The following is a 56,724-nucleotide window of genomic DNA, read 5'->3' as shown; positions in this document are numbered from 1 at the left end:
TCCGCACAGCCCGCATCATGTGGCCGCGACGCACGCAAATCTGCTGGGAGTTGTTTCACTGGTGCTTTGGGCGCTGATCGTGCTCGTCTGTGTGAAGTATCTTGTCTTCGTGCTGCGTGCGGACAACAAGGGCGAAGGCGGCGTGCTCTCCCTCATGGCGCTGGCGTCGCATGGCATGTCGGAGGCTTTGAAACGCCGCGCTGTGATCGTGCTGCTCGGTCTGTTTGGCGCTGCACTGCTGTTTGGGGATGGCATCATCACGCCCGCCATTTCCGTGCTCAGCGCCATCGAAGGTCTCAAGGATGGTGGCTTGCTCGGCAGCCCGCCGGCGGACGCTGCTGCCGCATTGTTATGGGACGATCAGCGGGAGTGGCTCATTATGGGCATCACCATGGTGATTCTCATCGTGCTGTTTTCGGTGCAGTTTCTCGGCACGGCACGCATGGGCCGCTTTTTTGGTCCGATCACCGGCCTGTGGTTCGTGTCGCTCGCGGCACTCGGTGTGTCGCACCTGATTAAGGGCCCGGAAATCCTTGCGGCGTTTAATCCTTTGCACGGCTGGCATTTTTTGACGACTGGTGGCCACAAGTCGTTCGTGATTCTCGGCAGTGTGTTTCTGGCCGTCACCGGCGGTGAGGCGCTGTATGCGGACATGGGGCACTTTGGTGCCGGGCCGATTCGCCGTGGCTGGTTCTCGCTCGTGCTGCCGGCGCTGGCATTGAACTATCTCGGCCAGGGGGCCATGCTCATGCAGCAGCCGGATCTGGCGCATGCACCCTTCTTCCAAATGGCTCCCTCCTGGGCCACTCTGCCGCTCGTGCTGCTCGCCACGGCTGCCACGGTGATCGCTTCGCAGGCGCTCATCACCGGCACCTACTCACTCACGCTCAGCGCCGTGCAGCTGGGTTACCTGCCACGCCTCAGCATCCGCCACACGTCGGAACACGCCCGCGGTCAGATCTACATTCCGCTGGTGAACTGGCTGCTCATGCTGGCCTGTCTGTCCTTGGTGCTGGCCTTCCGCAACTCGACGAATCTGGCCGCTGCTTACGGCGTGGCCGTGACGATGACCATGCTCATCACCACCTTCCTGTTTTATTTTGCCGCACGTCACCTGTGGCGGTGGTCGCTGCTCAAAACATTGCCGCTATGCCTGCTGTTCGCCGCCATTGAGATCTCCTTCCTCAGCGCCAACTTGGTGAAATTCTTCGACGGCGGCTGGTTCCCGCTCGTGGTCGGTGTGATCATCTTCACGCTCATGACGACCTGGGCCACGGGCCGCCGACTGGTGCGTGCCTCGATGGAGAAAAGCTCGCTCAGTCAGGAAATGCTCTGCGACAGCCTGAAACGCAACCCTCCCGTCAGCGTGCCCGGCACCGCCATTTTCATGTCGAGCACCAGCGGTCGTGCCCCCATCGCCCTGCTGCACAGTTTGAAGCACTACCGGGCCATCCATGAGCGCGTCATCTTCATGACGCTGATCACCGAGGACGAACCCTGGGTGCCGCCGAGCCGCCGTGTGGAAGTGGAACGTCTCGCTGAAGGTTTCTGGCGTGTGACCGGCCGCTTCGGCTTCATGCAGAAGCCCGATGTGCCGCGCCTGCTGCGCCAATGTTCCAATCAAGATCTGGAGGTCTCGGCGGAGAAGGCGACCTTCTTCCTAGGGCGCGAAATCATCGTGCCAAGCCCGAAACCAGGCATGGTGAGGTGGCGCGAACACCTCTTCGCTTTCGCCAGCAAACTGGCGCAGCAGCCCGCCACTTACTTCCAGATTCCCGTGGGCCGGGTGATCGAACTGGGACAGCAGGTGGAGATTTAAGCCCCGCTTTAACGCATTTTTGACGCCGCACGTCCTGCCTTTAACTCGGCAGGATCCGGTGAGCAGGCATCTTGGCGGTGGAACAACATTCCACCACGCCATGAACGATCTCATCTACCTCGGCCTCACAGTGGCCTGCTTCATCCTCGCCGGGCTCTATGCCCGTGGCTGTGAAACCCTCTAATCCACCCGAGCCATGGAAACCATCCTCGTCGGGCTCATCGCCCTCGCTCTGCTCGCCTATCTCACCGTGGCGATGCTGCGTCCTGAAAAATTCTAACTCGAAATCATCATGCACTCCACAGACTGGCTGCAATTCGCCCTATATCTGGGCCTCCTCACACTCATCACCAAGCCGATGGGTCTGTATCTCATGCAGGTGCTCGATGCTGACGGGCGCCCCTGGCTGGATCCGGTCCTCAAACCGGTGGAAAAGCTCACTTACAAGCTGATCGGCATCGATCCTCAGCGCGAGCAAACATGGCGACAGTACACCTTTGCCATGCTGGCCTTCAGCCTCATGGGCGTGGTGTTCACTTATGCAATCCTGCGTTTGCAAGATGTCCTGCCGCTCAATCCGCAGGGCCTGCCGGCTTTGAGCCATCACCTGGCCTTCAACACCGCCGTCAGCTTCACGACGAACACCAACTGGCAGAGCTATGGCGGTGAGGCCACCATGTCCTATTTCTCGCAGATGGTCGGGCTGACGTTTCATAACTTCACCTCTGCTGCCGTCGGCATTGGCATCGCGGCGGCTCTGGTGCGGGGCATTGCACGCAGTTCCGTGAAGACCGTCGGCAACTTCTGGGTCGATCTCGTCCGCGTCACTTATTACCTCCTCCTGCCAATCTGCGTCGTGTTCGCGATCTTCCTTGTCTCGCAGGGCATGATCCAAAACTTTGACGGCTACACCAAGGTGAAGACCCTCGAAGGGGCAGAGCAGGTGATCGCCCAGGGGCCGATGGCCTCGCAGGTGGCGATCAAGATGCTGGGCACCAATGGCGGCGGCTTCATGAATGCGAACGCCACTCACCCTTTCGAAAACCCGACACCGCTCTCGAATTTCATCCAGATGCTTTCGATCTTCGCCATCGGCAGCGGGCTGACCTACTACCTCGGGCGCATGGTGAAAAATCAGGCGCATGGCTGGGCCGTATGGGCCGCCATGATGGTGTTCTTTGTCGGCGGTGTGCTCGTCTGCGCACACTCTGAAGCCGCCGGAAACCCGATCCATCAGCAGCTCGGCATCGCCGCAGCGGATGGCAACATGGAGGGCAAGGAGGTGCGCTTTGGCATCTTCAATTCGGCGCTGTTTGCCACCATCACCACTGCCGCCTCCTGTGGTGCGGTGAATGCGATGCACGACTCCTTCACCGCGATCGGCGGACTCGTGCCACTGTTCATGATCGAGCTGGGCGAGGTCGTCATTGGCGGTGTGGGCGCAGGTTTGTACGGCATGCTGGTGTTTGTCATCCTCGCGGTCTTCATCGCGGGACTCATGGTGGGCCGCACGCCGGAGTATCTGGGCAAGAAGATCCAGGCCAAGGAGGTCAAGCTCTGCATGCTCACGCTGCTGGTGCTCACGCTCAGCATCCTCGGCTTCACTGCCTGGGCTTGTGTGAGCGAATGGGGCGTCGCCGGTCTGAACAACAGCGGCCCGCATGGCCTCAGCGAGATGCTCTACGCCTACAGCTCCGCCACCGGAAACAACGGCAGCGCCTTTGCAGGTCTCACAGCCAACACCCCTTGGTACAATACCACGCTCGGCATTGCCATGTTCGTCGGCCGTTTCCTCATGATCGTGCCCATCATGGCGCTGGCAGGCTCACTCGCGGGCAAGCAAGCCGTGCCGCCGAGCGCGGGCACCTTTCCAGTGAACGGCGCCACGTTTACCGCGCTGCTCATCGGTACCGTGCTGCTCATTGGCGCGCTCAATTTCCTGCCCGCTCTCGCCCTCGGTCCCATCGTTGAGCATTTCCTCACGGCGCAGGGCCGCTTGTTCTAAACCAGGCAAACAACCACGGAGATCCTGCATCATGAAAGCATCCCTTTTCAGTCTGCTTCTGCTCGCACCTGCCATGGTGCTGGCGGAAAACGACGCGCCGACTGTGGCTTACAAAGGCTTCTTGGACAGCTACTACGGCTACGACTTCAACGAGCCTGTGAACCACCGCAGGCCGGCCTTCCTTTACAACCATACCAGCACCGACGCCCCGGCGATCAATCTGGCGCTCATCCAGGCCGAGCTCAACGGCGGCTGGTACCACGGCAGCCTGGGACTCATGGCGGGAACCTATTCACGGGAGAACCTGGCGGCGGAGCCGAATCTGCTGCAACATTTCTACGACACCTGCGTCGGCGTGGCTTTGAACCGCGGCCGCACCCTCTGGCTGGATGTGGGGGAATTCAACTCACACATCGGTTTTGAAAGCGCCATCTCAGCGGACAACTACACGCTGAGCCGCAGCCTCATGGCGGAAAACTCCCCCTACTTCCTGACCGGTGGCCGCCTCACCTGGAAGCCAAGCAAGAAGTGGGAGCTCGCGTTCCTCGTGGTGGACGGCTGGCAGCGCGTCCGCCCTCTGGTGGGCAACAGCCTGCCCGGCTTTGGCACCAAGGTGGCATGGACGCCGCATGACCGCCTGCTGCTGAACTGGAGCACCTACATCGGCAGCGAGTTTCCAGACGACCAGCGCCGCATGCGCTACTTCAACAACCTGTATGCACACATGGTGCTGAGCAGTGCCGTGAGCATGTATCTTGGCTTTGACATCGGCTGGCAGCAGCGTGCAACCAGCGGTAATAACATCTGGTGGTCTCCGAATGCCATCGTGAGATGGAAGCTGGATGACCACTGGGCCACCGCCTTCCGGGTGGAGCACTACAATGACGCCTCGGGTGTCATCATCAGCCTGCCTGCCAGGACCTCTCTCACCGGCGTGTCCTTCAACCTGGACCGCCAGATAAGCAAAAATCTGCTCTTCCGGGTGGAGATGCGGTACCTGCGCAACAGCTCGCCCGCCTTTCAGCGCGGCGACTCGCTGGCACGCAGCAGCACCTCACTCCTCGCATCCTTCAGCATCCGTTTCTCCTGAGCCGCTCTCATCTTTCTTCACTCACTCATTCATTCAATTCAGCAGGCCACAGGCCACACCACCATGTCACACAAACCCACATCTCTTTTTGATGCTTCCATTCTCGTTCCGGCCATCGGCGAGTCGTTCAAGAAGCTCGATCCGCGTCTGATGGTGAAGAACCCCGTCATGTTCGTCACACTGGTCGGCGCGGTGCTCACCACGGTCAGTATCTTCACCGCCAAGGCGGACCACGGTTTCATCACCCAGCTCAGCATCTGGCTCTGGTTCACCGTGCTCTTCGCCAATTTCGCCGAAGCCGTCGCGGAAGGCCGTGGCAAAGCCCAGGCCGCCAGCCTGCGTGCCGCCCGCAAGGACACCCTCGCACGCCGCTTGAAAAATGGTGTCGAGACCAGCGTGCCTGCGCCCGCACTGGAAAAAGGCGACATTGTCGTCTGTGAAACGGGCGATGTGATCCCCGCTGACGGCGAGGTGATCGAAGGCATTGCCAGCGTGGATGAAGCCGCCATCACCGGTGAATCCGCCCCCGTCATTCGCGAGAGCGGTGGCGACCGCAGTGCCGTCACCGGTGGCACTCGTGTCATCAGCGACCGCATCGTCATCCGCATCACTTCGGAGAAGGGCAACACCTTCATCGACCGAATGATCTCGATGGTGGAAGGCGCGAAACGCCAGAAAACACCGAACGAAATCGCGCTGACTATTCTGCTGTCCGCGATGACGCTCATCTTCCTGCTCGTGTGCATCACGCTGCGTCCCTTTGGCATCTATTCAGGCGTTGAATTCTCCACGCCGGTGCTCATCGCGCTGCTCGTGTGCCTGATTCCCACGACCATCGGCGGCCTGCTCAGCGCCATCGGCATCAGCGGCATCGACCGCCTCATCCGTCGCAACGTCATGGCCACCAGCGGTCGTGCTGTTGAGGCCGCAGGAGACATTGATGTGCTCCTGCTCGACAAAACCGGCACCATCACCATCGGCAACCGCATGGCGTCCGATTTCCGTCCTGCTCCCGGCATTACCGAGCAGCAGCTCGCCGACGCCGCTCAGCTTGCCTCTCTGGCTGATGAAACGCCCGAAGGTCGCAGCATCGTCGTGCTGGCCAAAGAGAAGTTCAACATTCGTGGCCGTGAACTCGCCGCGCCCCATGCCACCTTTGTTCCCTTCACAGCGCAGACCCGCATGAGCGGTGTCGATCTCGATGGCCGCAGCATTCGCAAGGGGGCGGCAGATTCGATCAAAGCTCACATCGAAAACCTGGGTGGTGTTTATCCACAGGAAGTGGTGAAGGTCGTCGAAGCTGCCTCACGCGCCGGACGCACGCCGCTCGTCGTGTGCGAGGGCGGCAGCGTGCTTGGTGTCGTGGAACTCAAGGACGTCGTCAAAGGTGGCATCAAGGAGCGCTTTGCCCAGCTGCGCAAAATGGGCATCCGCACCGTCATGATCACGGGTGACAATCCCATGACCGCAGCCGCCATTGCCGCCGAGGCCGGAGTCGATGACTTCATGGCCCAGGCCACGCCCGAGGACAAACTGCGCCGCATCCGCGCCGAGCAGGCCGAAGGCCATCTCGTGGCCATGACCGGTGACGGCACGAATGACGCACCTGCTTTGGCCCAGGCCGACGTCGGCGTGGCCATGAACACCGGCACGCAGGCCGCCCGCGAGGCCGGCAACATGGTCGATCTCGACAGCAATCCGACGAAGCTCATTGAGATCGTTGAGATCGGCAAGCAGCTCCTCATGACGCGCGGATCGCTCACCACCTTCAGCATCGCCAATGACATTGCCAAATACTTCGCCATCATTCCGGCGATGCTCATGGTCACGTTTCCTGCGATCAGTCCGCTGAACGTCATGGGCCTCGCCAGTCCGCAGAGCGCCATCCTAAGTGCCGTCATCTTCAATGCGCTCGTCATCATCGCCCTCATTCCGCTCGCGCTGAAAGGGGTGCCGTATCGTGCTGCGGGAGCCGCTGCCGTGTTGCAGCGCAATCTGCTCATCTATGGCCTTGGCGGTGTCATTGTTCCCTTCATCGGCATCAAGGCCATTGATGTCATCGTCGCCACCCTCCACCTCGCTTAATACCATGAACTCCCTCTTTGTCTCCCTGCGCGCCACCCTCGTTCTGGCCATTGTCACCTGCGGTGTATATCCCCTCATCGTCACCGGCGCCGCCCAGGCCGGTTTCAAAAGCAAAGCCCATGGCAGTCTCATCACGGGGAAAGATGGTGCCGTGCGCGGGTCTGATCTCCTCGGTCAGAACTTCACCGCCGCCCAGTACTTCCATCCGCGCCCCAGCGCCGCAGGTGCTGGGTATGACGCCGCCAACTCCGGCGGCAGCAATCTTGGGCCCACCTCGCAAAAGCTGAACGATGCCATCAAAGAGCGCATCGCAGCCTACCGCAGCACCAACGGCCTCAGTGACAAAGACGCCGTTCCCGCGGATGCCGTCACTGCCTCGGGCAGCGGCCTTGATCCGCACATCAGCGTGAAGAACGCCGAGCTCCAGGCCGCCCGCGTCGCAAAGGCCCGCAACCTCGGCGTTGAGAAGGTCAAAGAACTCATCGCCGCCAGTACTGCGAAGCCTGATCTTGGCATCTTTGGCGATGCTGGAGTGAATGTATTGAAGTTGAATCTGAGTCTCGATGCCTTGAAGTAACCGCCGAAGGCCATGAATGACGAATACCGTCCCGACCCTGATGCACTGCTCGCGCAGATGCGGCTGGCGGATGCCGTGTCCAAATCCGGAAGACTCCACATCTTCCTCGGCATGTGCCCTGGCGTTGGCAAGACTTATGCGATGCTGCAAACCGCTCGGCAGCGGGTGAAGGAAGGCGTGGATGTTCTTGTAGGCATCGTGGAGACGCATGGTCGTTCCGAGACGGCTGTGTTGCTCGAAGGCATGCGTCTTCTGCCACGCAAGAAGCTCGAACATCGGGGATTCACGCTGGAGGAGTTCGACATCGATACCGTGCTCGCACAACGGCCACAGCTCGTGCTCGTGGATGAGCTTGCCCACACCAATGCTCCCGGTTCACGCCATGCAAAGCGCTACCAGGACGTGCTGGAGCTGATTGATGCAGGCATCGACGTTTACACCACGCTCAACGTCCAGCACATCGAGAGCCAGGTGGACATCGTGCGACAGATCAGCGGCGTGGTCATCTCCGAGACGGTTCCGGATTCGATCCTCGATGTCGCACACGAGATCCAGCTCATCGACCTCAGCGTCGAAAAGCTGCTGGAGCGCATGGCCGACGGTAAAGTCTATCTGGGCGAACGTGCGGAGCATGCGGTGAGCAACTTCTTCAAGGAAGGCAATCTCACCGCGTTGCGCGAACTGGCTCTGCGCTTCACCGCCGAGCATGTGGACCGGGATCTGGAGGACATCCGCCGCGTCAAACGTGTCAGCAGCCCGTGGAAAACCAATGCACGTCTCATGGTGGGCGTGGGGCCGAGTCCCTATGCCGAAAGCCTCATCCGCTGGACGCGGCGCGCCGCCACACGATTGAACTGCCCCTGGCTCGTGGTTTGGGTGGAAGGCTCGCGTGTTCTCACTCCCATCGAGCAGGATCGCCTCACCCGCTCGCTCGGCCTCGCACGCAAGCTCGGCGGGGAAGTCGTTTCCGTGACCGGAGAGAACATCTCCGAAGCCTTGCTGCAGGTCGCCCGCGAACGCAATGTGTCGCAGATTGTCGTCGGCAAGCCGGAGAAGGCAGGCATGTGGAGCAAGTCGCTCGCGGACACGCTCATTGTCGGCAGCGGTGACATTGATGTGTGTGTCGTGCGGCCTCTGGCCGCCGCAGACAAGGCGCGCAACATCGCCCCTTTGCAGGAGCCGCTGCAGGACTCGATCATCGGCGAATACAGCTGGGCCATTGTCTCCATCTTTGCCATCGCCAGCGTGTGCTGGGGGCTGGTGGCATTCACCGGCTACATGTTTGTCGCGCTGGTGTTTTTGCTCGCGGTGGTGATCGCGGCGCTTCGCTTCAGCCGCGGGCCGGTGCTGATGATGGCCACGCTGAGCGCCGTCTGTTGGAATTACTTTTTCATTCCACCGATTTTCACCTTCCACATCAGCAAACCGGAGGACTGGATCATGTTTGGCATGTTCTTCATCGTGGCGCTCAGCATGGGCAGCCTCACTTCACGGTTGCGCATGCGCGAGGTCGCGGAACGCCGCCGACTTCGCCAGACAGATGCCCTCCTGCGTGTCACCCAGAGCGCCGCACTGGCCGCCGAGCCGGAAAAAGGCTTGGCCGAGGCGCTCCGCACGATCAACGAACTGCTCAATGCAAACACCGCACTCATCGTGCGCGAGCAGGATCGTTCGCTGCCGAAGGCCGCGCACAAGGCCAGCAGTTTCCAGCCTTCGCCCAAAGAGTGGGGTGTCGTGGCTTGGAGCTATGAGAACAAGCAGTGCGCCGGCCGCTACACCGACACCCTGCCTGAGTCCTCCGCCACCTGGTTCCCGCTGCAAACAGCCACCGCCACCATGGGCGTGCTGGGCGTGCAGTTTGATGACAGTTCGCGCCTCGACTTTGTCACACGGCAGATGATCGAGGCCTTTGCGCTTCAGATCGCACTCGTGCTGGAAAAGGAGCACTTCATCCAGGCCGTCAGCCACGCAGAGATGCTCTCGCAGTCGGAAAAACTGCACCGCACTTTGCTGGACAGCGTTTCGCATGAGTTGAAAACACCCATCGCCATCATCACCGCCGCGATCGAAGGGATGAACGGTTCACAAAGCCCCTACCTCGGCGAGATCACCACCGCCACGCAGCGGCTGCAGCGTGTGGTGGACAGCCTGCTGCAGATGACACAGCTCGAATCCGAGGTGCTCAAACCCAATCTCGACTGGTGTGATCTGCGCGATGTCATCACCGCCGCGCAGCACGCCATTGGCGCTCCGCTGGCCACTCATGCACTGAGGCTCCAATTGGCCGATGATTTCCCGTTGCTTAAAGTTGATCACGCCCTGCTCACCCAGGCTGTCGCCAACATCCTGCACAATGCCGCCATCTACACTCCCGCAGGAACCACCATTGATATCAGCGCCACGATTCGTGATCAGCGGTTGCGACTGATCATCCGCGATCATGGTCCCGGCCTCCCTGCTGGCGCGGAACGGCGCGTGTTCGAAAAGTTCTACCGTGTGCAGGGATCACCCGCAGGTGGCACTGGTCTCGGGCTGGCCATCGCTCGTGGCTTTGTCCAGGCGCAAGGCGGGGACATCACAGCTCGAAATCATCCTGAGGGCGGCGCGGAGTTTGTGATTGAGATCAATCAAGTGTCCGCTTTCGCTTCACCTTCCAAATGACGGCCCTCATCATCGACGACGAAATCCAGATCCGCCGCCTGCTGCGCATGGCGCTGGAGTCGAAGGGCTACACTGTGAGGGATGCCGAGTCAGGACAGTTGGGGCTGCAAGAGGCGGTCTTTCTCAAACCCGATGTCATCCTGCTCGATCTCGGCCTGCCCGACATGGATGGAGTCGAAGTGCTGAAACGGCTGCGCGAATGGAGCAGCGTCCCTGTGCTCATCCTCAGCGTGCGCGATCAAGAATTCGTCAAACTCGCCGCCTTCGATGCCGGAGCGGACGATTACGTTTCAAAACCCTTCAGCACGGCGGAGCTTCTCGCACGGCTCTCCGCCATCCAGCGCCGCCAGGGAGCCCATGACGCGGCCAATCTGCAGCTAGGACCTCTCGTGCTTGATCCCGTGCATCACGAGGCATCGCTAAATGGCCATTCTCTCAAACTCACGCCCACCGAATATGCTCTGCTAGCACAGCTCGTGCGGCATGCTGGCAAGATAGTGACTTTGAAGCAGCTGCTCCGTGCCGTCTGGGGACCGCAGGCGGAGGAGCAGAGCCAATATTTGCGCGTGTATGCCAATCATCTGCGCAAAAAGCTCGAAGGCTCCACCCTGGAGATCAGAAACGAGCCGGGGATCGGCTACCGTTTGGAGGAGGCTTGAGCGCTGCTTTTACACTTTCTTAACGCCATGGCTGCGGCTGTTTACTGGCGGGCCGTTCTTTTGCGGTGAAGGTGCCCCAAACCAAGACCCACCATGTCTGCCACCGACAGCCCCAGTGCCCCACCATCCCCCACGCCGGTTTCTCTGGCGGAGGTGGGGCAGTATAGCTGTGGGCTTACGCTGGTGTTTGTACTGGCCTCCACCTGCTGGGTGCTGCTGCCTTACACGGGGGATCTCTTTGTCGCGCTGGTCTTCCTCATGGCCATTGTGCTTGCCGGCACATGGTGGAATCGCGGACCGGTGCTGATGATGGCTGTGGTCAGCGCCCTGGTGTGGAATTATTTTTTCATTCCTCCGCAATTCACCCTGCACATCGACAAGCCGCAGGACATGGTGATGTTCAGCCTGTTTTTCGTTGTGGCATTGAGCATGGGGCATCTCATCACGCGGCTGCGCGCGCGCGAGGCCGCACTGGCGCAGCATCATCAGGAGCGTGAGCACCTGTTGGAGCTGAAGCATCGCGCCGAGCTGCTGGCGGAGTCTGAGCGCCTGCACCGCACGCTGCTGGACAGCGTGGCGCATGAGCTGAAAACACCCATCGCCATCATTCGCACGGCGTTGGACGGCCTGGGGCAGGGGAATCCGTATGCCCGGGAGATCGAGACCGCAAACCGCCGCCTGCAGCGCATCGTCGAAAGCTTTCTGGAAATGACACGCGTGGAATCTGAGGCGCTGGAGCCGCAGCCCGACTGGTGCGAAATCGGTGATGTACTGCACGCTGCAACGAAGCCCATTCAGGAAGAACTGGCCGCACACCCTTTGCTCATCACAGGCACCACAGATCTTCCCTTGCTTAGGCTCGACAGCCGCCTGCTCGCCCAGGTGCTGGGCAACCTGCTGCACAATGCCACGCGCTATGCCCCTGCAGGCACCAACATCGAAATCGCAGCTTCGCTTGCCGGCAGCACTCTGGAGATTCGCGTGCGCGACCACGGTCCCGGTCTGCCGCTGGGGGCTGAAGACCAGTTGTTCGAAAAATTTTACCGTGCACCTGATTCACCCGCTGGCGGCACCGGTCTGGGGCTCGCCATCGCACGCGGCTTGATGCGCGCCATGAAAGGTGACATTGAAGCACACACTCATCCCACCGGTGGAGCCGAATTCGTGCTGCACCTTCCCGTGAAAACTCGCAGCGCCGCATGAGCAAAGCCCTCATCATCGACGACGAACAGCAGATGCGCCGCCTGCTGCGCATGGTGTTGGAGTCGCGCGGTTACGAGGTCTGTGAGGCTGCCGAAGGCCAGCTCGGGCTGCAGGAGGCGGCGTTTCATCGTCCCGATGTGGTGCTGCTCGATCTCGGCCTGCCTGGCATGAACGGCATCGAAGTGCTGAAGCGGCTGCGCGAGTGGAGCGATGTCCCCGTGCTCATCCTCAGCGTGCGCGATCAGGAAACCATCAAGGTCGAGGCTCTGGAAATCGGTGCGGACGACTATGTGACAAAACCCTTCGGCACCGCTGAACTCCTCGCCCGTCTCACGGTCATTCAGCGCCGCCGTTTCACGCGCCAGAGCGCCGAGATTGTCGTCGGTGCATTGAAGCTGGACCTGCTGCATCACGAGGCATCGCTTGATGAGGCACCGCTCAAACTCACGCCCACCGAGTTCGCGCTGCTCAAGGTGCTGGCCGAGCACGCGGGGCGCATCGTCACGCAGAACCAAATAATGAAGCAGGTTTGGGCCGGCCAGTCCAGCGATCCGAGCGAAGGCCTGCGCGTGCACATCAATCACCTGCGCAAGAAACTTGGCGAAGCCGGCCCGCGCATCGTCAACGAGCCAGGCATCGGCTACCGCTTGGAAGAGGCTTGATGCTGCTTCCATCATGCGCTGATCAAGCCTGGGCATGAATTCAGGCTTTCCGTCCGGGAACTGCTGTGATTAATGGCGGGATGTCTTCGTCTCCGACCCTTGCTGACACCCCATCCCCACTCATGCGCCGTGCCTGGCTGGTCGTGGGGTTGTTGTTTCCAGTGGCGCTGCTGAACTACCTGGACCGCCAGATGATCGCCTCCATGAAGGTCTCCGTGATGGGCGACATCAAGGACATCGGCAGTGAGGAAAACTGGGGACACATGCTGGCTTCGTTCAAATGGGTCTATGCCATCTGCAGCCCCATCGGCGGGTACATCGCGGACCGCTTCAGCCGCAAGCTGACGATCTGCGGCAGCTTGTTTGTGTGGTCGCTCATCACCTGGCTTACGGGACATGTGGGCAGCTTCAATGAACTGTACTGGGCGCGTACGCTGATGGGCATCAGCGAGGCGTTTTACATTCCTGCGGCGCTGGCCTTGATCGCTGATTATCACACAGCGGGGACGCGTTCACGTGCCATTGGCGTGCATCAGATGGGCATCTACTGCGGCGTGATGGTTGGCGGGTTTGCCGGATTCGTGGCGGATGCGCCTGAGCTTGGCTGGCGCTTCATGTTCGACTTCACCGGACTGGCAGGCATCCTCTATGCTATCCCGCTGCTTCTGCTTCTGCGCGATGTGCCACGGCAGGTGGACACGCAGGAGGCGCTAAGCCCCACCGCGCGCGGCGGCGCTCTTGGAGAACTGCTCTGCAATCGCAATTTCATCCTGCTGGTGTTTTATTTCACGCTGCCAGCACTCGCCGCCTGGGTGGTGCGCGACTGGATGCCGGCCATCCTGCAAAAAGCCTTCGACATCAGCCAGGGCAAGGCTGGCGTCTCCGCAGCGCTCTATTGGCAGGGTGCGGCCCTGCTCTCCGCGATTCTCGGCGGCTGGCTTGCTGACCGCTGGATGCGGCATAGCGATCGGGGCCGTATCTACGTCAGCGCCATCGGCATGATGCTCATCGTGCCCGCCATGTTCGGTGTGGGCAATGCCCCCGCATTGAATTCCTTCGGGCTCGCCATCGCCTCACTGATTCTTTTTGGCGTCGGCTGGGGTTTCTTTGACTGCAACAACATGCCGATCCTCAGCCAGATCGTGCGGCCGCACATGCGCGCCACAGGATATGGTCTCATGAATTTCGTCAGCATGATGTGTGGTGGCCTGGCCGACTGGGGCTTTGGCAAGATGCGTGATCTGCAAGTGCCGCTCAACGTCATCTTTGGCGTCTTCGCCATGGTATGCGTATTCTCGCTCGTTCTCGTGCTACTGATCCGCCCCAGACCGGGAGCATGAGGGCCTACTGAGGTCTGCCGCCGCGATTAAGCTCCTCAAACACTTCGATGAACGCGGCAGCAAGCGCCTGCCAGTCCGCCGCCGTGGTGTCCCAGCCGCTGCTAATGCGCACGACGCGCTTCAGCTCTTCCACGCTGGCACCCAGTGCTGTCACCACGACTGACGAACCTTCCTTGCCCGAACTGCAGGCCGAGCCCGTGGAGATGCTGAAGCCGCGACGCGACAAGCGCGTGAGCCATTTCAGATTGTCATGCGCCGGCATGACCATGAGCGCGGTGTTCCAAAGGCGTGCTGCGGATTCGCTGATCACCCGCAGAGAGTCAAAACACGCAAGCATCTCCGCGATGAAAGCATCGCGCAGCCTGGATTGCGTCTGCTCGACCTCGCTTAAATGCGGGCCGATCGTCTCCAGGGCCGTCACCATGGCTTCAATCGCCGGATAATTTTCCGTGCCTGCGCGCCGTCCGTGTTCCTGCGGACCGCCACGGATGAAGCCGAGTCGTGAATCCTCTTCGGGGAGAACCAGAAATCCGCAGCCCTTGCTGCCGCCAAATTTATGCGCGCTACCGGTGATGAAATCGCACTCGCCAAGATTCGCGGCATCCAGTTTGCCAAGCCATTGCGCGGCATCCGTGTGAAACAGCACGCTATTTTCACGGCAAAGCGAGGCGAGTTCACGCCAGGGCTGCAACGCCCCGCTTTCATTGCTCGCCGCCATCACGGAGACGAGCGCGGGACGCTTGGAAGTGATGAGCTGCTTCAGGTCATCGGCTTGCACAACACCATCCGCATTCACCGGAAGTTCGATCACGTTTCGACGCCGCGCAGCTTCACGCACACTCGGGTGCTCAATGGCGGAGATCACAACAAGGGCATCTGCTGGCAGCGATGCAAACAAAGCGTTGTTCGACTCCGTGGCACCCGAGGTGAACACGATGCGTTCGGCCTCTGCACCCATCAGCGTGCCCAGCCGTTCACGTGCAGATTCAAGCTGCTGGCTCGCCAGCCCCGCGTCGCGATACAGACTCGAAGGATTGTGCCAGTGCTTCTCGCTGGCTTTCAACCATGCCTCACGTGCGGCGGGATGCAGCGGCGTGGTGGCGTTGTGATCAAAGTAGCCGTTCATGCAGCAGTCTTGAAACGGGAGGGCAGCGGGATGTGCAACAGCATCAGGGCAAGCGCGAGACCCATGTACGGCAGCCAGGCATCTCCTTTGCCATTCGAGAGGATGCCATTGACGAAGCCCAGCACGCCGACGCCCTCGCTCAGTGCAAAGACCACGACATTGCCCGCCACAAAACGCCCGCGTTGAGCCGGATCATCCAGACTTAGCACACCTGTTGAAAATCCTCCGAGCAGCAGTTTGCGCAGAAAAAAACTCAGGGCTGCCGCGCTGCCAGCTGCGAGGGCGATGATCTGCCCCAGCGACCTGGCATCACCTTTGGCTGGAGCAAAAGTCATCGAACTCAGCATGACAGCATAAAGGCAGAGCGAGCCGCAAAGCGCGCCCCAGATGATGAAGACGAGAAGTTGAACCTGTTTCATGACGACATCTCCACACGTTGCGGATGGGTGTAAACATTCATCGTTTCGCCACGCAGAAACCCGATGAGCGTCTGGCCCGCCTCCTGCGCGAAATCGACCGCCAGACTGCTGGGCGCGGAAATAGCCGCAACGAGCGGGATGCCACCCGCCAGCGCTTTCTGAATGATCTCAAACGACACTCGCCCGCTCACCAGCAGAATGTGCCGGTCCAGTGGCAGCAGGTCACGTTGCAGCGCATAGCCAAGGATCTTATCGAGCGCGTTGTGACGGCCCACGTCTTCACGCAGCACCAGCAGATTGCCCTCAAGATCAAACAATCCGCTCGCATGCAGCCCGCCGGTTTTGGAGAAAGTCTCCTGCGCAGCACGCAGCTTGTCGGGCAGACTGGCGATTAGTTTCGGTGAGACTTTCCAGTCCCCCTTCACGGCAGGAAACTGCTGAAACACGCTCTCGATGCTCGTCTTACCGCACAGCCCGCAGCTGGAGGCGCTGAAGACGTGGCGCGTCAGCGAGTCCCAGTTTACCACAGCACCACCGAGCAGCACATCGACGATGTTGCCATGCTTGTTGTTGGTGCTGGGACATTGCGAGACTTCCAATATGTCACGCGGGCGTTGCACCACACCCTCGCTGACGAGAAATCCCGCGGCGAGTTCTTCATCATGGCCCGGCGTGCGCATCACCACCGCCACGGAGCGGCCTTCCACACGGATTTCTAGAGGTTCCTCGCGGGCGGTGACATCGCCGACCTCGCTGCTGCCTCCAGCAGTGTTCACCTTGTGCACCTGCACTGCGGCCATGGCTGAATTTTCCGCGGTCATTACGAGGCCTCCATGAAATCAGCGGGCAGCACTCCTGCCGGTACCCGGCGCGGTTCGGCGATGAGGCGCACCATCTTGTCAAAGACGTCGCGCCCACGAATGATCTCGATCTCGACGCGCATGAAGTAGAAAGGGATGTCGGCGACAGGCAGTTTGGGAAAGCGAACAAAGTCTTTCTCCGTGGTGACCATGCAGTGCACGTCACGCCGCACGCAGCGCTCGACGAAATTTTTAAGCTCCGGCCCGCGGAAGCGGTGATGGTCTGCGAATCGGGCGATCACCTCGACCTTTGCGCCAAGTTTGCGCAGCCCGTTTTCAAAACTCTCCGGCACAGCGATGCCGGAAAGAGCGCCCACAAATTTATCACGCAGTCCGTCGATCGGCAGGCGCTCGCCGGTGTGGATGTTTTCGTAATGCATCGCACGGTGGCGGCATTCGATGATTTCAGCGGCGCGGTTGTAGCGGCGGATCTGTTTGACCACATCCTCGCTGTCGCCGTCGGACTTGGTGATGAAGATATAGCTGGCCCGGCGCAGGCTGCGTGGTGGTTCACGCAGGGTGCCGCGTGGCAGCATGTAGCCATTGTTGCCAAACACCGCTGTCTTGTCGATCAGCACGATGTCGTGTCGGTGCTTGAGCTTGAGGTATTGCAGGCCGTCATCCAGCACAAGCACATCGGCGCCGAAGCGCTGAATCGCATGCGCTCCGGCCTTCACACGGTTTTTGTCCACCACGACGGGGATGCCGGGGCAGTTCTTCGCCAGCATGAAAGGTTCGTCCCCTGCGTTGTGCGAGTCCAGCAGCACGTTTTCACCATCAGAGACGATTCTTGGCAGCGGCTCAGGCGGCTTGGGAATAAAGCCCAGGCGTGCGGCCATTTTTTTTGAGAACGGCAGCTTCTTCTGGCGCTTGCTCTTGTAGCCACGGCTGAGGATGCACACGCGGCGGCCATGCTCATGAAGGGCCTTCGCCAGCATCTCCACCACCGGTGTTTTGCCCGTGCCGCCGACGGTGAGATTGCCCACGCTGATAACCGGCACACCCAGGTGATGGTCATGGATGTAGCGGTGACGGTATAGATAGAGCCGTGACCGTACCACTGCTGAGTAGATGCCGGAAAGACCACGGAACACGACCCGCAGCAGCGAAGCGCGGATGCCACGGCGATTGTTGATCACCACGTCGATGACGAAGTTTTCGATGTCTTCCAGGGTGTCTCTCACAGAAGGGTATTGGAGGCGGGAAAGCGCACCTAGTCAACGAGACGCCTTGCTGTTTGCACAGGAGTTTTGTAGCCTCCCAAATATGAAATTCATTTCCTGGGCGCTGCTGGGTCTGATCATGGCATTAAACACCGTTCAAGCCCGCACATTGTCCGAGGCTGCTGCAAGGTACTCCAAGGAGCTCCAAGCCGGGTGCATCGTCACGGCCGAGCGCAGGGGGGACGAGGTAAAATACGCCATCTCCGGAAAGGCTCCCGAGGCCGGGGATGAAAAGCCCGAAAAACTGGTTTTTGAAATTGGCTCCATCTCCAAGGTGTTTACCGGCCTGATGCTGGCGCAGGCAGTGGTGGAAAAGAAAGTCACGCTGGATACAACGATCGGCACCCTTCTGGCCAAGCAGGTGAAGTTTGCAGATCCCCGCGTCGCGGCGATCACGCTAAAGCAACTGGCCACCCACACCAGTGGCCTGCCGCGCCTGCCGGACAATGCCATTGCGGGAGCCTTGGAGGAGGACCCCTATGCCAGCTATGATGGCAAGCTGCTGCTCAACTATCTGGCTTCAGCCAAGCTCGACGGCGAAGCGCCTTTCACCTTCAGCTACTCAAACCTCGGCGCTGGGCTGCTCGGGCATCTGCTAGGAGAGGTGTATCATATGACATGGGATCAGGCGGTGGTGGAGAAAATCTGCCAGCCGCTGGGCATGCAGGACACCGCCTTGTGGCCTCAGACCAAACGGCGGCTGGCCATACCGCATGATGGCGACAAAGAGACGAAACCCTGGCATTTTGTCTCCCTGGCAGGTTGCGGGGCCCTGCGGAGTACGGCGGCGGACATGATGACATTCGGCGAGGCACTGCTCCATCCTGACAAGACTTCATTGAAGGAGGCCTTGGCACTCACCCTGCGGCCGCAGGCTGACTCACCGTCCCAGGGCGGGCAGATCGGCCTGGGGGTGCTGATGGGGAAGTTTGAGGGTGAGATGACCCTGCACCATGACGGCAGCACCGGTGGTTTTTGCTCCGGACTGCAGGTGATTCCAGCGAAGGGAATCGTGCGCGTGGTTCTGATCAACAACAACAGCATCGCTGGCAGCCAGGTGATCGCCGGCACATCCGAGGTCAAGCCGGTGGATCCCGCCACGCAGAAAGAAATCACCCTTCCTGCGGATGTGCTGAAACAGTATCCCGGCGTCTATGATCTCGACCGCGACTTCCGCTTCACCGTGCTGCTGCGTGACGGCCAGCTTTATGTGAACCTGACCGGCCAGCCGTTCATCCAAAGCTTTGCCAAAGCGCCGGATCGTTTCTTTTACAAAGTGGTTCCTGCGGAGATAGCCTTCAACCGTCGTGAAGGGGTGATCCATTCACTGACGCTGTTTCAAAACGGCAACGAACTCACCGCCAGGCGCAGCAGCGCCCCGCCACCAGAGTACCAGCTGCGTCCCGACAAAGAGCTGCAGCCCTACGCAGGCAAATACGATCTGATGGGTTCGAAGGCGATCAGCGTCACCGTGCAGGCCGCAACTCTCTTTGCGCAGCTTGAAGGGCAGCCTGCCATGCCAGTGTTTGAAACCGCGCCCGACCGTTTCGAATACGATGTGGTGAAAGCCGTGCTCATCTTCGCGCGGGATGACAAGAAGCAGATCAACGGCCTCACGCTCCTGCAAAACGGCATGACTGTGCCTGCACCCCGTGTCAAGAGCCCGACCAGTGACCCGAAGCCGTGAGGCGGTTTTCCTTTTCGGCCAGCGCCAGGATCGTCTGGAAGTGCGGGCTCTTGCTTTCGCGGTGCACCACGCTTGTCTCGATCTTTTTAAATCCTGCACTGCTGAGCATGTCGTGCAGATCGCTCTCAGAAAAGCCGAGCCACACGTCGGCATAGAGATCACGTGCCTGCTCAAACTGATGCTTGAGGAGATCCAGCACCACGATGCGTCCGCCTGGCCGCAGAATGGTCAGCGCGGCTTTGAGCGCCTTTTCCGGATTTTGCGCATGATGCAGCGCCTGACTGAGGAAGACCAGATCCACACTCAGCGGCGGGATCGGCGGTGCCTCAATGTCCCCGAGGCGAAATTCGAGGTTCGTAAAACCATGCTTCTGGGCCAGCTCCGCACCATAAGCCACCATCTTCTCGCTGTTATCGACGGCGATTACTTTTTTCGCCCGCTCGGCGAGCAGTTGCGAAAGCGTACCCTCGCCTGCGCCGAGATCGGCAATGACCAGCGGCGGCATGAGTTTTAGCAAAGTCTCGCCCAGCCCCTTCCACGAACGGCCTGGGATGTAGTGACGGCCAAACTTGCCCGCCAGCGCATCAAAGTAGGCCTTCGCTGTTTGTACCCGCTTGCGCAGCACGATTTGCAGCGCCTCCGCGTCCTTGGTCACCTCCCGCAGTTCAGCCCCCGCCGCCTCCAGCAGCGCGAGAAAATGCTCATGGGTCGGCAGATCCTTCGCCGCAGGTTCGTCGAGCTGATACAGGCGGTTCTTGCCACTGCGTCGATCAGTCACCAGACCTGCCGCTTTCAATTTGGCCAGCTGGGCGGAGATATTGGACTGCGGCAGAGACAGGACCTCTTGCAGCTCAGCCACGCTCAGTTCTTCATGCTTAAGCAGCAAAAGCAGCCGCACCCGCGTCGGGTCGGCAATAAGGCTGAGCGATTTGAGTACAGAAGCCAAGGTGAAACCATCGTATCAACGCATCATGATACATCAATGCCAGAATTTCTGGCAGGTGATCAGAGCTTTGACGCCGCCCAGATGCCCGCCTTGCCCTGCTGGGCGCGTCGCTTCAGTTCCTGAAGCTCAAGCGCGTAGTCATTGATCGAGCGTGAATCCGCTGGCAGGCTCGAGGTCACACCCGCCACTCGGGCGTAGCCCTGCTGCACCAGCAGATCCGCCAGATACACCTGCTTCCCGGGGCTGATCTCCACCAGAATCAACGCGTAGTAGCGGCTGAGTCCCGGCACCTCCTCCCAGCGTGTCATCACCGTGAACGGCTGCTGCTTGAGCAGCTGCGTCACATACTGCGCCGCCCTCTGCCCCTCCTCGATCACGCGCTGGCTGCTCACGCCAAAGTAACGCGCCTGCTCCTGCACGCGCTGCGGATGAGTCAGCGAAATGTCCGGTGCGTCCACGAAGTAGAGCACGAAGATGTGCTCGTCTTCTGTGTCGCTCACCTTGATGCGCAGCGTGTCTGCCTCGTTGGCGCGGCTTTCGATCAATTTGGCCTTGGGGAAGATCTTGAACTGCTGCAGCGGTACACGGCTGGCGTCCGCCATCGCCTGACCCACCGGGACATGGGCCACGGCCACAGGCAGCGCCTGCTGCGGCGCGGGACGGCTCTCTTTCAGCAAAACCGCCACGAGTACGATGATCAGCACCAGCACGCAGGTGATGGCGAGATTCAGCAATGTGTCACGGAAAGGCATGCTCATGCGGTCGGGGATGGAGCCTGCCTACTGTCCAGCGTTCAGGCGGGTGCTCAAGCCGCAAGTGCAGCGGCGGTGAGAATGCTGCCTGCCGCCACCCATGAAATCAGACAGGAAAGAATTTGGCAACCCCCTCGTAATTGGTATGACCTCCTACCAATTGTATGACGATTACCCCGCTCAAACCCACCCCTTCGCTCGTTGAGCAGGTCTGCTCACGCCTGGCGCGCCAGCTGCGCGACGAGATCGACTCCGGAGATGGCAAGCTGCCGCCGGAGCGCCTGATGGCCGAGCGCCTCGGCGTGAGCCGCACCGTGCTGCGCGAGGCAACGAAGCGGCTCGAACTCCAGGGCCTGCTCGAAATCCGCCACGGCAGCGGCATCCGCGCAGTGAACCGGCTGCACAAACCGCTGAGCGGTTCCTTGTCGATCCTGCTTCCCGAGCTGCAGGAGCGCCTTCGCCAGTTGAGCGAGGCCCGTGCCGCCATCGAGCCAGAGATCGCACGGCAGGCCGCCTTGAAGGCTAAAGTCCCTGATGTGAAGCAACTGCGGACCATTCATGAGCGCCTGCTCGCGGCTGAAACGCACGATGAAGCCGTGGAGGCAGACATCGATTTTCACCGCACCCTGGCCCGCATCGCCGGTAACGAGATCTTGAAGCTCATGCTCGAATCTCTGGCTGACCTCGGGCGTGAAAGCCGCCGTGTGACGATTGGCAATGTCGGCAGGCAGCGCGCCATCGACCACCACGCCACCATCTTGAATGCAGTGGCCGCGCATGATGCCAACGCCGCCGCCAAGGCGATGAAACATCACATGGACGAAGCCGCACACGATCTGGCTGCCAAAGCGAAAACCAAACGATGAAAACCACGCTCTTCATCCTCCTGGCAGCGGCTCCCGTACTGGCTGTCGATTTCGACCAGGACATCCGCCCGCTGCTGCAGCAGCACTGTGTCGAATGCCACGGCGAAAAAAAGCAGAAAGGCGAGCTGCGCCTCGATGCCAAAATCTTTGCGTTCAAAGGCGGCCACGATGGTCTGGCCATCGTGGCGGGTGACACCGCCAAAAGCCTGCTGCTGCAAAGAATCAAATCCACCGATGACGACGAGCGCATGCCGCCGAAAGGCGAGCCGCTTTCACCAGAGCAGATCGCCTTGGTGCAGGCGTGGATTCAAGCCGGGGCCGTGTGGCCCGAAAACGCCGCCGACAAAGCCGCCGCCGTGGACAAGCGCCTCCAGCATTGGTCCGTGCAGCCTGTGAGAGCAGTCAAAGGCGCCTCCATCGACTCCTTGATCAACGCGAAGCTTGCGGAAAAAAATCTCGCGATGTCGCCCGCAGCGGATCGTCGCACCTTGATCCGCCGCTTGAGCTTTGATCTGGTCGGCCTGCCACCGACACCGGAGCGGGTGGATCAGTTTGTGAAGGATGCAGACCCCAAGGCCTATGAAAAGCTGGTCGATGAACTGCTGAGTTCCAGCCATTACGGCGAGCGCTGGGCGCGGCACTGGCTCGACATCGCCCACTATGCCGACACGCACGGCTTTGAGCGGGATCAACTGCGTCCGAATGCATGGCATTATCGTGACTACGTCATCGAGTCGCTCAACACCGACAAGCCCTACGACCAATTCATCCGCGAGCAGATCGCGGGAGATGTCATCGCGCCGAATGATCCGCAAGCCGTCATCGCCACCGGTTTTCTCGCCGCCGGTCCGTGGGACTTTGTTGGGCAGGTGGAAACCAAAAGCGACATGCTCAGACGCGCCGCCCGTGCGGGCGATCTCGATGACATGGTCACCCAGGTCATCACCTCGACCATGGGCATCACGGTGAACTGTGCACGCTGTCACGATCACAAGCTCGACCCCGTCAAACAAGAGGAGTACTATAGATTGTGGGCCGTGTTTGCCGGAGTGAAGCGCGGAGATCGCGAGGTGGACAGCACGGAAGCAAAACGCATCGCCGGTGAGAAAGCTCGCCTCACGCAGGAGCTGGCAGCAGCGCGTGCCCAGATTGCGAAACTAGCCGGCGAGGGTCTCAATCTTGCCGACATGGTGGGAGCTGGTGTCAAAGGTCGTGGCATCGACCTGCGCACCGGCAATCTGACGACCGGCAAACTCGGCTACCATCGCGACATTCAGACAAACCGGCTGCAACGCATCGAGTGGCCCGCCGAGGTGAAGGACGCAGATCGGTTTGTGTCGTGGGTCTTTGTGCCGGATGGCAAGAATCCGGTGCCCGTGGCCCCCAAACAAGAGGTGAAAGGACTGCCCGCCACCAGCGGTCACACCTGGGACACGATCCGCAATGGCCCGCTGAACGCGCAGCGCAGCACGAAGATCGGTGGCGTGGATTACGCGGAGAAAGAGCACTCCATCCTCGGCTTGCACGCCAACAGCGGCATCACCTTTGATCTCGCCAAGATTCGCCAGAGCAGCGGCCTCGGCGTGATGCATTTCACCGCCACACTCGGCTTCGGTGCCGACGCGAGTGCCGCAGCCTCACGCGCAGACTTCACCGTCTATGTGGATGCCGAGCGCAAGTTTCAGAAGCTTAAAATGCGCAAGGATGAGTTCACTCATCTGGACATCGCCATTCCAGCGACAGCGAAAACCCTCACCCTCATTGCCACCGATGGCGGCGATGGCATTGGCAGCGACTTGCTGTTCCTCGGTGATGCACGGCTTGTGCCCGATGTTGAGCACAGCAGACTCACTGACACTGAGCAGGAGCTGTTGAAACACCTGCGGACACAAGCCGTCAAACTGGACGCCTCGCTCAAAGCATTGCCCGAACCCGCCAAAGTTTACGCCGTCGTCAGCGAAGCAAAGCCTCCCGTGATCCAGGTGCAGCGTCGTGGCAATCCCGAAGACCCGCAGCAGGAAGTTCAGCCCGGGGCTTTTGCCTGGGCTCACCACACCAGCATGGATTTCGGCACGAACGCCATGCCCGAGGGGCAGCGCCGCCGCATGCTTGCTGAGTGGATCACCCATCCCGAAAATCCGCTCACCCGCCGTGTGCTCGTGAACCGCCTCTGGCATCATCATTTCAGCCAGGGCATCGTCACCACACCCAGCGACTTCGGTCTCGGCGGAGACAAACCTTCTCACCCTGAACTGCTCGACTGGCTGGCGGATGAGCTGTTACGCAGCGGCTGGTCGGTGAAGCATATCCACAAGCTCATCGTCATGAGCGCCGCCTATCAGCAGCAGTCCACCTCCCACAATGACACAGCACGTCGTCTGGATGCGCAAAATCGCCTGCTCTGGCGGCAAAACCCGCGCCGCCTGGATGCTGAGTCCGTGCACGACGCCGTGCTGAGCGTTTCAGGCGCTTTGAACCCCACCATGGGCGGCCCCGGCTACCGTGATTTCAATTTCACCGAGGCCTATGCCCCCATCTACGAGTACATCACGCCCGACAAGCCCGAACTGCTGCGCCGCAGCATCTACCGCTTCGTGGTGCGCACCACGCCGCATCAGTTCATGTCCACGCTTGATTGTCCTGATCCCGCCAATCTTACCCCGGCCCGCGCACAAACCACCACCGCGCTGCAGGCGCTCACGCTGAGCAACAATGAGTTCATGCTGCAGCAGGCCGCGAACCTCGTCACCCGCATCGAAAACGAAACCGACTCCCGTGCAGCCGCCATCGGCCGGGCCTTCCTGTTGTGCCTGCAAAGGGAACCCAAGACTGACGAACAAAGCGCCGCCACTCATCTCGTCGCCGAGCAGGGCCTCTTTGCCCTCTGCCGCATGCTTATCAATGCAAACGAGTTTGTTTACCTCGACTGAAGCATGAATCCGCCAGCACCAGCCATGAACCGCCGACAAGTCATCCGAACCCTCACGGGCGCCACGCTTGGTGCCGCACTGCCACGACCTATGGCGGCACAGGCAACCGTCGAAGCAAAGCCGAGGCTCCACGTTTACGACAGCTACCGCTGGCTGCGCGGATTCAGCATCATTCCCTCTTGGGCGGCGCGGATTGAGGATGCGTGGTGGTTTTATGACGGTGCCAGGATGCGCGAGGAAGTGGCACTGGCGAAGCAGGTTCACGCCAACTGCATTCGGCTGTGGATCGAATACACGGCGTGGATTCGCGACCCTGAAAAGGTCACGGCAAACTTCATGGATGCCGTCGCGGCGATCGCCGAGAACGGCATGAAGGTCATGCCCTGCCTCTTTAATCGATGGCACGATTCCAAGTTCGACTATGGCGGCACCTATTCTGAAAACATAAAGCCTGGATGGAGCCAGCCATTGGATTATGTGAAAGCGCTCGTCACACCACTCGCCAAGGATGATCGCATCCTCATCTGGGATCTCTGCAACGAGCCCCAGGCTCACGACTTGAATAGCGAACCGAACAAGCGCGAGTTCGCCTGGCTCAGCCAGATTGCCGCCACCGTGCGTGCTTGCGGCGTCCAGCAGCCCATCACCATCGGCACCATGAACGGTAATCGTGGCAGAACGGGCAATATCGAAACCTTCGCGCCGCTCATGGACGTGCTCTGCGCCCATCCTTATGAGCGCAACCGTGATGACCTGGAAAAACTCATCTCCTCTTATCAGTCGCTGCGCCAGATCCAGGGCAAACCATTGCTCGTCAACGAAACCATCCCCGGCTGCCTCGATGATGCCACTCGCGCCGAGGTGGCGAAGTATTACACCACCTTGCTCAGCGATGCCGGCTTCGGCTGGATGGGTTGGGCCTTGCGCGAAGGCCTCGCGATCTCCACGCGTCGCGACCGTTATGATGGCAATGGCATCAATGGCGAGGGCTTTCATCCTTACTTCACCAAGGACGGCAAACTGCGCCGTGGCCTGGAGTTCCTCACTGAGAAACCCAAGCTCCGCGCGCCCTGGGAGAAGGCGTGACCGTCAAATCAAATGAACCGGGAACAAAACGCATGAGCGTGAAACACACCCTTCTCACCGCCCTGCTGCTCGCGCCGCTGGTCATGCTGCATGCCGAGGAGAAGCCTCTGAGCGCGTGGCAGCATCTCGTACGCACCGAAACTTGGACCGAGAAATGGCCAGATGCCTCCGGTAAAATCGAAACGCGCAATGTTACCGCCGAAGTGTGGACGCAGGCCATGCAGGCAACGCTCGACGCCCAAGGCACGCTGCATATTCCGGCGCAATCGAAGCCCTATTACCTCGAAGGCCCTCTCGTCTTGAAATCTGGACAGAAACTCAGTGCTGATCCGACTGCTGAGATTCGCCTCAAGCCTGGCAGCAACACCTGCATGGTGCGCAACGAGCACATTGTCGGCTTCGCGGACCAGCCATTGCCCGCAGACACCAAGCCCGACACCGGCATCACCATCGAAGGCGGCATCTGGACGACGTTGGCGAATGGCTTGAAGGACAGCAATGGCAACCACCGTGGCGCATCGTCGAAAAAGGATCCCGTGCCCGGGACCCATGGCGTCATCCTTCTTCACAACGTACGTCATGTGACCGTTCGCAATATCAGCGTGCGCCAGAGCCGAGCCTTCGCCGTGCACCTGGCCAACGTGCACGACTTTACCGTCGATGGCGTCACACTGGATCGTCACGGACGCGACGGTGTGCATGTGAACGCTCCAGCAAGCCACGGACTCATCCGTCGCGTGAGCGGTGTTTCGCATGATGACACCGTCGCTCTGAACGCCTGGGAATGGAAAAACTACGCGCCCAGCTTTGGGGCCATTCATCACATCGTCATCGAAGATGTTCACGGCTCGCCTGATGGCATCCCGTCGGCAAATTCCATCCGTATGCTCCCCGGCGTGAAACGCTTCAGCGACGGCACCACACTCGACTGTCCTATCCATGACATCACCGTGCGCGGCATCGCCGACATCAGTGACTTCAAACTCTACGACCAGCCCAACCTCGAAGTGGGACGCGATAATGACGCCAGCGCCGGCATCGGCACCTTACGTGCGCTCGTTTTCGAAAACCTCACCTTCAATCGTTCCGGCAGCATTCAAATCCACGCCAACACCGACGGCCTGACCCTCCGCAACGTGAAGCTCAACTTTCCATTCACCGCGGAGTACCACCTCATCGAAATCGGCCCAAAATCGCAGACCTACAAACACAAGTCAGACGACCCGGCCACCTGGACCGAAATCTTCTCCCCCGACCTCGACTGCACCGTGCGCAGCCTGAGTGTCTCAGGCGTTCGCATTCAAGGAGCAGCGACTGATTTGTCCATGGAGAAGGTCGTCCACGTCATCGAGTTGAAGTCCAACCCTGACTACCCAAAGACCACCCCCAAAGGCGGCTCCGGCAAAGGCATTTGGATTCGCTAACTCACCCCCTTTATGAGCACTCACTCCTCCGGCCCCTCGCGCCGCGACTTCCTCCGGAAAATCGGCGGCGGTTTTGGCAGCATCGCACTTGCTTCCTTGCTGGAGCAGGACATTCGGGCCGCCACCAATCCACTTTCCGCCAAGCGACCTCCCTTGCCGGCCAAGGCACGTGCAGTGATTCAGATTTTCTGTCCCGGCGGCCTCAGCCATGTGGATTCATGGGACTACAAGCCGGAGCTGGCGAAGCGCAGCGGCAAGCCCTTCGATCCTGATGGCAAAATGCAGTTCTTCGCCTCCAAGCCGGGCAACTGCCAGGGCAGCTACTGGCCATTTCGTCAGCACGGTCAGTGCGGACGCTGGATCAGCGATCTCTTCCCGCAGCTCGCGACCTGCGTCGATGACATGGCCTTCATTCACTCGATGCAGAGCAAGAGCGCGCTGCATGGCCCTGCCATGTTCATGGCAAACACCGGCTTCATCCTGCCCGGCTTTCCCAGCATGGGTGCCTGGGTCACCTATGGCCTCGGCAGCGAGAGCGAGAACCTGCCCGCGTTCGTCGTGCTGCCTGATCAGCGCGGCCTGCCGCCGGGAGGCGTGATCAACTGGGGCGCGGGCTTTCTTCCTGCCGTGCATCAGGGGACGACCTTGCAGACCGACGCCGAAAAGCCGCCCATCGCCGATCTGTTTCCGCCCAAAAGCTTCGCGCAACTGCGCGGCGACACTGAGCAGACGAGCCGCGATTTTTTACAAACGCTCAATCGCGCCCACGCCGCCGAACGTGCAGGCAACACAGAGCTCGAAGCCCGCATCGCCGCCTATGAACTCGCGGCACGCCTGCAACTTAGCGCTCCTGAAGTCACCGATCTTCGCGGCGAAACGGATGTCACCAAGCAGCTCTACCAGCTCGATCACGAAGACATCGGCCCCTTTGGCCGGCAGTGCCTCTTGGCACGTCGGCTCGTCGAGCGCGGTGTGCGTTTCGTGCAGATCTATTGCGGTGCGGAAAACACCACAGCTAAAAAAATCCGCCCCAACTGGGACAGCCACGAAGACCTCGTACGCGACCATGGCTACTGGGGCCAGGTGCTCGACACCGGCGCTGCAGCCCTGCTGCGCGATCTGAAATCACGCGGCATGCTCGACAGCACGCTCGTCATCTGCACCAGCGAATTTGGCCGCCAGCCTGCGGCACAAGGCAAGGGACGCGATCACAATCCCGGTGCCTTCACCGCCTGGATGTCCGGTGGTGGCATTCAAGGCGGAACAGCTTATGGCAGCACCGATGATCTCGGTTCCAAGGCCGCAGAAAATCCCGCCTATTGCTACGATCTCCACGCCACCGCGCTGCATCAGCTCGGCATTGACCACGAAAAACTCAGCTTCTACAACAACGGCATCAACCGTCGGCTCACCGATGTGCATGGGCACGTCATCAAAGATATTCTCGCATAACTTCTCGCTGCATTTTCACATGTCCCCACCTCACATCGCCATCATCGACTGGACCACCTCCCCACAAGGTGATCCCGAATCCACCATCGAACGCCAGATCATCGGCGGTGTCGCACACGTCACCCGCACCCTCTGCGAAACCGACGCCGACTTGACCGACGAGATCTGCAGCGCCAACGCCATCATCATCTGGCACAACATGCCGCTCACGGCCAAAGGCATCGCAAAGCTCCAAAACTGCCGCGCCATCATCCGCAATGGCGTTGGCTTTGATAGTGTAGACGTTGCCGCAGCACGCGAGCGTGGCATCGCTGTGTGCAATGTGCCCGATTACGGCACCGAAGAAGTCGCAGACCATGCCATCGCTCTCGCCATGGCGCTTTGCCGGCAAATCCTGCCACTGGATGCCGAAGCCAAGCAGCTCGGCTGGAACATCCGCGTCACGCCGAAACTCCGCCGCCTGAGCACGCTCACCTTCGGTATCGTCGGCCTGGGGCGCATCGGCACCGCAACCGCTCTCCGCGCCAAAGCCCTCGGCTTCCGCGTCATCTTCCAAGATCCCTACCTTCCCAATGGGGCCGACAAAGCTGTCGGCATCACCCGCGTGCGCACGCTTGATGAACTCCTCGCGCAAACCGATGTCCTCTCCTTGCATTGCCCGTTGAATGAAGAAACGCGCCACCTCATTGCCGAACGCGAACTGGCCCTGCTCAAACCCTCCGCTTTTGTCGTGAATACGGCCCGTGGTGGAGTCATCAGGAAGACCGCCATCCTCGCTGCGCTGCGCGAAAATCGCATCGCAGGTGCCGGGCTCGATGTCATCGAAGACGAGCCCCTCCGCACCGCAGACGAAGCCGCCACGCCAAATCTCATCGCCACTTGCCACGCCGCGTTTTGCAGCGTGGAGAGCAAGATCGAAATGCGCAGCACCTCCGCCCGCATTGCACTCGCCGCAGTGCGCAATGAGCCGCTAGAAAATGTGGTGAATGGCGTTTGCTCCTGAGTCGCTCCGTCGTGAGCTGTTCCGACCACACCATGAATCTCCGTTCTTTTCTCGCCGCTTCCCTCGCACTCACCCTCGCTTCAGCCGCTCTGGCCCAGGAAACCAAACCGCTGCTGCACGATCACGTCCTGCCGGTCCTCTCCACGCCAGATTTCAAAACACCGCTGGACTCCAGTTTCAGCATTGCCAAAGGAAAATGGACACCCGAAGGCGGCGTCCTCAGCGTGCTGGATCTGCCTGAGCAAAAGCACATCCCCGTGCTTCATCACAAAGTGGGCCTCTCCAGCGCCACCATCGAGGTGGAGTTCTTGATCGAAGGCCCGGGCAGCTTCCTCGTGGGTTGTGATTCCAGCAAACATGTGGGCCGTGTGGTTGTCGGTGCCGCAGGTTTGAGCATCGCGGAAGACTCCGTGGCGCCCTCTCACACCATTGCCAAGCTGCCGATGACGGTAAAAGCAGGTGAGTGGCACAAGTTGCGCGTCGAATGGCAGGGCGATCAAATGGCCGCCAATCTCGATGGCCAGGAACTGAAGGCGCAGCATCCTTATTTTGCGACACCGAAAGCACGAAGCTGGCTGGCTGCCGGTAAATCCGTGAAGGTGCGCAACCTCAAGATCAGCGGCGAGACGAAGCCATGAACGTCCGGCATCTCTTGAGATTCGCCTGCGTCCTCTTTGTGCTGCAATGCGCCCTCGTGGGTCACATTCGAGCCGCCGAACCCCAAACCCTGCTCGAAGAAATCTTCACCACCGAACTCTCCAAAGATTGGTTCTGGGGTCTCGGCACCTGGACGTCGAAGGGCGGCGTACTGCGTGGTTTTGAATCCGGTCCGCGTCGTCACGGACCGGTCAAAATGCGCAAACTTTCGCTCAAAGACGCCGTCTTCGAATGCGACTTCCGGCTGGAAGGCAAGGCGACCTTTGCCGGCATCATCTTCAATGGTTCGCAGGAGCGCGGGCACATCGTCCACCTTGTCATGGGCACGGACACGCTGCGCATCCTGGCCCATCCGAAAAAGGGCGAGAACGTGGAACTGCTCAAACAGCCCAACATCCTTGCCGTGGGCGGCTGGCATCACGTGAAGATCGAATTCAAAGGCGAAACCATCACCGCCACCATCGATGGCAAGACCATCACCGCGAGCCATCCCTGCATCGCCGAGGAAAAGCAAACCTTCGGCCTGGGCGGGGATTCGGGTGGCCCCGAAGGCGAAAATGCCGGCGCACTGGAGTTTCGTAGCCTGAAAATCACCGGCTGATCTGGCAGCGGCAGCGGATGATCACCGCTGCGATCACCGTCCCGATGAGGTTGGAAACGAGATCCCAGCCCGTATTTTCGTAGCCCCCCACGTTTGTATTGGGGATCGTCAAAACAGCGATGAACTCGATCACCTCGTTCAGCGCCCCGAATCCCATGCCACCCGCAGCACACAAGGTAAGCATGCCAAACGTGGGGCGCACCGCACTGCCATCCGGCTGACGCAGTGCCTTGCTCAAAAGGTGCCAGCAGAGCCCGGTGGTGACGCCAAAGCCATAGGCATGCACGATCTGGTCATATTTCAGCCACTGCGGCACGATCCACCAGCTATATAGCACCGCCTGATCCCCATTGTAAGGCCAGCCGGTGGGCAGGGGGCACAGGCCGCCTGCCATGTGGGCAAGCCCCCAAACCGAAAAGGCCCACAGCAGCGGCGTCGTGAGCCGCACACGGCGATGGACGGTGCTCATGACCCCGATCAAAATGACCATGACCACGATGTAGAAAATGAACTCACGGTTCCCTTGAACAATGGCCCCGATGATAGCCGCCATCATGTAGGCGGCATTGAACAGGATGACTGGCAGCAGCTTCGCGGGAGGGGCAGGGGGCATGCGGTACGCATGCAACGCCTGGCCGGGCCTTTGGCAAGAGCTTCCTGCTACACCGGTTGACTGGCACTCTGTGTGCTGCATCCTAGCACACCCCTCCCGCATGAAATTCATTCTTCCGTTGGCCGCCCTGGTTCTTTCCGCTTCGCCGAGCCAGGCCCAAATCACTCTGGAATCCGTCAAAAGCTTTGCCGACCTCGAAAAAGTGGCCGCGCAACTGGCGCTGCAGCCCTATCAGGCGCCCACGCAGCAGCTCGATCCGTTTTTCGAGGGGCTGAAGTACGATGGTCACCGGCAGATCCGGTTCCTGCGTGACAAAGCCTTGTTTGCCGAGCAGGGAGATGCATTCCGTGTCGAGTTCTTCCACCCAGGCTGGATGTTCAAAAAACCGGTCGTCTTTTACAATATCAAGGACCCCCAGACCGTCGGTGTGCCGTTTGATGGCAGCCACTTTGACTATGGTGACCTCAAGGTGCCTGCGAGCGCCAAGAATCCCGTCGGCTACGCGGGGTTTCGCGTGCTGGCCCCCGACTCCTTGGTTAAGCGCCCCTTCGAGTTCATGGTGTTCATGGGCGCCAGTTACTACCGCGCTGTCACCACGCAGCTCGGCTACGGCATCTCCGCGCGCGGCGTGGCGGTGAACACGATCGGCGGCGAACCCGAAGAATTCCCCGACTTCACCCATTTCTGGTTCAAGGAGCCCAAGGCAGGAGAAAAGTCGTTCAAACTGCTCGCGCTGCTGAATGGCCCCAGCATCACCGGCGCTTATGAATTTGAATCCACACCCGGAATCAGCACTGAAATGAGGATCAAGGCTTCTCTTCATCTCCGCAAGCAGGTCAAGATGCTGGGCATCGCACCCTTTTCGAGCATGTTCTGGTTCGGTGAGAACTCGCATCCGAAACCCTACGATTTCCGCCCCGAGGTGCATGATTCGGACGGTTTGCAGGTCGAAATTAAGGACGGCCCGTCCATCTGGCGTCCGCTGGATGTCAGCCGTGACATGCGCCTGAGCATTTTTGAAACGGACAATCTCAAGGGCTTCGGCCTCGCGGAGCGGGATCGTGACTTCAACAACTTCCAGGATCTCGAAGCCAACTATCATCGCCGTCCGGCGGTGTGGGTGGAACCGGTGAGCGGATTTGGCAAAGGCGCTGTCACCCTCGTCGAACTCTCCAGCGGTGAAGAGACCTGGGACAACATCGTCGCCATGTGGAAGCCGGCGCACCTGCCCGCGACACCCGCAGAGCCGCTCAAAGTCGAGTACAAGCTCCATTGGCTTGATCAACATCTGCCAGGCGCGCTGTGCAGAGTCATCAGTTCACGCCGTGGTTTTGTGATGGACTCAGACGATCATCTGTATGTCGTGGATTTTGCCAAAGGCGCTGAGAACGGCGCCACCAAACCCAAGGACTGGGCACCTGACATTGATGTCGTTCTCAGTGCTGGCGAGGGCAAGGTTCTGGACAAGCGTGTGATGCGCAACAACGAGACCGGCGGCTGGCGTGCCTTCTTCAAGCTCGACATTCCCGAGACCTCCAACCTGCTGGAAATCATGATGGAACTGAAAGACGAGAAGCAGGTCATTTCTGAACGCTGGATGTATCAATGGCGTCGCTAAGTCTCATCGATCTGGGCTGGAACGAGTTCTTCGCGAAACACTTCGAACCGTTTCGCGAGCAGGGCTGGAAACCTGCGCGCCTGATCCGTGACAACAAGATCAGCTACGGAGCTCTGCTTGAAGATGGGACGAACGGCTTCGATGAGTTCGAGGTCATCCTTGGTGGCAAAGTTTATCACGATGCTGAAACGGATGCCGAGCTTCCTGCCGTAGGCGACTGGGTGGCTCTCGAAGTAGGTGGCGAAAACGGTGACAATATCATCCGTGCACGTCTGCCACGCCAGACCTGCTTCTCACGCAAAGCCTCCGGCTTCAGTGCCGAGGAACAGGTGATCGCAGCGAATGTGGATGCCGTGATCGTTGTCACCGATTCCGGGCCTGATTACAGCCTGCGCCGCATGGAGCGCTACTTCACGCTCATCTCCCGCAGTGGTGCGAAAGCCGTCGTCCTTGTCAACAAGGCCGACCTCTATCCCGACAAGCAGAATCAGGAGGCCGCCGAGGCCATCCGTGCCCTCAATGCCGATGCCGATGTGCACGTGACCAGCGTGAAAAAGCGCAAGGGGCTCAAGGTGCTGAAGGACTACCTCAAGCGTGGCCAAAGCGTGGCCGTGATCGGCTCCAGCGGTGTCGGCAAATCCGCACTCGTCAATCTCCTGCTGGGTGAGGATTGGCAGTGGGTGGATGAAGTGAACGAAGTCACCGGCAAAGGCCGCCACACCACCACCGCACGTGAGCTGCTCGTGCTCGACAGGGGCGGCATCCTCATCGACAACCCCGGCATCAAAGAGGTGCAGATGTGGACGAATGAAACCACGCTGCGCGAACGCTTTGCCGACATCGAAGAACTGGCCCAGCGTTGCAAATACCATGACTGCAAGCACGGCACCGATGCTGGCTGCGCCATCCGCACCGCCGTGGAGTCCGGGACCCTGGATGCCGAGCGCTACGAAGGATATCTAAAGCTGGAGGACGAAATCGCCAAGTTGCGCAAACAGCGCAAAAAGCGCCAGATGACCGTCGAACGCCGCAACAAACGCGATCACAAAATCAAGGCGCGTAATCGCGTCGATCGCGAGGATATCGAGCGCGATTTGAAGCCACGCCATTAATCTGCACCCATGCCTCCCCAGCCCCCTCCCACCCGCACCGGCCTCGCCCGCACCGGCCTCGCCCGCGCCATGTCAAAGCTCGGCTTCTGCTCGCGCAGCCGCGCCACCGAACTGATTCGCATGGGCAAGGTGAAGGTGAACCTCGTCGTGCGGAAGAATCCCGAGTTCCCCGTGATCCTCAAAAAAGACGTCATCATCATGGACGACGTCAGCATCAATCAGGCGCCGCGTCTCTACGTCATGCTCAACAAGCCGCGCGGTCTCGTCACCAGCGCCTCGGACGAACTCGGCCGCGAGACGGTTTTTTCCTGCTTTGAAAACTCCAAGCTGCCGCACCTCTCTCCCGTGGGCCGGCTGGACAAAGCCAGTGAAGGCATGCTCCTCTTCACCAATGACAACGTCTGGGCGGACACCATCACCAATCCCGACACGCATCTCGACAAAACCTACCACGTTCAAATCAGCGGCACCATTGATGCAAAGCGCCTCGCGCAGATCAAGGAAGGCGTCGTAGACGAAGAGCAAGGCGATCACCTCTCCGCCAAGGCCATCAAGATCCTTCGCAGTGGCGAAAAGAACATGTGGCTGGAAGTCGTCCTCGATGAAGGCCGCAACCGCCACATCCGCCGCCTGCTTGAAGCCTTTAACATCGAAGTCCTCCGTTTAGTGCGCGTCAAAATCGGCATGCTCGTTCTGGGAAATCTGCCCAAAGGCCAGTGGCGTGAACTCACGAAGTACGAAGTCCTGAAATCACGCGAGCCGCAGGAACTGCGGTAAGCCGCAGCATCACTGCATCAATTGATCCCAGCTCAACTTGAAGCGCGCTAGGTATTTCTTCAGCCGGTCCGCGTCATTCATCTTCGAGCGCTTGGCACGCGAAACCGCGAACAGCTTCCGCCCGGCATCGGAGAGCGTTTTGCTTTCCCGACACACCTGCAAAACAAAATCCAGCTGCGCCAGATCAAAGGGATCAATCTCCTCCCTCTGCGCCTTGGTGAGCAAGGAGTTTTCCCGGCTGGATGCCTGATCACCAGCATCCCGCCAGCCTTCGCACAATCGCGCAGCCTCCGTCTCCACACATTCCACGGTGATCCTGCCTCTGGGGGCCAGCGTGGCCATCCGCGTCACCGCTGCATTCAGATCGCGGAAATTAGCGCTCCACTTAGCATCGGGACTGCGGGCAAATTTGAGGAAGGCCTCGCGCGCTTCCTTGTTCATCCGCACCTGCCGTCGATGCGATTTCGCGAAGCGTTCCAATTCGAAGTCGAGATTCGCAGCAATGTCCTCTCTCCGCTCCGCGAGACTCGGCAGCGTGAAGGTCCACAAGTTGATCCGTGCCAGCAGATCATCACGAAACTTGCCAGCCGCGACCTGTGTGCGCAGATCACGATTCGTTCCCGCGATGAGCTGAAAATCACTCTGCACCGTCTTGTCACTGCCCATTGGCAGGAACGTCTTGTCCTCCAGTGCTCGCAGCAGCATCGCCTGCTCATCGAGACCGAGTTCACCGATTTCATCCAGGAAAATGAGCCCCTTGTCCGCCTCCTTCAGCAACCCAGGCCTGTCCGACTGGGCACCCGTGAAAGAGCCGCGTTTGTGCCCAAAGAGCGCCGACATCGCATGATCACCGCGCAGCGTGGCGCAGTTCACTTCCACAAACCTGCCGCCAATTCCAGCGCGCGAACGTCGCAGATCATAAATGCGGCTGGCCAGCATGGATTTGCCTGCACCCGTTGGGCCCATGATGAGAATGGGCGCTTTGGAGTTCACCGCCACGAGCTCAATCTGCTCAATGAGCTTATTGAAACCCTTGCTCTTCGTGGCGATGCCGCTCTTCAGAAAATCCAGCGTCCGCTCCTGCTCCTGCGCAAAGCGGGTGGAAAGACGGTCATACTTCGAAAGATCGAGATCAATGATCTCATAACGCCCTGAAGCCTTCGCATCACGTCCACTCTCACGCGATGGCGAGGTCTGTAGAAGCCGTGCCGGAATGAAGTTCGCCTCATTCAGCAGGAACCAGCAGATCTGCGCCACATGCGTCCCCGTCGTGAGATGGATCAGGTAATCCGCCTTCTCCGGATCAAAGCTGTACCCACGCACGAAGTCATAGAGCCGCTCATACACTTCCTGCAAATCCCACGGGTCTTTCAGTGGGAACTCATGCACCACCACCGTCGTCTCCGGCGACACTTTCTCGATGTCCGCCTTCACCTGCTGCGCCAGATCCATGAACTTCGGTTCTGCCAGCAGCTCCAGCCGCGAAATCACCAAATCCTCTTGCTGACACATCGCCACCGTGGGCCGCCATTTCGACCATCTTTCCGGCCCTGAGGCACGGTCCAAGTTCGATCCGAGGAATCCAAATGTGATGATGGGTTTCATGCAGAGAGCAGGGAAAGTTACAGCGCGGCTCGAATGGCTCGCAGCAATGCGCCGGTTGGGCGTACAGGATTCACATCAATGGGACGGAGAGAACCATTCCACTCCAGAAGGTTCGCTGGCTTGGCATCAAACACTGCCGTGTTGTCCGCCTCCGATACCATGCACGCGAAGGCCCCGGTTGGTTGCTCAGATACAGCTTCGCAAAACCTCGTCGCGTGAACCATCCTTCAATGAGCCGCCGCACCTCATGGCCGCCGACCTCCGCAGCGATGTCTCCCAGCAATCGTCCAGGCACATACTCCTGCAACGTCACCACCTCCAGCCTGAGCGGTGTACGGATGAATCCCTCCAAAGTCATGGCCACATCGGGAAAAACTTCATTCAGCAGCACCAGGCGGCGCAGATATTCGCCCAAGCTTGCCGGTCCCAGTTTCAGCCCGCCTTCAACGATTGGCGTGTAGCCGTAGCCCGCACCCTTGATCTCATCCGTCGGCTTCGTGACTCGGCGAACATGCGACACAGGGTCACCAACACGTGCCACATCATGCTCCGTGCCTCCGAGCAACAGCTCGTTTAAATTCGCGATCTCCATCCAGAGACCGTGAAGTTCGATCCATGGTTCGATCAGTTTTTGCTCCGCAGCCTGTCGATCACCGAGGGCATCGAGTGTCCTAAATTCCGCTGCATCAGTTCCAGTGCTTGCGCTGAGGAGTGCTGCGGCATCCGCAAGCCTCCCGCCGCTGCCTTGTCCTGGCTGCGTTGCGTGGGTTTCTCTTGGGCTGGAACTGGGGACTGCATCACTCATGAAGTTGGTCTAAAACACATGCAAAGCAACTGACGGAAGCACTCATTGAATTATCGACTGAATACACTATCCAAAAAGATAAAACAATATCCCATTGGAGATAATATTCGGGATTTAAAACATCGCTTTTTGTCCCGAAAAAATAATCTGAAAATTCCTGGAGCCCTTGTTTTACAAGGCTTCCAGCGTCCTCCAGACACCTGGTCCAGAGCACTTGGCACGGCCCTAGCGTTAGGTATTGGCACACACAAACGACCAACCCAAACCAACACCATGGCTAGCAAATCACTCTTTTCGACCCTCCGCGGCGCTCTGGCTCCAAAGGCTGACAGCTTCAATGAAGCCGGTGGCCTGGCCTACCAGCTCAAGCCTCGTCATGCGTTGGCTCAGTATGCGGCCACGGGTTGCCTGAACCGCACCTTTTACGCCACGGCGGAAGATCAGCTCCAGCAGGTGCTGAAGCTGTGTGAGAAAGTTCCGACCGACTTTATCGCCCGCACGGCGCTTCACTGCCGCCAGAAAGGTTTCATGAAGGATATGCCAGCACTGCTCTGCGCCGTGCTTGCCGCCCGTGATGCCGAACGTCTGGAACTGATCTTTGATCGCGTGATCGACGATGCCAAGATGCTGCGGAACTTCGTGCAGATCCTCCGCTCCGGTGTGACGGGTCGTAAATCCCTCGGTTCTCTGCCAAAGCGCCTCGTGCGCCGCTGGTTTGAGACTCGTTCGGACGAGGCCATCTTCCGTGCAGACGTGGGTCAGTCGCCTTCGCTGGCAGACATCGTGAAAATGGTGCACCCGCACCCGGCCACGAAAAGCCGTGAGGCGCTCTATGGCTACCTCATCGGTCGCAAGCATGAGTCTTCGGCACTGCCACGCATCGTGCGCGAGTTCGAGGCCTGGAAAGCCGACCCTGCTGGAGATCCGCCGGACGTGCCGTTCCAGATGCTCACCGCACTGCCTTTGACGGCAGAGCAGTGGCAGGCCATCGCCCGTCGTGCCCCATGGCAGATGACGCGCATGAACCTGAACACCTTCGCCCGTCACGGCGTGTTCTCCATCAAGGAAATCACCCGTCTCGTGGCCAGCCGCCTGCGCCATGAGGAGCAGGTGCGCCGCTCCAAGGTGTTCCCGTACCAGCTCATGGCTGCCTATCTCAACGTCGGCGCGGAAGTCCCGCACGAGGTGAAGGAAGCCCTGCAGGATGCGATGGAGATCTCGGTCTCCAACGTGCCGGTGGTTGCTGGAAAGGTGGTCGTAGCGCCGGACGTGTCCGGTTCCATGCACTCCGCTGTAACCGGTGTCCGCAAGGGCGCCACCAGCAAGGTGCGCTGCATCGATGTGGCCGCCTTGGTGGCCGCCGCCTTCCTGCGTCAGAACCGTGATGCCGAAGTGCTGCCGTTTGAGAATAACGTGGTTCGTGTGTCGCTTAATCCTCGTGATTCCGTGATGACGAACGCGCAGAAGCTCGCATCTCTGCCTTGCGGCGGAACGAACTGCAGCGCCGTGCTCATCGATCTCAATGCCCGCAAGGTGCAGGCGGATCTGGTGATCTACGTCTCCGACAACGAGTCGTGGATGGACACCCCCTATCACGGCCACTTCGGCGGTTCAGCCACCCGCACCATGAGCGAGTGGATGATCTTCAAGCAGCGCAATCCGAAAGCCCGTCTCGTGTGTCTGGACATCCAGCCGTATGCGACCACCCAGGCGCAGGAGCGCGAGGACATCCTCAACATCGGTGGCTTCTCTGATGCCGTGTTCAACGTGATCGCCGCCTTTGCCCGTGGTGAACTCAGCAGCGCCCATTGGATCGGCGAAATCGAAAAAACACCCCTTTAACCCAAACTTTGGAGCCTGGTGAATGCTGGAGCGGACTACATTTCCAACTGTTGCGTCTCTCCAATCCTTGTCACCAGGCTCCATCCAACCCTTTCCAAATGACGGCGAATGCACTGAGGAACTACATTAATCAGTCGGCCGCAGGTTCGATCCCTGCCTGTCATGCGCAAGCATGGCAGTAGCTCAGTCGGTAGAGCAATTGAATGTTTCTCTCCACCTTGTCGCCGTCACCTTTTCACACCTAACCACCATCTTTGGCGAATGCCGGAGCGGACTACATCGAAACCAGCGGGTTCAAATCCCGCCCCGCAGCAATGCGGAGAAGTCTCTCCATCCTTGTCGCCATCTCCTTTCATAAACCAATCACCTCAAATGGTGACGAATGCCGATGGAACTACATGGCTATTCACCCTCCGGTCGTGGGTTCAAATCCCACCGGTCCTACCTTTCCAATTTCACGGGACCGTAGCTCAGCCTGGTAGAGCAGAGAACGTTTCATCAAATCCTTGTCGTCACCGCCAATTTCCAAACAACCATGACCTCCCCATTCCATATCACCGCCGAAGCCGAAGCCTTCCTGCCTGCCCGCAATAACGCAGGTAAACCGATCACCGTGATCGGTACAGAAGCAATTCGCTCCGGCTTTGACCAAACCTGCATCGATCAAGCTCTGAACTCGCGCTCCGCTCCGGGCGTGACCGATCTCGTCCTCAATCCCGACGCGCATGCTGGTTACGGTGCGCCGGTCGGCTGCGTGATGGTTTCGCCAACGCACATCTATCCAGGCCCCGTGGGCGTGGACATCAAGTGCTCCATGTCCCTGCTGCAGATGAACATCCCTGCCGATGCGATCGTTGACAAAGCGATCCGCCGTCAGCTCATCGATGCCATCTTGCTCCGCACCCCCACCGGGGCAGGTCGTGGTCAGCGCGAGGCGAAAAAATCCCGTCGCGTGTCCGAGGCTCTCGGTGTGCAGGTGTGCACCGAAGGCGCGAGCAAAAGCGTGTGCGAAGCACTCGGTATCCCGCCCGAGTGGGCGCTGCGCTGCGAAGACAGCTCTCACCTCGGCCACGATGGAAACATCTCCACCCTGAACGAGCGCCTGGACAAGATGCGCTCCTTCAACGGCTTCGCCGGATTTGAAAACAAGATGATGCAGCTCGGTTCTTACGGAGGTGGAAACCACTTCGGTGAGTGCGAGGTTGTGCAGCTTGCCGATGATCCTGCGATGCGTCAGACCGCCGAGGTCTTCGGCCTGCAGGACAACCATGTCGCCTTCCTCAGCCACTGCGGCTCTCGCGGGTTCGGCAACATCCTTGCCCAGCGTCAATTCAAGTCACTGGAAGGCTTCTTCCGCACCTGGGGGCTGTCCTTTCCTGCCGAAGATAAACAGCTCGTCTATGCTCCGCTCGGTACCCCCGAAGCTGACGCCTATCTCGATGACATGGCTCTCGGGGCAAACTTCGCCACCGTGAACCACATGCTCATCAATGCTCTCGTGCTGGAGGCCTTCCAGGAAGTGCTGCCAGGTACCAAAGGCCAGCTCGTGTACTTCATCAGCCACAACATCGCCCGTCAGGAGGTCGTGGATAACCAGCTCGCCTGGGTGCACCGCAAAGGCGCCACACGCGCCTTCCCCGGTGGCCACCACGCGCTCAAGGATACGCCTTTTGCCAATACCGGTCACCCGATCCTGCTGCCCGGAAATCCGCGCGATGGCTCCGTGGTGATGGTGGCGAAACCCGATGCCGTGAAAAGCTGCTACAGCGTGAACCACGGTGCCGGCCGCTGCATGGGCCGCAAAGCCGCCGCACGCACGCTCGATCAAAAGAACGTTGATGCTGACTTCGATACTCACGACATCCTCTACAACGCCCGCCAGTACCCGATCGACGAAGCCCCCAACGCCTACAAGGATTTCAAAGAAGTCCTCCGCAGCGTCGAAGCCGCCGGTCTCGCTCAGCAGGTCTGCAAACTCAAAGCCCGCTTCGTCATCAAGGACGCGGCAGAGGCGGATGATTGAGCTTATCTAAGCCCGGCCTGCACCAGCAATTCTGGTGCAGGCCGGGCGATGAGAAAATCAAACGGCATGATTCCTTGAACAGTCACCACTGCATTCTTCGGTTCCGCATCTGATACCAGCAGTCTGTCTTCCCTTCGAAACCAAGCATCACCAAATCGTGTGCTATGAAACATAAATCCATGGGCAAGCATGTACTGACGAATTTCCGTCAGGGTGGGCGGCTTGCCAATGAAGGCTGGCTGAGAGGTGACGACGCGCAGAGATTTGCCCACACCACAAACCCCTTCGATTTGCCAGTCGAGAGAGAACTCCTCATTGATGAGCCCGATTCGTTCCAGATACTCCTCCTGCGTCGCAAAACGGGCGGGGCCAAATTTTCGTCCAAACTCGCCTGCGTGAGTGGCCTTGATTACTCGCATGCCCGCAGCCGAAAGCCATACCTCATGTTCCGAGCCGCGTGTCTGGCCGAAACCCTCGGGCAAACACACCTGCTTCAGCTCCTGCGCCATAGCCGTTTCCAGAATGGCAGTGCTGATGCTGTGTCCCGTCCTGCCAATTCAAAGACCCGGATCTGCGCCAGCCATTCGGCTCGCTCAATGGGCTTTTGGTTCTGAAGATATTCAGCCACGCGCTTGCGATCCGCCGCACGCCTTTGATCAATAGTAGCTGTTCCGATCGCCATGATTATAGCCTATCCACCCGATTTTTTTCCGCAATGACCAAATCCACCCCCATCCTCCAAATCTCCGGCGAATCCGGCGGCGGGCAGTTGCTGCGCTCCTCGCTCTCCCTGTCCCTTGTCACCGGCCGTCCATTTCGCATGACCAACATCCGTGGCAAGCGGCCCAAGCCAGGCCTGATGCGCCAGCATCTCACCTGCGTGAAAGCCGCCGCAGAAGTCTGCGAAGCGAGCGTCGATGGCGCTGATCTCGGATCGGTGGAGCTCGTGTTCCACCCTGGGAAAGTCATAGCCGGCGCTTATTCTTTCCCCATTGGCTCCGGCGGCAGCACCACCCTCGTCCTGCAGACCCTGCTGCCCGCGCTCCTGCATGCGGAAGCTCCCAGCACGCTTCGTATCGAAGGCGGCACGCACAATCCCATGGCACCACCATTTGAATTCATCGAGCAGTGCTATCTGCCGGTGATCCAAAGCATGGGCGTGAAAGCCACCGCCACGCTGGAGCGCCATGGATTCATGCAGGCAGGTGGTGGCGCGATTACGGCAGAAATCCAACCCCTCAAAAAGTGGAAAAAGCTCAAGCTCATCGACCGCGGAGATGCGGTGGGAACCTTCGGCCGCGTCCTCCACGCTCATCTGCATCGCGACATCGCCGAACGCGAAATCGCGACGGCCTCCGCTCTCCTGGCATGGCCGGCCACTGACATTGAACTTCGCTATGCCAATGACAGCCCAGGCCCCGGCAATACCATCCTGCTGGGTGCCCGCTTTGCGAACGTGTGCGAGATCAGCAGTGGCATCGCGCAGCAGGGCAAATCGTCTGAAGCCGTGGCCACAGGTGCCGCGAAAGGACTGCGCTCATATCTCGCCTCATCCGCACCCGTAGGAGTTCATCTCGCCGATCAACTGCTGCTGCCCATGGCGCTGGCCGGCGGCGGCGTGTTTCATACCCTGGCGATCAGCGACCACACCCGGACGAACATGGCATTGATCGAGCAGTTCCTGCCCGTGAAGTTCACGGTCGAAGAGCTGGCGCCAGGCGTGAAACAAATCCGCTGCAGTTGATGCAGCCGCCCTCCATCACTCCGCCCACGCTTCACGCAGCAGGCGCAGGTAGTTGCCATGCATGATGTTGGCGATGTCCTCAGCCTTGTAGCCACGCTTTTCGAGCATCGCAGGTATGCGTGAGAGATCGGCGATGGTATCCAGATCCTCCGGCGTCTGCTCGGTTCCATAGCCCCCATCCAGATCCGTGCCGATGCCGCTGTGCAAAGCGTTCCCTGCAAGCTGGCACACGTGATCGATGTGATCGCAAATGACCTCAAGCTTGAGTCCAACTTCCTGCGGTGTCGTTTTTCCACGAACCCAGCCCGGAACCATCATCCACGCATCCAGCGCTGCACCCATGACGCCGCCGCGTGCGATGAGTGCTTTGATCTGGTCATCGGAAAACTGGCGCGGATCAGGAACCAGGGCGCGGCAGTTGCTATGGCTGGCCCACACGGTGCCCTGATGAATCTCCAGCGCCTGCCAGAAGCACTCATCGCTGAGGTGAGTCACATCGAGAATCATCCCCAGCCTGTCCATTTCCTGGATCAGCTCTTTGCCACCGGCGGGCAGAGGCCCCACCTTGTCATGACCCAAAGCATAACGGCACACGCCATAGTGTGCAGGTCCCATGGCACGCAGCCCCTGCTCCCACGCTTTTTCAAGATGCCCCACACTGCGGATGGAGTCCGCACCTTCGAGACTCAAAATATACCCAATGGCTTTTTTCTCGTCGGGAATCGAGGCGTCATTCCAGAGCGTGATCATCTCATCAAGCTCGCGCACATTGGTGATCTGGCGCATCTCACCCGCCTCCTCCATGGCGCGATACCACGAGAGCTGCCCCTGCGTTTCCGCCCACGCCTGCTCCGCAGACATCCACCCTGCGATGGGAGATGGCCCCGGCATGCAACCCGCCAGCTGCGTCGCTACGCAAATGCCCACCTTGCCACGCCGCATGTCCGGAAAGGCGGTGGTGCCACGGGCGCGTCCCTTGCCGGTCATGCCTTCCTCACGACGTCGAATCTCATGTACAGGCAGGCGAAGGTCGCGATTGAATCCGCCGAGGGCGTTGAGGCTGAGGTCGAGGTGAGCGTCGAAGGTAAGCATGGGAGAGAATGACTAACGTGAGCGTCATTCTACGTTGACGCAATCACATGTCATTCAAAGCGATAGCCTGCACCATGCACAGTTCGGATAATTCTCGGCTGAGCCGGGTCTTTTTCGATGCGCTTGCGCAGTTGCGAAATGTGCTGGTCCAGCGCCCGGCTTTCCGGGAAATAGTCCACACCCCACACTTCGTCCGCGAGGGTGTTGCGGTCGATCACCTTCCCCCGGCGGTCATAAAGCAGTCGCAGCACTTTCACATCACGTGGGCTCAGGGCCAGTTCCACCTTGTCGCGGTAGGCGCGCAGCTCTGTTGGCACGATGCGCAGATCGTCCATCGTGAAGTCATCATCCGTCCTGCCACCGCCACGCGATGCCGTGCGGCGTAGAATGGCGCGGATGCGGGCGATGATCTCCTTCACCCCAAAGGGCTTCGTCATGTAATCATCAGCCCCCAGTTCAAGACCGAGCACTGTGTCGATCTCCTCAGCCTTGGCCGTGAGAAAGAGAATGGGCACTTTTTCATCCTGACGGCGGATCTGTTTGCACACCTCATAGCCGTTGAGGCCGGGCATCATCACATCCAGGCAGACGAAGTCGGGATTTTCAGCGCGGAAAAAATCCACCGCCTGCAGGCCGTCGCTGGCGGGGATGACTTGGTAGCCCTCCATGGTGAGCACTTCGCGCAGGGCATCACGCGTGTGGTCGTCGTCTTCGGCGATGAGTATTTTGGTCATGACTGGTTGGGGAGGGTGAGAATGAAGCGTGCGCCGTCGCGGTAATTAGGACACACCGTAAGAGAACCGCCATGCAATTGTGCCAGTTCGCGTGAGATGGTCAATCCGATGCCGGTTCCGCTCACGCCTTCAGCAAGGTCGGAGCGGAGGCGTTCAAAGGGCTCGAAAACCGTGCGGCGCTTGCCGGAAGGAATGCCCGGACCGTGGTCCTCCACAATGATCCGGGCATTGCGCTCATCATGCTCCGTGTGGATTGCGATCCACTTGCCGGCATTCGCGTATTTATCGACATTCGAAATCAGATTTCCGAGGATCTGTTCGATGGCGTCGGGGTCAGCCATGATAGTCTCCGGCCCGTTAAAAGAGGTGACGATTTCAAACCCCTTGGTCTCCAGCAGCGGCTTCCAAAAATCGGCAATGCGCGAAACGGTTTGATCCAGTGCCAGCGGTTTGGGCTGGATGGTCAGTTTGTCACGCTGCTGGCGGGCGTAGTTGAGCACGTTTTGGATCAGGCGGTCCAGACGGCAGGTCTCTGCCTCCACGACACCGAGCTGGCGTTTTGCGATGGTGTCTCCCTGAGATTCCGCACGATGCGCCGCCATTTCAGCATAGAGGCGGATGTTGGTCAGCGGCGTCTTCAGTTCATGCGAGATCTGGTTCACAAACGTCACGCGCTGCTGCGCCACGCGGATCTCACTGGCGCTCTCATGGAAATAGAGCCAGCCCACCACAAAGACGAGCACGATACCGGAACTCACACCGAGCAGAATCGGGAAAAGGTAGGGCTTGGGAAACTCCTCATTCGCGGGCGTATAGGCCATCTCCCATTGTGAAAGCGGCTCCGAACAAGCCCGATGCGCCGCTGGTGGGCGCTCAGACCCGGGCAAACGTTTGCCCCATTCGTGCAGCGGGATGCCTTTCACCGTGGTCAGCATCATGCGGCCCGGCGGGATGGCCAGCCCCGGCTGCGGTAGGCGCTGAAACAAGGAGTTCATCAGCATCTGCGGGTTCAGCAAGGCGCAGCTCAGGCTGCCATCGGCAAACCGGTGCCAGTACATGAAAACGGAGTCGCCCACATGCCAGCCGCTCCAGGACATGGGGGTGTCTGTTTGCACCGGACGGTCGTCAATGTGGTAGCCAAACATCTTGAGGTACGTCATCCACTCGGATGAGCGCCGCTGTAAGGCTGAAAGCTTGCCAGAAACATAAACACGCTGAAACGGCGGCCCCCCATCTTCCAAGACGGATATAAATTGAGGCATGCTGTCCGGGTTGCGCGTGGATTCCAGAATGGCTTTGATGCGGTCCTCGGCTTTGAAAATCTGCCCCGGCTGATATCCGGCCAGACCCTCGAAAGACTCGACTGGAGCGGTTTCCCCCTCGCCAGTCACAGACCATGTCTGGGCAATCCATGGGTGCTTTGCCAGCCGCTGAGACATCAGGCGGGCTGATCCAATGCTTTGCGCACCCCAGACATCCAGCCGATCCGTAAGCTGTCGCATGTCATGCAGAAGATGTTGATCCGCCGAGCTAAGACGCTCAGCCAGAATGGCTTGCATGGAGGCGTCGGTGCGTTTTTCCGCATCACGAATGAGATACGTCCCCAGCCATGCCAGCAGAGCTAGCGGCAGGATCACCAGAATGATGAACAGGATCGTGGAACGGCGTTGAAGCATGCGCGAGATGTAAAATTTAGCCTCGCGATTTATCCGGTCATCTAAAATTTATAAAAACCATAAAAAGAACCGGGGCGGACCTTTTAAAGTCCGCCCCGGTGATTCGTAGAGTTTCCAACAGCCAGAAGGATAACCACACTTGAGAAAAGGGTGATCATGAGGCCCGGGCCGATGCCCGCTTTCCTTTGATCTAATCTGAGCTTCGCACGGATGAAAATAATTGAGTCAGCAGCTTGTGAGTACGTTGTAAGGAAATTGTAAGACGCTTGGGCGGCGGCCCAAAACCGGAAAAAACCGTCTCAAGCCCGGGCTGACATGAACACAAAAAAGGCGGGACCTCATCGGCCCCGCCCTTGGTTGAATCCTTGTTTTGCTAGGTCAGCTTACAGCAGACACTCCGCGATCTGCACCGCGTTCAGCGCCGCACCCTTGAGGAGTTGGTCACCCACGACCCAGAAGCACAGGCCATTGTCCAGAGCGCAGTCCATGCGGATGCGGCCCACGGCGCAGTTGTCACGGCCTGCGATGTCGAGTGCCAGCGGATACTGCTTTGCGGCAGGATCATCCAGAACATCCAGCCCTGGAGCTTTGCTCAGCACTTCACGCGCCGCTTCCACCGTGACTGGCTTCTCAAACTCCGCGCTGATGGCGATGCTGTGCGCACGGAAGACCGGGATGCGCACGCAGGTCACGGACGCACGGAACTTGTCGTGGTGCATAATCTTGCGCCCTTCGTTCTCCATCTTCATCTCTTCCTTGGTGTAGCCGGAATCGAGGAAGGAATCCACATGCGGGATCGCATTGAAGGCGATCTGATGCGGGTAAACGTGAGGCTTGCTGTCCAGCTTCGCAGCGTCCCAGGCGCGGTTCTCACTGGCCCATTCACGGGACTGGTTCGCCAGTTCTTCGATCGCCTGAGCTCCCGTGCCGGACACCGCCTGGTAGCTGGAGGCAAAGATGCGCTTCACACCAAACGCCTGGTGCAGCGGATACAGCGCCATCAGCGAGATCGCCGTGGTACAGTTCGGGTTCGCGATGATGCCCTTGTGCGATTTCACATCCGCCGCATTGATCTCCGGCACCACCAGCGGAACGTTCGGGTCCTGGCGGAAAAAGGAGGAATTGTCCACCACCACCGCACCGGCTTTCACCGCATGCGGGGCAAAGTCACGCGAAATGCCGCCACCCGCGCTGAACAGCGCGATGTCGATCCCCTTGAAGGAATCCGGCGTCAGCTCCTGAATGGTGATGTCCTCACCCTTGAACTTCAGCTTCTTCCCCGCGCTGCGTGCGGAGGCAAGGAGGGTAAGCTGGCCGACGGGAAACTTGCGCTCTTCCAGGCAGCGGATCATCTCCGCGCCCACAGCGCCTGTGGCTCCGACAATGGCGACATTCTTCAGGGTGCTCATGGTATTCTACTAACGGGGGGTTGGTTCAAAGGGGCTGCGATAGTAAGGCCTCACTCGCCGGATGCAAGGGCGGGTAAAGGGCCCGCAGCACCCCTCGTGTCCCCCTCAAAAATCGTCCTCGTTCTCGTTCTCCTGCTCGTCCTCGATCAAAACGCCCCGCATCAAGTTTCCAGCTTAAAGCCTCAAGTCGCTCCTTCCCCAGCGTCAGCATCCCCGGACGTAGTTCGGGCCTTAGCCCGTCCGGTTCCGGCTCTTCGTATTCTAGTCCCGGCTTTCCGCGTCCTTCGTAGCCTTGGCGAAGAAGGAAGCCGGCTCCGGACAAACGTCCCAAGCCACCCTCTATCCACTGCGGGTTGCTCCCGCTCTGATCCGTCCTCAATCCCCCTCCCCAAAAACTCCCGCCTTGACTTCGTGTGATAAATACACATTACTTCGTGTGTGAAACACACCTACGAATACCCAAGAGCCGCACTCACCGTGGACTGCGTCGTCTTCGGCTTCGACGGCGGTGCCCTCCAGGTCCTCCTCATCCGCCGCGGCCTCGCCCCCTTCAAAGATCACTGGGCCCTCCCCGGCGGCTTCGTCCGTGTCGAAGAAACCCTCGATGACGCCGCTCGCCGCGAGCTCGAAGAGGAAACCGGCCTCAAAGACCTCTTCCTCGAGCAGCTCTACACCTTCGGCGCCGTCAACCGCGATCCCCGCGAGCGCGTCGTCAGCGTCGCCTACTACGCACTCACCAAACCCGCCGACCACACTACCGCCGCCTCCACAGACGCCGCCGAAGCCCGCTGGTTCCCCGTCACAGACATCCCCCCGCTCGCCTTCGACCACGCCGAAATCTTCGGCACCGCCCTCACCCGCCTCCGCGGCAAGCTCACCTACCAGCCCATCGGCTTCGAACTCCTCCCTCCCAAGTTCACCCTCACCCAGCTCCAGCGCCTCTACGAAAGCGTCCTCGGCACCGAGATCGACAAACGCAACTTCCGCAAAAAAGTCCTCAGCTACGACCTCCTCATCCCCCTCAAAGAACAACACCGCGAAGGCCCCCACCGCCCTGCCCAGCTCTTCCGCTTCGATCCCGTGAAGTACGAGCGCCTCAAGAAAAAGGGATTCCTTTTCGAGATATGAACACCAGTTTGAAAATCACACCCTATGCGGAGCAGGCACCGGCCTGGCCGCAATCAGGCCGCCATATCATGGCACAATTCGATGCCGACACGATTGTGGTCTATCAGGCATACAGGCCTGCGATTGCTCGCTTCGCTGTCGAACATCAGCGTTTTGGCGGTGAGTTCAGCTTTTCGCGCATGAGCTGGATCAAGCCCAACTTCCTCTGGATGATGTTCCGTTCAGGCTGGGCATCCAAGGAAGGGCAGGAACACGTTTTGGCCGTGCGCTTAAAACGCTCCTTCTTTGATGAAATCCTCGAAGCTTCGGTCGCCTCATCCTTCTCTGCCAGCCGCTATGACAGTCACGAAAAGTGGCAGGAAGCTGTCGCGCAATCCGACGTCCGCCTTCAGTGGGACCCAGATCACGACCCAAACGGCAATTGCCTCGAAAGACGCGCTGTTCAGCTAGGGCTGCGGGGCGAAACTTTGCACCGGTACGGCCAGAGTGATTTGGTCAGCATTGAAGACATCACGCCTTTCGTGATCGAACAACGGGAGAACCTGAAGGAAGGCTTCCAAGGGCTGCAAACACCCTGCGAAGAGATCTATCGCCCACACTCAACCACCGCCGCTCGTGCCGTTGGCATCGACGTATGAATCAAGAAAAAAGAATACTAGGCGGCCTCTACGGCTCGCTCGTCGGTGATGCTCTCGGCGTCCCCGTCGAGTTCGCATCACGTGAGAAACGCAAGCTCGATCCAGTCCTCGGAATGCGGGGCCATGGCACGCACGGCCAGCCCGCCGGAACCTGGAGCGACGATGGCTCTCTGCTGCTTTGCTCCGTCGAAAGCTTGGCCGAAAAAGGCTTCGACCTTCAAGACATGGGCGAGCGCTTCCTGCAATGGTTCGAGCTCGGACACTGGGCCGCACATGGGCTTGTGTTCGACATCGGCAATGCCACCCGGCAGGCTCTGCTCCGCATCCGCCATGGCATTCCAGCTTCAGAAGCAGGAGGTCGCGAACCGTACGACAATGGCAATGGCTCACTCATGCGCATTCTGCCCGTGGTGTTTGCCAATCTCCATCAAGACGAAAGTACTTTCATCACCCGCATCGCCCAGGCTTCAGCCATCACTCATGGACACCTTCGTTCACAGATGGCCTGTGTCTTCCACGGGCTCGTGGTCCGCGAGTTGATGCAGCAAGCAACTCCTCACGAAGCCCTTCATAAGGCCCAGCAGATCTTCCAGCGGCTCTATTCGGACAACGAGGAGCTAGGCACCTTTCGCGATGTGCTGCGTGCGGACCTCGTCTTCCAGCCGGAATTTCACATCCATTCGGGAGGCTATGTCGTGGAAACCCTCACTGCCTCCCTTTGGTGCCTCCTCACCACCGACAACTTCTCTGACTGCGTTCTCAAAGCGGTGAATCTCGGCGACGACACCGACACCACCAGCTGTGTGGCCGGAGGGCTCGCGGGAGTGTTGTATGGTATCGACGCCATCCCCTCCGAATGGCGTCTTGCATTGCCGAGGCTGGAAGATTTGCGCCGTCTGTTTACCGCGTTTCTGGAAAGCAGCAAAACAATTCCATGAACCCGGAAATCACAACACCTTGTGACCGCGCATTGCTGTCCCTCGATGGCCTGTCAGTCGGCGATGCCTTCGGGCAAATGCTTTCGACGTGTGCTCGCAGTGCTCGGGGTGTCATTGAGCGTGATGGTCTCCCTTCCGGCCCGTGGTGGCATACGGATGACACTCAGATGGCCATGGCCATCGTTGAGGAGATGGCGGACCATGGTCAAGTCGCAACTGACTCTCTGGCCTGGCGCTTTGTCAGGCGGTATCAGGCTGACCCGGGCCGCGGCTATGGCAAAGGCGCACGGATGCAGTTGGAAGAGATCGCACGCGGTGCGAGTTGGCGGGAAACTTCAACAGCTGCTTTTAGTGGACGTGGCTCGAAGGGCAATGGCAGCGCCATGCGCTCAGCCCCTCTGGGTGCTTGGTTCGCTGATAATTTGGCGAAAGTCGTCACCGAAAGCTGGCAATCATCCATCGTGACACATGCTCATGAAGAAGGGATCGCGGGCAGCGTCGCGGTGTCATTGGCGGCCGCGATGGCATGGAATACCAGAATGCTTCCATTGGAAAATGCTCGCAAAGCCATCTGGCAAAAGGTTCTGGAGCTTACGCCCGCGGGTGAAACCCACGAAGGCCTTCGAAAGGCTAGTCTCGTGCCCTGGGAAATGTCCGGCGAAAATGCCGCGCGGATTCTTGGTTCTGGCTTTCTCGTTACCGCACCCGACACCGTGCCATTCGCCATCTGGTGTGCGCTTCGCCATCTCGACAACTATCACGAAGCCCTGATCACGACTCTCGAAGGTGATGGAGATTGCGATACCAACTGCGCCATCGTCGGAGGAATCGTCGTCCTTCGAGTCGGGCGTGAAGGGATTCCTCTACTGTGGCTGAAATCACGCGAACCTCTCAAATTAGAATTCAAATGAACCCCGAACAAACCACCCGCACCAGCAAATTTCTCAGTCTGGTCCTGCGGCATCAACCCCAAACCGCCCACATCACCCTCGACGCCGCTGGCTGGGTGAGTGTCGAAGATTTGCTTTCTGGCTGCACCAAAGCCCGGCGTCCCTTGAGCCGTGCTGACCTCGACCACATCGTCGCTACCAATGCCAAAAAGCGCTTTGAGTTCAGCGCCGATGGCACACGCATCCGAGCCAGCCAGGGGCATTCCGTGGAGGTGGATTTGAACTATGAGTCCAAGGAACCGCCTCCGATCCTTTATCACGGCACCGCGACGCGTTTTATCGAAAGCATTCAAGTGCAGGGACTGCTGAAAATGCAGCGCCACCACGTCCACCTGTCGGCAGAAACGAAGATGACCATGCAGGTCGGAGCGCGTCATGGAAAACCAACTCTCCTTACCATCCTTGCGGCGGACATGCATCAGGCAGGCCATACCTTTTACCTCAGCACCAATGGCGTCTGGCTGGTGGAACACGTGCCAGCCAGCTTCATTCAATTTTCATGAACGCTACACTCAAAGTTCTCCAAGCCGACATCACCACCCTCGACGTCGATGCCATCGTCAATGCCGCCAACTCCTCCCTCCTCGGCGGCGGTGGCGTGGACGGTGCCATTCATCGTGCTGCAGGAAAAGAACTGCTGGCCGAATGCCGCATGCTCAATGGCTGCCGCACCGGCGAGGCCAAAATCACCCGAGGCTACAATCTCAAGGCCCGGCACATCATCCACACCGTCGGTCCCGTCTGGAACGGCGGCAAAAATGGCGAGCCCGAAAAGCTGCGCTCCTGCTATGCCAACTCACTGCACATCGCCGCAGAGCACCAGCTGGCCAGCATCGCCTTCCCCTGCATCTCCACCGGCATCTATCGCTTCCCGGCAGATCAGGCGGCGCAGATCGCCGTGGAAACGGTGCGCGAATTCATCAGCAAACCATCCTCTCTGAAACAGATCATCTTCTGCTGCTTCGCAGCGGCAGACCGGCAGCGCTATGAAGCGCTGATTCAAGGACAAGAATCACAAGAATGAAAACAACCACTCTCTATCGCCCTGTTGGTCCTAAGGAATTGAAGCTGATCGAGGATTCAGACTGGAAAGCATTTCCACCACGTCTCCCTGACCAGCCCATCTTTTATCCCGTGATGAACGAAGACTACGCGATCCAGATCGCGCGTGACTGGAACGTGCCCGCATCTGGCTCAGGTTTCGTCACGCGTTTCGAGGTCGAAGCGGAGTATTTGCGTCGTTTTGAGGAGCAGGTCGTAGGCGGTGCCGTGCATCGTGAACTCTGGGTGCCTGCCGAAGAGCTGGAAGAGTTCAACCGGCACATCGTCGGTCAGATTGAGGTGACCAGACGCTTCCCGGAAACAGACTAATACGAGCCTCTCACTTCCATGAATTCATCACCACAAAAGCAAGCCATCCTTGGCTGCCTGCTTGGCACTGCAGTGGGAGATGCTCTAGGTCTTCCTGCCGAGCGTTTGTCTCGCAAGCGCGTCGCAGCAATGAAACTCGGTGAGCGTCATAGATTCATCTTCGGACGCGGCATGTTTAGCGATGACACGGAGCACACGCTGATGCTGGCAGCCGCGCTGATAGAGCATCCAAACGATGCTGCAGCAATGCAACGCGCACTCGGCTGGAAGTTGCGCTGGTGGTTCCTGGCCTTGCCCGCAGGAGTTGGTTTGAGCACTGCAAGAGCCATCCTGCGGCTATGGATCGGATTCCCCGCGGCGAAAGCCGGGGTTCATTCAGCAGGCAATGGAGCAGCCATGCGCAGTGCTATCATGGGTGTGGTGTTTGGCGATGACGCAGCGAAACGACAAGCATTTGCCCTTGCCGCATGCCGTCTGACCCACACGGATCCACGTGCGGAAGAATCCGCGCTCCTGGTGGCGGAAGCAGCTTCCATGGCCGCACAGCATCTCTCTTCGCATGACGCGCTGCCTGTCTTGGAAAAGCTCATTGTCAGTGACGAAATGAAATCGCGCTTTGCAGCATTGAAGAAGGCGTTGAGCACACAGAAGAGCGTGCTGGAATATGCGGAAGAAATTGACTGCGGATACGGCGTGAGCGGCTTTGCACCCAACACAGTTGCAGTGGCACTGTTCGCATGGCTGCGGCATCGCGGTGACTTCGAATCAGCTGTTCGCTCTGTCATCCAGTGCGGCGGAGACACGGATACAGTGGCCGCAATCACGGGAGCCATCTGTGGCGCCGAAACTGGAGAGGCTGGCATCCCGCGTGCATGGATCGACGGTATCTTCGAATGGCCACGCTCGGTCAATCACATCCGACGAGTGGCGCAGGCGCTCGTCTCGGGAAATCGCCGTGCTCCGCGCTATTTCTGGCCCGCTGTTCTGCTGCGAAACCTGTTCTTTCTTGTCATCGTCATCCTGCACGGCTTCCGTCGAATGCTGCCTCCTTACTAATCCATGACCACCAGCCCCCTCCTCACCGATCTCTATCAACTCACCATGGCCGCAGGTTACTGGAAATGCGGCAAGGCGGAGCAGGAAGCCGTGTTCCATTTGTTTTTCCGCAAGCTGCCGTTCTCAGGCGGCTATGCCATCGCCGCCGGGCTCGGGGATGTGGTGAAGTGGCTGCAAGGCTTCCGCTTCAGCACCGCAGAGCTGGACTATCTCGCCACGCTGCCTGGCCGAGATGGCAAGCCACTCTTTGAGCGTGGCTTTCTCGACTACCTCGGCACCCTCGAATGGCGCTGCGATGTGGATGCCATGCCCGAGGGCACCGTCGTCTTCCCCCACGAGCCCCTCCTGCGTATCAAAGGCCCCCTCATTCAGGCGCAGCTCGTGGAAACGGCCTTGCTGAACATGATCAATTTCCAAACGCTCATCGCCACCAAGTCCGCACGTGTGTGTCTGGCAGCCCAAGGCGAACCCGTGCTGGAGTTCGGCCTGCGCCGTGCCCAAGGGCCGGATGGCGCAGTCATGGCCAGCCGCGCCGCCTTCATCGGCGGCTGCGCCTCCACCTCGAATGTTCTCGCAGGCATGACCCACGGCATCCCCGTGCGCGGCACGCATGCCCACTCATGGGTCATGTCCTTCGACACCGAACTCGAAGCCTTCGAATCCTACGCCCAAGCACTGCCCAACAACTGCGTCTTCCTCGTGGACACCTACGACACCCTCGAAGGCGTTCGTCACGCCGTGGAAGTCGGTTATCGTCTACGTGATCGCGGCCACGAACTCGCCGGCATCCGCCTCGACTCAGGCGATCTCGCCTGGCTCAGCATCGAGGCACGTCGCATTCTGGACGAAGGCGGATTCCCAAACGCCTTCATTGTCGCCAGCAACGATCTCGACGAGCACCTCATCGAAAGCCTGAAACATCAGGGTGCAAAAATCGGCGTGTGGGGCGTCGGCACCCAGATGGTCACCGGCGGCTCACAGCCTGCGCTCGGCGGCGTGTACAAGCTCGGTGCCATCCGCAATGCAGCGGGCGATTGGGAGCCCAAGATCAAGCTCAGCGAGCAGGCCATCAAAGTGAACAATCCCGGCATCCAGCAGGTGCGCCGCTTCACCCTCGACGGCGAATTCCGTGGCGATGCCATTTTCGACGAGGAACACGGCTGCCCCGCTCCCGTGGAAATCATGCACCCCAGCGATCCCACTCGCAGCAAGCCCATTCCCGAGGGCGCGACCCACGAAGACCTGCTGCAACCCATATTCAAAGCCGGACAACTCGTCGCCGAACTCCCCACGCTGCCACAGATCCAAAGCCGCTGCCGCGAACAGCTCACGCATCTTCACGCCACAGTGAAACGTCTCCTTCATCCGCACGAGTACACGGCAGGCGTGGAAAGAACGCTGCATGAGCAGAAGCTGCAGCTCATTCAGAAAGCAAAATCGTGAGTGCGTCCCTGAATGCTCTGCTGCCCCTGATCGCCGCCGTGGATGTGTGCTACCACGATCTCGGCGCAACGGCTGCCGCCGTTATGTTTGAAAACTGGGCAGATGACCAGGCCAAGGCGCAGCACCTCTGCCACATTCCTCAAGTGGCCGACTATCAACCCGGCCAATTTTACCGGAGGGAACTCCCCTGTGTGCTCGCGGTTTTGAAACTGCTGCCTCAAGCGCCTGCGGTGATCGTCATCGATGGCCATGTATGGCTGCGGCCCGGCGAGCCTGGTCTGGGATGGCATCTGCACGAGGCCACAAAAATCCCAGTCATCGGTGTGGCCAAGACTTCCTTCGATCAATCTCCACACGCCGCACATGTGTTCCGTGGCGAGAGCATGAAACCCCTCTTTGTCACCGCTGCCGGCATGGAGCAGAAGGACGCAGCACGTCACATCGAGTCCATGCACGGCGCCTATCGTCTCCCCACCCTGCTGAAAAACGTGGATTCGCTCTGCCGCAGCGGCGCTCCAGCAGCAGTGGCCCCAAACGATCCTTCTCCATGAAAACACTCCTCCTCATCGACATCCAAAACGATTTCATGCCGGGTGGTGCGCTCGCTGTGCCAGATGCGGACAAAATCATCCCCCTCGTGAATGACCTCATGCCGCAGTTTGATCTCATCGTCGCCACCCAGGACTGGCATCCCGCGGATCACGCCAGCTTCGCCGCCAACCATCCCGGCAAAAGCGTCTATGACCAGATTGATCTCGACGGCCTGCCCCAGACCCTGTGGCCCATTCACTGCGTGCAAAACACGGAGGGCGCGTCATTCGCTCCAGCTCTCGACACCCGGCGCATCAATCGCGTTTTCACCAAAGGCATGAACCCACGCATCGACAGCTACAGCGGCTTTTACGACAACGGCCATCTTGCTTCCACCGGCATGGGCGAATGGCTGAAGGCCCAAAACGTCAGCGAATTCACCATCGCCGGTGTGGCCACAGACTACTGCGTGAAGTTCACCGTGCT

52 protein-coding genes (2 of these 52 running past the window's edge) are annotated in these 56,724 nt (G+C 59.5%); 38 read left to right on the top strand and 14 right to left on the bottom strand.

Going from position 1 to position 56,724, the window contains the following annotated elements:
- From AC3RLQ_RS18600 to AC3RLQ_RS18545, 12 genes are all read left to right on the top strand, one after another.
- Positions 1-1,819, top strand: the 3' portion of a protein-coding gene (locus AC3RLQ_RS18600) for a potassium transporter Kup (protein ID WP_493030152.1). Its footprint begins 128 nt before the window's first position; only the last 1,819 of its 1,947 coding nucleotides appear in the window; its start codon lies off the left edge, out of view; the stop codon is at positions 1,817-1,819.
- A gap of 58 nt (positions 1,820-1,877) precedes the next feature.
- Positions 1,878-2,003 (top strand): hypothetical protein, encoded by a 126-nt coding sequence (locus AC3RLQ_RS18595; RefSeq protein ID WP_422317190.1) that lies wholly within the window; start codon positions 1,878-1,880, stop codon positions 2,001-2,003.
- Positions 2,004-2,015: 12 nt separating this feature from the next.
- Entirely contained in the window at positions 2,016-2,099 is an 84-nt protein-coding gene (kdpF, locus tag AC3RLQ_RS18590) for a K(+)-transporting ATPase subunit F (protein WP_486353101.1), read from the top strand.
- 12 nt (positions 2,100-2,111) lie between these two features.
- On the top strand, positions 2,112-3,824 hold the full coding sequence (gene kdpA / locus AC3RLQ_RS18585; protein WP_493030151.1) for a potassium-transporting ATPase subunit KdpA: 1,713 nt from the start codon (positions 2,112-2,114) through the stop codon (positions 3,822-3,824).
- A gap of 31 nt (positions 3,825-3,855) precedes the next feature.
- On the top strand, positions 3,856-4,914 hold the full coding sequence (locus AC3RLQ_RS18580) for a porin (RefSeq protein ID WP_493030150.1): 1,059 nt from the start codon (positions 3,856-3,858) through the stop codon (positions 4,912-4,914).
- Between the two features lie 63 nt (positions 4,915-4,977).
- Positions 4,978-6,999 (top strand): potassium-transporting ATPase subunit KdpB, encoded by a 2,022-nt coding sequence (gene kdpB, locus AC3RLQ_RS18575; protein WP_493030149.1) that lies wholly within the window; start codon positions 4,978-4,980, stop codon positions 6,997-6,999.
- Positions 7,000-7,003: 4 nt separating this feature from the next.
- Positions 7,004-7,576: a K(+)-transporting ATPase subunit C gene (kdpC, locus tag AC3RLQ_RS18570; protein WP_493030148.1), complete on the top strand. Its 573-nt coding sequence runs from the start codon at positions 7,004-7,006 to the stop codon at positions 7,574-7,576.
- 12 nt (positions 7,577-7,588) lie between these two features.
- Positions 7,589-10,237: a DUF4118 domain-containing protein gene (locus tag AC3RLQ_RS18565; protein ID WP_493030147.1), complete on the top strand. Its 2,649-nt coding sequence runs from the start codon at positions 7,589-7,591 to the stop codon at positions 10,235-10,237.
- Complete coding sequence (locus AC3RLQ_RS18560; protein ID WP_493030146.1) at positions 10,234-10,896, top strand: response regulator; 663 nt, start codon at positions 10,234-10,236, stop codon at positions 10,894-10,896. Before AC3RLQ_RS18565 ends, AC3RLQ_RS18560 begins: the two co-directional genes overlap by 4 nt.
- Before the next feature lie 93 nt (positions 10,897-10,989).
- Positions 10,990-12,099, top strand: a complete 1,110-nt coding sequence (locus tag AC3RLQ_RS18555) for a sensor histidine kinase (protein WP_493030145.1) — start codon at positions 10,990-10,992, stop codon at positions 12,097-12,099.
- Positions 12,096-12,761, top strand: coding sequence for a response regulator transcription factor (locus AC3RLQ_RS18550; RefSeq protein ID WP_493030144.1), 666 nt, complete (start codon positions 12,096-12,098; stop codon positions 12,759-12,761). The genes AC3RLQ_RS18555 and AC3RLQ_RS18550 overlap by 4 nt, the downstream gene beginning before the upstream one ends.
- Before the next feature lie 122 nt (positions 12,762-12,883).
- Positions 12,884-14,101: an MFS transporter gene (locus tag AC3RLQ_RS18545; RefSeq protein WP_493030143.1), complete on the top strand. Its 1,218-nt coding sequence runs from the start codon at positions 12,884-12,886 to the stop codon at positions 14,099-14,101.
- A 4-nt stretch (positions 14,102-14,105) separates the two neighbouring features.
- Here AC3RLQ_RS18545 and AC3RLQ_RS18540 read toward each other — a convergent pair whose 3' ends face one another.
- The 4 genes from AC3RLQ_RS18540 to lpxK are packed head-to-tail and all read right to left on the bottom strand — an operon-like array spanning position 14,106 to position 17,690.
- Entirely contained in the window at positions 14,106-15,227 is a 1,122-nt protein-coding gene (locus tag AC3RLQ_RS18540; protein ID WP_493030142.1) for a cysteine desulfurase family protein, read from the bottom strand.
- A complete protein-coding gene (locus AC3RLQ_RS18535) occupies positions 15,224-15,646 on the bottom strand; it encodes a hypothetical protein (RefSeq protein WP_493030141.1) in 423 nt (140 codons plus the stop codon). The genes AC3RLQ_RS18540 and AC3RLQ_RS18535 overlap by 4 nt, the downstream gene beginning before the upstream one ends.
- The gene (gene fdhD / locus AC3RLQ_RS18530) at positions 15,643-16,467 is read right to left on the bottom strand and encodes a formate dehydrogenase accessory sulfurtransferase FdhD (RefSeq protein WP_493030140.1); all 825 of its coding nucleotides are present in this window, start codon (positions 16,465-16,467) and stop codon (positions 15,643-15,645) included. Before fdhD ends, AC3RLQ_RS18535 begins: the two co-directional genes overlap by 4 nt.
- On the bottom strand, positions 16,467-17,690 hold the full coding sequence (lpxK, locus tag AC3RLQ_RS18525; protein ID WP_493030139.1) for a tetraacyldisaccharide 4'-kinase: 1,224 nt from the start codon (positions 17,688-17,690) through the stop codon (positions 16,467-16,469). The genes fdhD and lpxK overlap by 1 nt, the downstream gene beginning before the upstream one ends.
- A gap of 82 nt (positions 17,691-17,772) precedes the next feature.
- On the opposite strand from lpxK, the gene AC3RLQ_RS18520 reads away from it, so the two are divergent.
- Positions 17,773-19,416 carry a serine hydrolase gene (locus AC3RLQ_RS18520; protein ID WP_493030138.1) on the top strand — a complete coding sequence of 548 codons (1,644 nt, stop codon included), beginning with the start codon at positions 17,773-17,775 and terminating at the stop codon, positions 19,414-19,416.
- Here AC3RLQ_RS18520 and AC3RLQ_RS18515 read toward each other — a convergent pair.
- Positions 19,385-20,362 carry an ArsR/SmtB family transcription factor gene (locus AC3RLQ_RS18515; protein ID WP_493030137.1) on the bottom strand — a complete coding sequence of 326 codons (978 nt, stop codon included), beginning with the start codon at positions 20,360-20,362 and terminating at the stop codon, positions 19,385-19,387. The two genes, AC3RLQ_RS18520 and AC3RLQ_RS18515, sit on opposite strands and share 32 nt — an antisense overlap.
- Before the next feature lie 59 nt (positions 20,363-20,421).
- Complete coding sequence (locus tag AC3RLQ_RS18510; protein WP_493030136.1) at positions 20,422-21,114, bottom strand: thermonuclease family protein; 693 nt, start codon at positions 21,112-21,114, stop codon at positions 20,422-20,424.
- A 164-nt stretch (positions 21,115-21,278) separates the two neighbouring features.
- Between AC3RLQ_RS18510 and AC3RLQ_RS18505 the strand changes: the two genes are divergently transcribed.
- From AC3RLQ_RS18505 to AC3RLQ_RS18470, 8 genes are read left to right on the top strand one after another with little or no spacing between them, the layout of a single operon-like run.
- Positions 21,279-21,980 (top strand): FadR/GntR family transcriptional regulator, encoded by a 702-nt coding sequence (locus tag AC3RLQ_RS18505; protein ID WP_493030135.1) that lies wholly within the window; start codon positions 21,279-21,281, stop codon positions 21,978-21,980.
- The gene (locus AC3RLQ_RS18500) at positions 21,977-24,910 is read left to right on the top strand and encodes a DUF1553 domain-containing protein (protein ID WP_493030134.1); all 2,934 of its coding nucleotides are present in this window, start codon (positions 21,977-21,979) and stop codon (positions 24,908-24,910) included. Before AC3RLQ_RS18505 ends, AC3RLQ_RS18500 begins: the two co-directional genes overlap by 4 nt.
- A gap of 24 nt (positions 24,911-24,934) precedes the next feature.
- On the top strand, positions 24,935-25,996 hold the full coding sequence (locus AC3RLQ_RS18495; protein WP_493030133.1) for a cellulase family glycosylhydrolase: 1,062 nt from the start codon (positions 24,935-24,937) through the stop codon (positions 25,994-25,996).
- Between the two features lie 32 nt (positions 25,997-26,028).
- Positions 26,029-27,420 (top strand): hypothetical protein, encoded by a 1,392-nt coding sequence (locus tag AC3RLQ_RS18490; protein ID WP_493030132.1) that lies wholly within the window; start codon positions 26,029-26,031, stop codon positions 27,418-27,420.
- A gap of 12 nt (positions 27,421-27,432) precedes the next feature.
- Positions 27,433-28,872 (top strand): DUF1501 domain-containing protein, encoded by a 1,440-nt coding sequence (locus AC3RLQ_RS18485; protein ID WP_493030131.1) that lies wholly within the window; start codon positions 27,433-27,435, stop codon positions 28,870-28,872.
- 19 nt (positions 28,873-28,891) lie between these two features.
- The gene (locus tag AC3RLQ_RS18480; RefSeq protein WP_493030130.1) at positions 28,892-29,875 is read left to right on the top strand and encodes a C-terminal binding protein; all 984 of its coding nucleotides are present in this window, start codon (positions 28,892-28,894) and stop codon (positions 29,873-29,875) included.
- Positions 29,876-29,907: 32 nt separating this feature from the next.
- A complete protein-coding gene (locus AC3RLQ_RS18475) occupies positions 29,908-30,513 on the top strand; it encodes a hypothetical protein (RefSeq protein WP_493030129.1) in 606 nt (201 codons plus the stop codon).
- Positions 30,510-31,133: a LamG domain-containing protein gene (locus AC3RLQ_RS18470; RefSeq protein ID WP_493030128.1), complete on the top strand. Its 624-nt coding sequence runs from the start codon at positions 30,510-30,512 to the stop codon at positions 31,131-31,133. The genes AC3RLQ_RS18475 and AC3RLQ_RS18470 overlap by 4 nt, the downstream gene beginning before the upstream one ends.
- On the opposite strand, the gene AC3RLQ_RS18465 is transcribed toward AC3RLQ_RS18470, so the two are convergent.
- The gene (locus AC3RLQ_RS18465) at positions 31,123-31,746 is read right to left on the bottom strand and encodes a DUF2238 domain-containing protein (RefSeq protein ID WP_493030127.1); all 624 of its coding nucleotides are present in this window, start codon (positions 31,744-31,746) and stop codon (positions 31,123-31,125) included. The two genes, AC3RLQ_RS18470 and AC3RLQ_RS18465, sit on opposite strands and share 11 nt — an antisense overlap.
- A gap of 100 nt (positions 31,747-31,846) precedes the next feature.
- On the opposite strand from AC3RLQ_RS18465, the gene AC3RLQ_RS18460 reads away from it, so the two are divergent.
- Genes AC3RLQ_RS18460 through AC3RLQ_RS18450 form a run of 3 tightly spaced genes read left to right on the top strand, consistent with a single transcriptional unit; the run spans position 31,847 to position 35,253 of the window.
- Entirely contained in the window at positions 31,847-33,364 is a 1,518-nt protein-coding gene (locus tag AC3RLQ_RS18460; RefSeq protein WP_493030126.1) for an OpgD/OpgG family glucan biosynthesis protein, read from the top strand.
- Positions 33,352-34,476 (top strand): ribosome small subunit-dependent GTPase A, encoded by a 1,125-nt coding sequence (gene rsgA, locus AC3RLQ_RS18455; RefSeq protein WP_461524819.1) that lies wholly within the window; start codon positions 33,352-33,354, stop codon positions 34,474-34,476. The genes AC3RLQ_RS18460 and rsgA overlap by 13 nt, the downstream gene beginning before the upstream one ends.
- 9 nt (positions 34,477-34,485) lie before the next feature.
- Positions 34,486-35,253 (top strand): pseudouridine synthase, encoded by a 768-nt coding sequence (locus AC3RLQ_RS18450; protein WP_493030125.1) that lies wholly within the window; start codon positions 34,486-34,488, stop codon positions 35,251-35,253.
- A 9-nt stretch (positions 35,254-35,262) separates the two neighbouring features.
- Here the strand turns inward: AC3RLQ_RS18450 and rtcR are convergent, their stop codons facing one another.
- Both rtcR and AC3RLQ_RS18440 read right to left on the bottom strand, forming a co-directional pair.
- On the bottom strand, positions 35,263-36,858 hold the full coding sequence (gene rtcR / locus AC3RLQ_RS18445; RefSeq protein ID WP_493030124.1) for an RNA repair transcriptional activator RtcR: 1,596 nt from the start codon (positions 36,856-36,858) through the stop codon (positions 35,263-35,265).
- Positions 36,859-36,928: 70 nt separating this feature from the next.
- Positions 36,929-37,663 (bottom strand): hypothetical protein, encoded by a 735-nt coding sequence (locus AC3RLQ_RS18440; RefSeq protein WP_493030123.1) that lies wholly within the window; start codon positions 37,661-37,663, stop codon positions 36,929-36,931.
- Between the two features lie 273 nt (positions 37,664-37,936).
- Here AC3RLQ_RS18440 and AC3RLQ_RS18435 point away from each other — a divergent pair, with 273 nt between their 5' ends.
- Both AC3RLQ_RS18435 and AC3RLQ_RS18430 read left to right on the top strand, forming a co-directional pair.
- Positions 37,937-39,505, top strand: coding sequence for a vWA domain-containing protein (locus tag AC3RLQ_RS18435; protein ID WP_493030122.1), 1,569 nt, complete (start codon positions 37,937-37,939; stop codon positions 39,503-39,505).
- 535 nt (positions 39,506-40,040) lie between these two features.
- Positions 40,041-41,528, top strand: coding sequence for an RtcB family protein (locus tag AC3RLQ_RS18430; RefSeq protein WP_493030121.1), 1,488 nt, complete (start codon positions 40,041-40,043; stop codon positions 41,526-41,528).
- 2 nt (positions 41,529-41,530) lie between these two features.
- Here the strand turns inward: AC3RLQ_RS18430 and AC3RLQ_RS18425 are convergent, their stop codons facing one another.
- Positions 41,531-42,037 (bottom strand): putative polyvalent protein kinase domain-containing protein, encoded by a 507-nt coding sequence (locus tag AC3RLQ_RS18425; RefSeq protein WP_493030120.1) that lies wholly within the window; start codon positions 42,035-42,037, stop codon positions 41,531-41,533.
- A gap of 206 nt (positions 42,038-42,243) precedes the next feature.
- Here AC3RLQ_RS18425 and rtcA point away from each other — a divergent pair, with 206 nt between their 5' ends.
- The gene (gene rtcA / locus AC3RLQ_RS18420; RefSeq protein WP_493030119.1) at positions 42,244-43,272 is read left to right on the top strand and encodes an RNA 3'-terminal phosphate cyclase; all 1,029 of its coding nucleotides are present in this window, start codon (positions 42,244-42,246) and stop codon (positions 43,270-43,272) included.
- 15 nt (positions 43,273-43,287) lie between these two features.
- Here the strand turns inward: rtcA and AC3RLQ_RS18415 are convergent, their stop codons facing one another.
- The 4 genes from AC3RLQ_RS18415 to AC3RLQ_RS18400 all read right to left on the bottom strand — a co-directional run bounded on the left by AC3RLQ_RS18415 (position 43,288) and on the right by AC3RLQ_RS18400 (position 48,183).
- The gene (locus tag AC3RLQ_RS18415) at positions 43,288-44,364 is read right to left on the bottom strand and encodes a dipeptidase (protein WP_493030118.1); all 1,077 of its coding nucleotides are present in this window, start codon (positions 44,362-44,364) and stop codon (positions 43,288-43,290) included.
- 50 nt (positions 44,365-44,414) lie between these two features.
- Entirely contained in the window at positions 44,415-45,098 is a 684-nt protein-coding gene (locus AC3RLQ_RS18410; protein ID WP_397382105.1) for a response regulator transcription factor, read from the bottom strand.
- On the bottom strand, positions 45,095-46,774 hold the full coding sequence (locus tag AC3RLQ_RS18405) for a sensor histidine kinase (protein ID WP_493030117.1): 1,680 nt from the start codon (positions 46,772-46,774) through the stop codon (positions 45,095-45,097). The genes AC3RLQ_RS18410 and AC3RLQ_RS18405 overlap by 4 nt, the downstream gene beginning before the upstream one ends.
- Positions 46,775-47,157: 383 nt before the next feature.
- Positions 47,158-48,183 carry an aspartate-semialdehyde dehydrogenase gene (locus AC3RLQ_RS18400; protein ID WP_493030116.1) on the bottom strand — a complete coding sequence of 342 codons (1,026 nt, stop codon included), beginning with the start codon at positions 48,181-48,183 and terminating at the stop codon, positions 47,158-47,160.
- Positions 48,184-48,621: 438 nt separating this feature from the next.
- Between AC3RLQ_RS18400 and AC3RLQ_RS18395 the strand changes: the two genes are divergently transcribed.
- The 11 genes in view from AC3RLQ_RS18395 to pncA are tightly spaced (at most 18 nt apart) and all read left to right on the top strand, a layout consistent with a single transcriptional unit that may run on beyond the window.
- On the top strand, positions 48,622-49,311 hold the full coding sequence (locus tag AC3RLQ_RS18395; RefSeq protein ID WP_493030115.1) for an NUDIX hydrolase: 690 nt from the start codon (positions 48,622-48,624) through the stop codon (positions 49,309-49,311).
- A complete protein-coding gene (locus tag AC3RLQ_RS18390) occupies positions 49,308-49,949 on the top strand; it encodes a DUF4291 domain-containing protein (RefSeq protein ID WP_493030114.1) in 642 nt (213 codons plus the stop codon). The genes AC3RLQ_RS18395 and AC3RLQ_RS18390 overlap by 4 nt, the downstream gene beginning before the upstream one ends.
- Positions 49,946-50,887 (top strand): ADP-ribosylglycohydrolase family protein, encoded by a 942-nt coding sequence (locus AC3RLQ_RS18385; RefSeq protein WP_493030113.1) that lies wholly within the window; start codon positions 49,946-49,948, stop codon positions 50,885-50,887. The genes AC3RLQ_RS18390 and AC3RLQ_RS18385 overlap by 4 nt, the downstream gene beginning before the upstream one ends.
- Entirely contained in the window at positions 50,884-51,798 is a 915-nt protein-coding gene (locus tag AC3RLQ_RS18380) for an ADP-ribosylglycohydrolase family protein (protein ID WP_493030112.1), read from the top strand. Before AC3RLQ_RS18385 ends, AC3RLQ_RS18380 begins: the two co-directional genes overlap by 4 nt.
- Positions 51,795-52,340, top strand: coding sequence for an RNA 2'-phosphotransferase (locus AC3RLQ_RS18375; protein WP_493030111.1), 546 nt, complete (start codon positions 51,795-51,797; stop codon positions 52,338-52,340). Before AC3RLQ_RS18380 ends, AC3RLQ_RS18375 begins: the two co-directional genes overlap by 4 nt.
- Entirely contained in the window at positions 52,337-52,861 is a 525-nt protein-coding gene (locus tag AC3RLQ_RS18370; protein WP_493030110.1) for an O-acetyl-ADP-ribose deacetylase, read from the top strand. Before AC3RLQ_RS18375 ends, AC3RLQ_RS18370 begins: the two co-directional genes overlap by 4 nt.
- The gene (locus AC3RLQ_RS18365) at positions 52,858-53,208 is read left to right on the top strand and encodes a hypothetical protein (RefSeq protein ID WP_493030109.1); all 351 of its coding nucleotides are present in this window, start codon (positions 52,858-52,860) and stop codon (positions 53,206-53,208) included. The genes AC3RLQ_RS18370 and AC3RLQ_RS18365 overlap by 4 nt, the downstream gene beginning before the upstream one ends.
- Positions 53,209-53,226: 18 nt before the next feature.
- Complete coding sequence (locus tag AC3RLQ_RS18360) at positions 53,227-54,264, top strand: ADP-ribosylglycohydrolase family protein (RefSeq protein ID WP_493030108.1); 1,038 nt, start codon at positions 53,227-53,229, stop codon at positions 54,262-54,264.
- 3 nt (positions 54,265-54,267) lie between these two features.
- Positions 54,268-55,707, top strand: a complete 1,440-nt coding sequence (locus AC3RLQ_RS18355; protein WP_493030107.1) for a nicotinate phosphoribosyltransferase — start codon at positions 54,268-54,270, stop codon at positions 55,705-55,707.
- Positions 55,704-56,258: an endonuclease V gene (locus tag AC3RLQ_RS18350; RefSeq protein ID WP_493030106.1), complete on the top strand. Its 555-nt coding sequence runs from the start codon at positions 55,704-55,706 to the stop codon at positions 56,256-56,258. The genes AC3RLQ_RS18355 and AC3RLQ_RS18350 overlap by 4 nt, the downstream gene beginning before the upstream one ends.
- Positions 56,255-56,724: the 5' portion of a bifunctional nicotinamidase/pyrazinamidase gene (pncA, locus tag AC3RLQ_RS18345; protein ID WP_493030105.1), read on the top strand. 130 nt of this gene lie beyond the right edge of the window; only the first 470 of its 600 coding nucleotides appear in the window; the start codon lies at positions 56,255-56,257; its stop codon lies beyond the right edge, outside the window. The genes AC3RLQ_RS18350 and pncA overlap by 4 nt, the downstream gene beginning before the upstream one ends.

Source organism: Prosthecobacter sp. GW821-HT29F12 (genome assembly GCF_058803405.1).
This window is presented reverse-complemented; position numbering and strand designations above follow the sequence as displayed.

What these genes read in the sequence shown, in the direction of transcription:
- kdpB (WP_493030149.1), top strand. Translation starts at nt 4,978, where the DNA reads ATGTCACACAAACCCACATCTCTTTTTGATGCTTCCATTCTCGTTCCG.
- AC3RLQ_RS18480 (WP_493030130.1), top strand. Translation starts at nt 28,892, where the DNA reads ATGTCCCCACCTCACATCGCCATCATCGACTGGACCACCTCCCCACAA.
- AC3RLQ_RS18460 (WP_493030126.1), top strand. Translation starts at nt 31,847, where the DNA reads ATGAAATTCATTCTTCCGTTGGCCGCCCTGGTTCTTTCCGCTTCGCCG.
- rtcA (WP_493030119.1), top strand. Translation starts at nt 42,244, where the DNA reads ATGACCAAATCCACCCCCATCCTCCAAATCTCCGGCGAATCCGGCGGC.
- AC3RLQ_RS18380 (WP_493030112.1), top strand. Translation starts at nt 50,884, where the DNA reads ATGAACCCGGAAATCACAACACCTTGTGACCGCGCATTGCTGTCCCTC.
- AC3RLQ_RS18355 (WP_493030107.1), top strand. Translation starts at nt 54,268, where the DNA reads ATGACCACCAGCCCCCTCCTCACCGATCTCTATCAACTCACCATGGCC.
- AC3RLQ_RS18470 (WP_493030128.1), top strand. Translation starts at nt 30,510, where the DNA reads ATGAACGTCCGGCATCTCTTGAGATTCGCCTGCGTCCTCTTTGTGCTG.
- AC3RLQ_RS18490 (WP_493030132.1), top strand. Translation starts at nt 26,029, where the DNA reads ATGAGCGTGAAACACACCCTTCTCACCGCCCTGCTGCTCGCGCCGCTG.
- AC3RLQ_RS18475 (WP_493030129.1), top strand. Translation starts at nt 29,908, where the DNA reads ATGAATCTCCGTTCTTTTCTCGCCGCTTCCCTCGCACTCACCCTCGCT.
- AC3RLQ_RS18500 (WP_493030134.1), top strand. Translation starts at nt 21,977, where the DNA reads ATGAAAACCACGCTCTTCATCCTCCTGGCAGCGGCTCCCGTACTGGCT.
- AC3RLQ_RS18545 (WP_493030143.1), top strand. Translation starts at nt 12,884, where the DNA reads ATGCGCCGTGCCTGGCTGGTCGTGGGGTTGTTGTTTCCAGTGGCGCTG.
- rtcR (WP_493030124.1), bottom strand. Translation starts at nt 36,858, where the DNA reads ATGAAACCCATCATCACATTTGGATTCCTCGGATCGAACTTGGACCGT.
- AC3RLQ_RS18430 (WP_493030121.1), top strand. Translation starts at nt 40,041, where the DNA reads ATGACCTCCCCATTCCATATCACCGCCGAAGCCGAAGCCTTCCTGCCT.
- fdhD (WP_493030140.1), bottom strand. Translation starts at nt 16,467, where the DNA reads ATGACCGCGGAAAATTCAGCCATGGCCGCAGTGCAGGTGCACAAGGTG.
- AC3RLQ_RS18510 (WP_493030136.1), bottom strand. Translation starts at nt 21,114, where the DNA reads ATGCCTTTCCGTGACACATTGCTGAATCTCGCCATCACCTGCGTGCTG.
- AC3RLQ_RS18580 (WP_493030150.1), top strand. Translation starts at nt 3,856, where the DNA reads ATGAAAGCATCCCTTTTCAGTCTGCTTCTGCTCGCACCTGCCATGGTG.
- AC3RLQ_RS18360 (WP_493030108.1), top strand. Translation starts at nt 53,227, where the DNA reads ATGAATTCATCACCACAAAAGCAAGCCATCCTTGGCTGCCTGCTTGGC.
- AC3RLQ_RS18540 (WP_493030142.1), bottom strand. Translation starts at nt 15,227, where the DNA reads ATGAACGGCTACTTTGATCACAACGCCACCACGCCGCTGCATCCCGCC.
- kdpA (WP_493030151.1), top strand. Translation starts at nt 2,112, where the DNA reads ATGCACTCCACAGACTGGCTGCAATTCGCCCTATATCTGGGCCTCCTC.
- AC3RLQ_RS18550 (WP_493030144.1), top strand. Translation starts at nt 12,096, where the DNA reads ATGAGCAAAGCCCTCATCATCGACGACGAACAGCAGATGCGCCGCCTG.
- AC3RLQ_RS18415 (WP_493030118.1), bottom strand. Translation starts at nt 44,364, where the DNA reads ATGCTTACCTTCGACGCTCACCTCGACCTCAGCCTCAACGCCCTCGGC.
- rsgA (WP_461524819.1), top strand. Translation starts at nt 33,352, where the DNA reads ATGGCGTCGCTAAGTCTCATCGATCTGGGCTGGAACGAGTTCTTCGCG.
- AC3RLQ_RS18425 (WP_493030120.1), bottom strand. Translation starts at nt 42,037, where the DNA reads ATGGCGCAGGAGCTGAAGCAGGTGTGTTTGCCCGAGGGTTTCGGCCAG.
- AC3RLQ_RS18495 (WP_493030133.1), top strand. Translation starts at nt 24,935, where the DNA reads ATGAACCGCCGACAAGTCATCCGAACCCTCACGGGCGCCACGCTTGGT.
- AC3RLQ_RS18390 (WP_493030114.1), top strand. Translation starts at nt 49,308, where the DNA reads ATGAACACCAGTTTGAAAATCACACCCTATGCGGAGCAGGCACCGGCC.
- AC3RLQ_RS18400 (WP_493030116.1), bottom strand. Translation starts at nt 48,183, where the DNA reads ATGAGCACCCTGAAGAATGTCGCCATTGTCGGAGCCACAGGCGCTGTG.
- AC3RLQ_RS18520 (WP_493030138.1), top strand. Translation starts at nt 17,773, where the DNA reads ATGAAATTCATTTCCTGGGCGCTGCTGGGTCTGATCATGGCATTAAAC.
- AC3RLQ_RS18370 (WP_493030110.1), top strand. Translation starts at nt 52,337, where the DNA reads ATGAACGCTACACTCAAAGTTCTCCAAGCCGACATCACCACCCTCGAC.
- kdpC (WP_493030148.1), top strand. Translation starts at nt 7,004, where the DNA reads ATGAACTCCCTCTTTGTCTCCCTGCGCGCCACCCTCGTTCTGGCCATT.
- AC3RLQ_RS18375 (WP_493030111.1), top strand. Translation starts at nt 51,795, where the DNA reads ATGAACCCCGAACAAACCACCCGCACCAGCAAATTTCTCAGTCTGGTC.
- AC3RLQ_RS18535 (WP_493030141.1), bottom strand. Translation starts at nt 15,646, where the DNA reads ATGAAACAGGTTCAACTTCTCGTCTTCATCATCTGGGGCGCGCTTTGC.
- AC3RLQ_RS18365 (WP_493030109.1), top strand. Translation starts at nt 52,858, where the DNA reads ATGAAAACAACCACTCTCTATCGCCCTGTTGGTCCTAAGGAATTGAAG.
- AC3RLQ_RS18505 (WP_493030135.1), top strand. Translation starts at nt 21,279, where the DNA reads ATGACGATTACCCCGCTCAAACCCACCCCTTCGCTCGTTGAGCAGGTC.
- AC3RLQ_RS18485 (WP_493030131.1), top strand. Translation starts at nt 27,433, where the DNA reads ATGAGCACTCACTCCTCCGGCCCCTCGCGCCGCGACTTCCTCCGGAAA.
- kdpF (WP_486353101.1), top strand. Translation starts at nt 2,016, where the DNA reads ATGGAAACCATCCTCGTCGGGCTCATCGCCCTCGCTCTGCTCGCCTAT.
- AC3RLQ_RS18450 (WP_493030125.1), top strand. Translation starts at nt 34,486, where the DNA reads ATGCCTCCCCAGCCCCCTCCCACCCGCACCGGCCTCGCCCGCACCGGC.
- AC3RLQ_RS18465 (WP_493030127.1), bottom strand. Translation starts at nt 31,746, where the DNA reads ATGCCCCCTGCCCCTCCCGCGAAGCTGCTGCCAGTCATCCTGTTCAAT.
- AC3RLQ_RS18440 (WP_493030123.1), bottom strand. Translation starts at nt 37,663, where the DNA reads ATGAGTGATGCAGTCCCCAGTTCCAGCCCAAGAGAAACCCACGCAACG.
- AC3RLQ_RS18410 (WP_397382105.1), bottom strand. Translation starts at nt 45,098, where the DNA reads ATGACCAAAATACTCATCGCCGAAGACGACGACCACACGCGTGATGCC.
- AC3RLQ_RS18385 (WP_493030113.1), top strand. Translation starts at nt 49,946, where the DNA reads ATGAATCAAGAAAAAAGAATACTAGGCGGCCTCTACGGCTCGCTCGTC.
- AC3RLQ_RS18555 (WP_493030145.1), top strand. Translation starts at nt 10,990, where the DNA reads ATGTCTGCCACCGACAGCCCCAGTGCCCCACCATCCCCCACGCCGGTT.
- AC3RLQ_RS18435 (WP_493030122.1), top strand. Translation starts at nt 37,937, where the DNA reads ATGGCTAGCAAATCACTCTTTTCGACCCTCCGCGGCGCTCTGGCTCCA.
- AC3RLQ_RS18560 (WP_493030146.1), top strand. Translation starts at nt 10,234, where the DNA reads ATGACGGCCCTCATCATCGACGACGAAATCCAGATCCGCCGCCTGCTG.
- AC3RLQ_RS18565 (WP_493030147.1), top strand. Translation starts at nt 7,589, where the DNA reads ATGAATGACGAATACCGTCCCGACCCTGATGCACTGCTCGCGCAGATG.
- AC3RLQ_RS18405 (WP_493030117.1), bottom strand. Translation starts at nt 46,774, where the DNA reads ATGCTTCAACGCCGTTCCACGATCCTGTTCATCATTCTGGTGATCCTG.